50 protein-coding genes and 1 tRNA gene (1 of these 51 running past the window's edge) are annotated in these 57,671 nt (G+C 48.7%); 17 read left to right on the top strand and 34 right to left on the bottom strand.

All coding sequences use genetic code 11. The annotated features are described in order from the left end of the window. Positions 1–1,098 carry the 5' portion of a GmrSD restriction endonuclease domain-containing protein gene (locus tag OCU14_RS02665; RefSeq protein ID WP_261809682.1) on the bottom strand. It extends 678 nt beyond the left edge of the window, so only the first 1,098 of its 1,776 coding nucleotides appear in the window; the start codon lies at positions 1,096–1,098; its stop codon lies off the left edge, out of view. 229 nt (positions 1,099–1,327) lie between these two features. On the opposite strand from OCU14_RS02665, the gene OCU14_RS02660 reads away from it, so the two are divergent. Together OCU14_RS02660 and OCU14_RS02655 are read left to right on the top strand one after the other, a co-directional pair. After that, complete coding sequence (locus OCU14_RS02660) at positions 1,328–2,524, top strand: hypothetical protein (RefSeq protein ID WP_261809681.1); 1,197 nt, start codon at positions 1,328–1,330, stop codon at positions 2,522–2,524. After that, the gene (locus OCU14_RS02655; RefSeq protein WP_057879348.1) at positions 2,524–3,126 is read left to right on the top strand and encodes a hypothetical protein; all 603 of its coding nucleotides are present in this window, start codon (positions 2,524–2,526) and stop codon (positions 3,124–3,126) included. Before OCU14_RS02660 ends, OCU14_RS02655 begins: the two co-directional genes overlap by 1 nt. A gap of 95 nt (positions 3,127–3,221) precedes the next feature. Here OCU14_RS02655 and OCU14_RS02650 read toward each other — a convergent pair whose 3' ends face one another. From OCU14_RS02650 to OCU14_RS02640, 3 genes are all read right to left on the bottom strand, one after another. After that, on the bottom strand, positions 3,222–4,301 hold the full coding sequence (locus OCU14_RS02650; protein WP_261809680.1) for a helix-turn-helix transcriptional regulator: 1,080 nt from the start codon (positions 4,299–4,301) through the stop codon (positions 3,222–3,224). A 127-nt stretch (positions 4,302–4,428) separates the two neighbouring features. Then, complete coding sequence (locus OCU14_RS02645) at positions 4,429–5,622, bottom strand: hypothetical protein (RefSeq protein ID WP_261809679.1); 1,194 nt, start codon at positions 5,620–5,622, stop codon at positions 4,429–4,431. Positions 5,623–5,797: 175 nt separating this feature from the next. Beyond that, on the bottom strand, positions 5,798–7,030 hold the full coding sequence (locus OCU14_RS02640) for a hypothetical protein (protein ID WP_261809678.1): 1,233 nt from the start codon (positions 7,028–7,030) through the stop codon (positions 5,798–5,800). A 323-nt stretch (positions 7,031–7,353) separates the two neighbouring features. On the opposite strand from OCU14_RS02640, the gene OCU14_RS02635 reads away from it, so the two are divergent. Beyond that, entirely contained in the window at positions 7,354–8,430 is a 1,077-nt protein-coding gene (locus OCU14_RS02635; protein ID WP_261809677.1) for a family 20 glycosylhydrolase, read from the top strand. Positions 8,431–8,626: 196 nt separating this feature from the next. Beyond that, positions 8,627–10,450, top strand: coding sequence for a DUF5776 domain-containing protein (locus OCU14_RS02630; protein ID WP_261809676.1), 1,824 nt, complete (start codon positions 8,627–8,629; stop codon positions 10,448–10,450). A gap of 89 nt (positions 10,451–10,539) precedes the next feature. Here OCU14_RS02630 and OCU14_RS02625 read toward each other — a convergent pair whose 3' ends face one another. The 11 genes from OCU14_RS02625 to OCU14_RS02575 form a co-directional block, all read right to left on the bottom strand. After that, positions 10,540–12,096: an MFS transporter gene (locus tag OCU14_RS02625; RefSeq protein WP_261809675.1), complete on the bottom strand. Its 1,557-nt coding sequence runs from the start codon at positions 12,094–12,096 to the stop codon at positions 10,540–10,542. Further along, positions 12,089–12,664 carry a PadR family transcriptional regulator gene (locus OCU14_RS02620; protein WP_261809674.1) on the bottom strand — a complete coding sequence of 192 codons (576 nt, stop codon included), beginning with the start codon at positions 12,662–12,664 and terminating at the stop codon, positions 12,089–12,091. Before OCU14_RS02620 ends, OCU14_RS02625 begins: the two co-directional genes overlap by 8 nt. Before the next feature lie 203 nt (positions 12,665–12,867). Further along, on the bottom strand, positions 12,868–14,229 hold the full coding sequence (locus tag OCU14_RS02615) for an MFS transporter (protein WP_261809673.1): 1,362 nt from the start codon (positions 14,227–14,229) through the stop codon (positions 12,868–12,870). Positions 14,230–14,563: 334 nt separating this feature from the next. After that, positions 14,564–15,415 carry an aldo/keto reductase gene (locus tag OCU14_RS02610; RefSeq protein ID WP_309296916.1) on the bottom strand — a complete coding sequence of 284 codons (852 nt, stop codon included), beginning with the start codon at positions 15,413–15,415 and terminating at the stop codon, positions 14,564–14,566. Positions 15,416–15,441: 26 nt separating this feature from the next. Beyond that, positions 15,442–16,080, bottom strand: a complete 639-nt coding sequence (locus OCU14_RS02605; RefSeq protein ID WP_261809672.1) for an NAD(P)H-binding protein — start codon at positions 16,078–16,080, stop codon at positions 15,442–15,444. 116 nt (positions 16,081–16,196) lie between these two features. After that, on the bottom strand, positions 16,197–16,838 hold the full coding sequence (locus OCU14_RS02600; RefSeq protein ID WP_261809671.1) for an NAD(P)H-binding protein: 642 nt from the start codon (positions 16,836–16,838) through the stop codon (positions 16,197–16,199). Between the two features lie 107 nt (positions 16,839–16,945). Further along, entirely contained in the window at positions 16,946–17,629 is a 684-nt protein-coding gene (locus OCU14_RS02595) for a flavodoxin family protein (protein ID WP_261809670.1), read from the bottom strand. 73 nt (positions 17,630–17,702) lie between these two features. After that, positions 17,703–18,488 (bottom strand): glucose-1-dehydrogenase, encoded by a 786-nt coding sequence (locus tag OCU14_RS02590; RefSeq protein ID WP_261809669.1) that lies wholly within the window; start codon positions 18,486–18,488, stop codon positions 17,703–17,705. A gap of 196 nt (positions 18,489–18,684) precedes the next feature. Then, on the bottom strand, positions 18,685–20,061 hold the full coding sequence (locus tag OCU14_RS02585; protein WP_261809668.1) for an MFS transporter: 1,377 nt from the start codon (positions 20,059–20,061) through the stop codon (positions 18,685–18,687). Positions 20,062–20,142: 81 nt separating this feature from the next. Beyond that, entirely contained in the window at positions 20,143–20,997 is an 855-nt protein-coding gene (locus tag OCU14_RS02580) for a GRP family sugar transporter (protein ID WP_261809667.1), read from the bottom strand. 112 nt (positions 20,998–21,109) lie between these two features. Beyond that, complete coding sequence (locus OCU14_RS02575) at positions 21,110–21,982, bottom strand: aldo/keto reductase (protein ID WP_261809666.1); 873 nt, start codon at positions 21,980–21,982, stop codon at positions 21,110–21,112. A gap of 117 nt (positions 21,983–22,099) precedes the next feature. Here OCU14_RS02575 and OCU14_RS02570 point away from each other — a divergent pair, with 117 nt between their 5' ends. Continuing rightward, positions 22,100–22,996, top strand: a complete 897-nt coding sequence (locus OCU14_RS02570) for a LysR family transcriptional regulator (protein WP_261809665.1) — start codon at positions 22,100–22,102, stop codon at positions 22,994–22,996. 84 nt (positions 22,997–23,080) lie between these two features. On the opposite strand, the gene OCU14_RS02565 is transcribed toward OCU14_RS02570, so the two are convergent. The 6 genes from OCU14_RS02565 to OCU14_RS02540 all read right to left on the bottom strand — a co-directional run bounded on the left by OCU14_RS02565 (position 23,081) and on the right by OCU14_RS02540 (position 26,690). Then, a complete protein-coding gene (locus OCU14_RS02565) occupies positions 23,081–23,671 on the bottom strand; it encodes a TMEM175 family protein (RefSeq protein WP_373875064.1) in 591 nt (196 codons plus the stop codon). A gap of 142 nt (positions 23,672–23,813) precedes the next feature. Next, positions 23,814–24,323: a flavodoxin gene (locus tag OCU14_RS02560; RefSeq protein ID WP_261809663.1), complete on the bottom strand. Its 510-nt coding sequence runs from the start codon at positions 24,321–24,323 to the stop codon at positions 23,814–23,816. Positions 24,324–24,404: 81 nt separating this feature from the next. After that, the gene (locus OCU14_RS02555) at positions 24,405–25,400 is read right to left on the bottom strand and encodes an alpha/beta hydrolase (RefSeq protein WP_261809662.1); all 996 of its coding nucleotides are present in this window, start codon (positions 25,398–25,400) and stop codon (positions 24,405–24,407) included. Positions 25,401–25,549: 149 nt separating this feature from the next. Next, the gene (locus OCU14_RS02550; protein ID WP_261809661.1) at positions 25,550–25,996 is read right to left on the bottom strand and encodes a MerR family transcriptional regulator; all 447 of its coding nucleotides are present in this window, start codon (positions 25,994–25,996) and stop codon (positions 25,550–25,552) included. 250 nt (positions 25,997–26,246) lie between these two features. After that, positions 26,247–26,318 (bottom strand) — tRNA-Arg (locus OCU14_RS02545). A gap of 45 nt (positions 26,319–26,363) precedes the next feature. Continuing rightward, complete coding sequence (locus OCU14_RS02540) at positions 26,364–26,690, bottom strand: hypothetical protein (RefSeq protein ID WP_261809660.1); 327 nt, start codon at positions 26,688–26,690, stop codon at positions 26,364–26,366. 139 nt (positions 26,691–26,829) lie between these two features. Between OCU14_RS02540 and OCU14_RS02535 the strand changes: the two genes are divergently transcribed. The 3 genes from OCU14_RS02535 (at position 26,830) to OCU14_RS02525 (ending at position 28,761) form a co-directional block, all read left to right on the top strand. Continuing rightward, complete coding sequence (locus tag OCU14_RS02535; protein WP_261809659.1) at positions 26,830–27,285, top strand: MarR family winged helix-turn-helix transcriptional regulator; 456 nt, start codon at positions 26,830–26,832, stop codon at positions 27,283–27,285. A 29-nt stretch (positions 27,286–27,314) separates the two neighbouring features. Beyond that, positions 27,315–27,965, top strand: a complete 651-nt coding sequence (locus OCU14_RS02530; RefSeq protein WP_261809658.1) for an NAD(P)H-hydrate epimerase — start codon at positions 27,315–27,317, stop codon at positions 27,963–27,965. Between the two features lie 223 nt (positions 27,966–28,188). After that, entirely contained in the window at positions 28,189–28,761 is a 573-nt protein-coding gene (locus OCU14_RS02525; protein ID WP_261809657.1) for a M15 family metallopeptidase, read from the top strand. 750 nt (positions 28,762–29,511) lie between these two features. Here OCU14_RS02525 and OCU14_RS02520 read toward each other — a convergent pair. Then, entirely contained in the window at positions 29,512–30,138 is a 627-nt protein-coding gene (locus OCU14_RS02520; protein ID WP_261809656.1) for an LVIS_2131 family protein, read from the bottom strand. 152 nt (positions 30,139–30,290) lie between these two features. Here OCU14_RS02520 and OCU14_RS02515 point away from each other — a divergent pair, with 152 nt between their 5' ends. Both OCU14_RS02515 and OCU14_RS02510 read left to right on the top strand, forming a co-directional pair. Beyond that, complete coding sequence (locus OCU14_RS02515; protein ID WP_261809655.1) at positions 30,291–31,247, top strand: linear amide C-N hydrolase; 957 nt, start codon at positions 30,291–30,293, stop codon at positions 31,245–31,247. A 160-nt stretch (positions 31,248–31,407) separates the two neighbouring features. Beyond that, positions 31,408–31,881: a C40 family peptidase gene (locus OCU14_RS02510; protein ID WP_057879360.1), complete on the top strand. Its 474-nt coding sequence runs from the start codon at positions 31,408–31,410 to the stop codon at positions 31,879–31,881. A 377-nt stretch (positions 31,882–32,258) separates the two neighbouring features. On the opposite strand, the gene OCU14_RS02505 is transcribed toward OCU14_RS02510, so the two are convergent. From OCU14_RS02505 to OCU14_RS02495, 3 genes are all read right to left on the bottom strand, one after another. After that, positions 32,259–32,603: a helix-turn-helix domain-containing protein gene (locus OCU14_RS02505; RefSeq protein WP_261809654.1), complete on the bottom strand. Its 345-nt coding sequence runs from the start codon at positions 32,601–32,603 to the stop codon at positions 32,259–32,261. A gap of 275 nt (positions 32,604–32,878) precedes the next feature. Then, positions 32,879–34,843 carry a S9 family peptidase gene (locus OCU14_RS02500; RefSeq protein WP_261809653.1) on the bottom strand — a complete coding sequence of 655 codons (1,965 nt, stop codon included), beginning with the start codon at positions 34,841–34,843 and terminating at the stop codon, positions 32,879–32,881. A 227-nt stretch (positions 34,844–35,070) separates the two neighbouring features. After that, positions 35,071–36,291 carry an RNA-guided endonuclease TnpB family protein gene (locus OCU14_RS02495; protein ID WP_261809652.1) on the bottom strand — a complete coding sequence of 407 codons (1,221 nt, stop codon included), beginning with the start codon at positions 36,289–36,291 and terminating at the stop codon, positions 35,071–35,073. A gap of 210 nt (positions 36,292–36,501) precedes the next feature. Between OCU14_RS02495 and OCU14_RS02490 the strand changes: the two genes are divergently transcribed. Further along, complete coding sequence (locus OCU14_RS02490) at positions 36,502–37,434, top strand: ketopantoate reductase family protein (RefSeq protein ID WP_261809651.1); 933 nt, start codon at positions 36,502–36,504, stop codon at positions 37,432–37,434. A gap of 183 nt (positions 37,435–37,617) precedes the next feature. Then, complete coding sequence (locus OCU14_RS02485; RefSeq protein ID WP_261809650.1) at positions 37,618–37,905, top strand: EAL domain-containing protein; 288 nt, start codon at positions 37,618–37,620, stop codon at positions 37,903–37,905. Between the two features lie 164 nt (positions 37,906–38,069). Here OCU14_RS02485 and spx read toward each other — a convergent pair whose 3' ends face one another. Then, entirely contained in the window at positions 38,070–38,468 is a 399-nt protein-coding gene (gene spx / locus OCU14_RS02480) for a transcriptional regulator Spx (RefSeq protein WP_261809649.1), read from the bottom strand. Between the two features lie 527 nt (positions 38,469–38,995). Between spx and OCU14_RS02475 the strand changes: the two genes are divergently transcribed. Both OCU14_RS02475 and OCU14_RS02470 read left to right on the top strand, forming a co-directional pair. Next, on the top strand, positions 38,996–41,023 hold the full coding sequence (locus OCU14_RS02475; protein ID WP_261809648.1) for a Na+/H+ antiporter: 2,028 nt from the start codon (positions 38,996–38,998) through the stop codon (positions 41,021–41,023). Between the two features lie 920 nt (positions 41,024–41,943). Continuing rightward, a complete protein-coding gene (locus OCU14_RS02470; RefSeq protein WP_261809647.1) occupies positions 41,944–43,518 on the top strand; it encodes a bifunctional metallophosphatase/5'-nucleotidase in 1,575 nt (524 codons plus the stop codon). Positions 43,519–43,623: 105 nt separating this feature from the next. Here OCU14_RS02470 and rny read toward each other — a convergent pair whose 3' ends face one another. The 3 genes from rny to OCU14_RS02455 all read right to left on the bottom strand — a co-directional run bounded on the left by rny (position 43,624) and on the right by OCU14_RS02455 (position 46,980). Further along, on the bottom strand, positions 43,624–45,231 hold the full coding sequence (rny, locus tag OCU14_RS02465; RefSeq protein ID WP_261809646.1) for a ribonuclease Y: 1,608 nt from the start codon (positions 45,229–45,231) through the stop codon (positions 43,624–43,626). Between the two features lie 100 nt (positions 45,232–45,331). After that, the gene (locus tag OCU14_RS02460) at positions 45,332–46,015 is read right to left on the bottom strand and encodes a YoaK family protein (protein ID WP_261809645.1); all 684 of its coding nucleotides are present in this window, start codon (positions 46,013–46,015) and stop codon (positions 45,332–45,334) included. 20 nt (positions 46,016–46,035) lie between these two features. Beyond that, a complete protein-coding gene (locus OCU14_RS02455; protein ID WP_261809644.1) occupies positions 46,036–46,980 on the bottom strand; it encodes an alpha/beta hydrolase in 945 nt (314 codons plus the stop codon). A gap of 569 nt (positions 46,981–47,549) precedes the next feature. Between OCU14_RS02455 and OCU14_RS02450 the strand changes: the two genes are divergently transcribed. The 3 genes from OCU14_RS02450 (at position 47,550) to OCU14_RS02440 (ending at position 51,015) form a co-directional block, all read left to right on the top strand. Further along, entirely contained in the window at positions 47,550–49,358 is a 1,809-nt protein-coding gene (locus OCU14_RS02450) for a M3 family oligoendopeptidase (protein ID WP_261809643.1), read from the top strand. Positions 49,359–49,431: 73 nt separating this feature from the next. Further along, positions 49,432–49,854 (top strand): helix-turn-helix domain-containing protein, encoded by a 423-nt coding sequence (locus OCU14_RS02445; protein ID WP_057879391.1) that lies wholly within the window; start codon positions 49,432–49,434, stop codon positions 49,852–49,854. A gap of 309 nt (positions 49,855–50,163) precedes the next feature. Continuing rightward, entirely contained in the window at positions 50,164–51,015 is an 852-nt protein-coding gene (locus tag OCU14_RS02440; RefSeq protein WP_261809642.1) for an SAM-dependent methyltransferase, read from the top strand. Between the two features lie 278 nt (positions 51,016–51,293). On the opposite strand, the gene OCU14_RS02435 is transcribed toward OCU14_RS02440, so the two are convergent. From OCU14_RS02435 to OCU14_RS02415, 5 genes are all read right to left on the bottom strand, one after another. After that, positions 51,294–52,361: a YdcF family protein gene (locus OCU14_RS02435; RefSeq protein ID WP_261809641.1), complete on the bottom strand. Its 1,068-nt coding sequence runs from the start codon at positions 52,359–52,361 to the stop codon at positions 51,294–51,296. Positions 52,362–52,427: 66 nt separating this feature from the next. Beyond that, the gene (locus tag OCU14_RS02430) at positions 52,428–53,033 is read right to left on the bottom strand and encodes a pentapeptide repeat-containing protein (protein WP_261809640.1); all 606 of its coding nucleotides are present in this window, start codon (positions 53,031–53,033) and stop codon (positions 52,428–52,430) included. Between the two features lie 103 nt (positions 53,034–53,136). Continuing rightward, positions 53,137–54,513, bottom strand: coding sequence for a DUF5776 domain-containing protein (locus OCU14_RS02425; protein ID WP_261809639.1), 1,377 nt, complete (start codon positions 54,511–54,513; stop codon positions 53,137–53,139). A 299-nt stretch (positions 54,514–54,812) separates the two neighbouring features. Next, on the bottom strand, positions 54,813–56,237 hold the full coding sequence (locus OCU14_RS02420; protein WP_261809638.1) for a DUF5776 domain-containing protein: 1,425 nt from the start codon (positions 56,235–56,237) through the stop codon (positions 54,813–54,815). A 163-nt stretch (positions 56,238–56,400) separates the two neighbouring features. Next, entirely contained in the window at positions 56,401–57,579 is a 1,179-nt protein-coding gene (locus OCU14_RS02415) for a DUF5776 domain-containing protein (protein WP_261809637.1), read from the bottom strand. Between the last annotated feature and the right edge of the window lie 92 nt (positions 57,580–57,671).

Raw genomic sequence — 57,671 nt, 5'->3', positions numbered from 1 at the left:
CAGGACCCCTAGTCCATTTAGCACTAGGGTATCGCGTGTTAACATGCCCAGACTCTTCAAAATCATTAAGTAACGTTCAAAATTGGACTGATTAACGACGGCCAGAACACCTTCTGACAACTTAGCATATGCCGCCTGCATAGCTTCCTCCGTGTATGTCTTCTTGTTGAAGTCACGACCAGAGATTAAGCTAATCAGATCTGCATGTCGACCTCGCCCAAACTCAAATCCTAAGATAGCATGGAAAATGTCTCCAAATCTTGGATTATAGAGATTGGTTCGTTCCTTAGCCGCCCACTTAATTTTGGCATAGTAATCTGTTGTACTGAATTCTGTGTCGTTCACCATCAGGTTCTGTAGAATCGTGGGATCCTCTAACAACGTGGCAAAATACTCAACGGTTTTACGTAGGTCATTACCACCATGTTCCGTATCAGCAGCTAGCTTTGACATAATAAAGTCAGCGGAACTGAGCTCAGTTCCTTTAGAATTAATACGATTGAAGATTTCCGTAACGGCGCTGATATCCAAATCAGATGACAACATAATATTACCAACATCATTATTGGCTAGGTCCCTTAAACGTTGAATTGGCTGCGAAATTTTCATTGCATCATAGTCATTGTCTTTTGCGAATTGTGAGACAAATTCGAAGAGATTTACTTCACCAAACAGTACTGAAATGTCAGAAATCCACCGTTTATCCTTTTCAATCGGACTGGTCAGCGTCTGGAACTCTCCAGTTTCCGGCTTGAACGCAATTTTAATCCGCTTCTTTTCAAACTTTTTGGTCACAACTGAGTCCCCCATTAGGGCTGCCCGTAAGGCAGTAATTCGTTGCTGACCATCGATGATAATCTTTTTCCCTCGGCCGATACTCCCATCTTTCAGGCGAACCTTAGGATTATCCCATGTAATAATGTACCCAATTGGATACCCGTGATACAGCGAATCAATCAGATCACGCACTTTAACCGTATTCCAGACAAACGGCCGTTGTAGCTCTGGTAGGCCGATTTCATCGTTCTCGATCCACCCCAAGATAGTACTGATGGCACTGTTTTGAACATCGTACTTTTTCTTCTCGATCTTTTTCATTATGCCTCTACTCCCACTGATACCCATCCATTAGCGACTTTAAAATTTGTTTTCAATTTCTATTTTCCTGCTAGTTCCCCCAATAGGCAACTCAATAAATAGCAATTTCGTGCAATTAATTTTTGCAACCACTATCAGACTGACACATTATGACATACCTATCCACTATACTTATTTTATCAACTTAAGTCATATTGTTTCCGCGTTAATCTAACAAGGAGGTGTTTCAATGACCATATCTCAGACCAAAATCACCAGAAATCTTTCCTATGTTGACCTAAACGTTTTGTGCAAAGTTTACGCACAGAGCGATTCCGAACGCATCACTGCTTCAAATGCAACCTCGCTTTTTTCGATCACATCTGATGAGTTGCCTCACCGCGTCAAGCGTTATCAAGTGGGTGGCGAAAACACCACCACCTACACGTCCTATCTAAAATTGCGTGAACTTGAGCGCGTCCTCTCGACACCGACCGATGACTTACCCGATTTGCCATTTGGCCCGACGGCGGTCACCAATCTTGAAACACTCATCGCCAATCTGAACGATTTAGGTTTCACCGTGACTGGTCACCATATCCAAGAACTCGAATCGCGTTTTATCTCTGATCTCGACGAATTTGTCGCTAATCCTACTGACTATCTGGCCACGCTCGACTTGCCAACGCGTCCGATCGACACCGCTAATATTCCAGCCCTGAATAACGACAACGAATACCTACCAAATCAGAGTCGCTATACGATTTACGATCAATCAGGTGAGCCGATTATTGAAAGCATTCATCCCCTCCTCCTTGGCGCGGTCATCGGCTGTCTCTTACTCCAAGCCGACCCCCAAACCATCAAGCAACTCCTCATTTGGCCGAGTCGCAAGTTAGTCCCCGCAGACAGTGACCTTGACATCAGAGTCACTGCCTACCGCATCTCCGCTGACTACCCCATCACCAGTCGTGCCGACTGTGCCCGCATGGCGAAATCGCAAATTCCTGGAGACGGCCGTATCCGTCAGTCCTTCAGTCCTTCTGCCGAACCCTATTACGCCCTATGCCCTGATCTTGGTCTTACCGACTGTCTCAGCGTCATTGCTGAATTAACTAGCCAGACCCCCGTCGATCCGACGCAAACCGACGACGCAAGACAGCTGGCTGAACACCTCATTAACTTGGCTAGCGGCCAAAATCTCGGCATTAACCGTATGACGCGTCAACTCGTCGACAGAGGGGCGGCCGAAGACTTCACGATCGTAGACGGCCGTCTCACCGATGTTGATATCGCCCTCTGGCGAGAAGACGGTCCCCATATTCCTGAATTAAGTTTCGACTTGATTGACCAGACCACCGGTCAGACCGTGGCCTACGACATCTTGCTTCGTAACCTGATTGAAAAACTGTTACGTCACATTGACCTAAAGAAAGGTGATAAATAATGATTAAAACTTCTGATTTTTCAACCGTTGACAGCTGGGCGCTCTGGAATGTTCCCGCTGATTTACCCGCTAACGCCACCGACGCTGAACGTGAACAACTCTTCAAGGCCGCCTATGGTGCCCACGGGACATCCCCTAAAGACCAACTTCCTAGCGATCTCACTGACCGCCTCAGCAAAGTTGAATACGTCCTGGTCGGTCAAAATCCCGGCAACGCCGCTGCTAAGGCTAGCGAACAAGGCCTCTTCAACAACTTCCATGGCCCTGCCAGAAGTTGTGATTACCGCCTCGCTGCTGCCATTTATGGTACAAAGCTTTGGGGAACCTTCATGAGTGATGTCTCCAAGACCATCAACAGTAACAGTCAAGAAGCCAAGCCAGTTGAAGCCGATGTCCGTGACTTCGAAAAGCACCTTGATGCCCTGGGTATCTCAAAGGACGCCACGCTGATTGCCTTAGGAAGTACCGTCAACACTGCCCTGACTAAATTTGCTAGCCGCCCAGTTAAGACGATGTACCACTACTCTCCAGTCAACACGCGTTGGCAAGCCGCTACAGTTCGTCAACAAGTCCTCGACATCACTGAAGAAGCCGTCGACTAAATACTTACTGGTCTGACAAATAAGAGTCGAAACCATAAACTGGTTTCGACTCTTATTTTTATTGGAACGCTTTGATTTTTTAACACGACTTGTGACTAATACAGTGCCCGTATCCGATCAATTTCCGTCAAAACGGCTGCCCGTAATTTTGGACTTTTCAGCACACGCACCAATGCCCCCTGACCCATAATCCAGAGCACCAAGCCTTGCATCTGACCAGTTCCAGAAATAATGACACTCGTTGGATTGGTCTTTAGAATCTCGGTTCCGGTTGGATGATGGCGTTCCTCATCCGCCGTGGCTCGGCGGACCTGTTTCACACCTGGCAAACTATCCAGGGCGGTCTGTGGCCAGCCCCAGTACTGGATTTCATACGGCTCCGAGGTCAATTCATTACCCAAGAGATACGTCTGATTCACGCGTTCACCCTCATTGGTATTCATGGGCTGTTCCGCCCGGTGCGCCGCGCGTAGGCTGTCTGGTTGCATACGGTCCAACCGATAGACTTGCTCGCTACCTTGTTGTTGCGTGTAGATCCACACGTAAAAGTAATGCGCCGAAAAAGTAACACTGGTTGGCTTTCCCACGATGGTGCTAACGGCCCCCGTGCTGTTTTGATACTTGAATCTAATCCACTTGTCAGCCTGGATATAGGTGGCAATATCATCCAACAGCGGCAATTTTTCCATCGTGCTGGCCCCGATATGTGGTTGCGTCTCTTCGGCCGGCCAAACCTTGGCATTATAGCCCACGGGCCGATACGTCCCCGTGGTCACGGTTGTTAACCGACGGGCATTCTCACGATGGCTGGGCGACAACAAACCCAAAAGATGTTCGCGAAGCGTTAACATTTCGGGCTTGCTCAGTGCTCGTACGCCAATCACCATTTTCAATAAGGCCAAGACTTCAGCATAGGTCAACTCATCTTGAGTCGTCAGGTAGTAGGCATAGACCTTACTCGTCCCTCGTTGAACCAGATCATGGTTCCAACTCCAATCACGCTGTTCCAACACAGCGGCTTTAATCGCCTTGATGTCGCGCCGAACTGTTCGCTCATCGACCCCATACTTTTCCTCCAGGTCCTTGACCACGATCCGACCACCCTGCCACAGGGTGATTAACATCTCAGCGACGCGTTTCTGTTCATTGCCTTTTTTATTTGCATTGCTTGCCATTTGACTACCTCCATTTCGATAACTTCAAGCTGGTTATCATCATCGCAATCACTCAGATTGAGTTAAATCCATGTTTTGATAACCCTTACTTTCTTACGTTTACCGTTTCTTCGTTAGAGAAGCTAGACTAGCTGGCAAACGCGAGTACCGCCATCACTAAGTCATTAATTGAGAGATCATAGCGTAGGGTTCGACCTGAGCCCAGATCGATAATTTCGTAGACCGTTTCCGGCAGGCCCTCATGACCATCTCGGCCCGTAGCCGACATATCAACGATTTCACCCTCAGACTCTTGGAATCTGTCAATATCAGCAATGTCGAACAATCGCCGCTGCCGCCGCTGAATTTGCAGATTGACATGCTGAGCAAGTTGCGCCAACCCATCGGAAAACTCGCGGTCACCGGCGTACTGACGGCCGTGAAAAATTTTAGACAGTGCGTCGCCAGCTTCGGTAAAGGGAATCGCCCCACCAAAGCGGCGTTTCTCACTTTGATCCGTGAACTGATACCAACACGAATCGCCTAAATCTTGGTCGGACACCGCCAAGTCGTCCAGGGTGAGCAAGTCTTTCAGCGTCACAATCCTTCGCGACTCGCTTTGCCAGCAGGTCAGCAGGGATAGCTGCGCATAATCCAGAGAAAGTTGTTCTAGCCGCGGCCACAGAAGCCACTCGCGGATCTGTTGCGGGCTAGCCCCACACCGTAGCGCATAAAGGACTGTTCCTAAGCGTTCCCGTGGGACGAGTCGTAGCAATGTTTTCCCGGTTTGATCCTGAATGGTGAAGCGGACTTCATCGACCTTATTGACCCCATTGGGCTGACGATCCCGTCGCACAGTCCGTTCCCAATCGTAATTCAACATTGAAGCCTCTTGAGCTTCATTTTGCGGTTGATCGTTACGCAACTGCGGATGCAATAACGCCGCCACCAGCCGCCGATCATCATCAACATCCCATGCGCGATCACAGACATAGCGGCTACCCATCACCGTCAACCCCATTTTCGCGAGGTCCTGAATCAAGCTAATGATGGTACTGGATTCCTGTACGTTCGCTGACAAGCCTTGGTCGTGATCACTGGCTCTTAAGGTCGCCAATGTCGACTTAAGATCGTCCAGCGTCACCCCATTGGCATAAACACCCGTATCGTTATAGAGCTGATACCGCGCATCGTTCAAGGTCAATCGCCGACGTTCTGGCGACAGGACGGTCACGTCGCTTCCTGGAGATACGATATCGGCTTCACTATAACGGTAAATTAACATTGTGGCGGCCATTTGGTGTTCAACTAGATATTGGTTATAATCCATTGCTTTTTTCAATAGAATCATCGCTCCTTAGTCATCAGCTCACTAATACTCACATGAAATCACCTGATACACTCAATTATACCCAGTCAAATGGACATATCATGTCAGTTTGACACTTTTGGTTGCAACAATTTAATCTTAAAGTCTGGGAAGCCACAATCGGCCCCCCAGACTTAATCGGTTCAGTCTAACTATCCTTCCTTGAAAGGATTATTTTATGTTGCGCGACCAACGCCAACAAGGTTGGCACCAGTTCCCGAAATGACAGGTCGTAGCACACCGAAAGTCCAGCTTCACGATCGAAGATTTCATAGACCGTTTCCGGAAAACCACCCGTGTTGGCCCGGCTAGTCGCCTCCAGATCTTCGATTTCACCATTTTCAACCTTAAATTGGTCGACATCACAAACGGCTAATCGCCGCCGTTGCCGCCGCTGAATCTGCAAGTTAAAGCACGCAGCAAGGCGGACCAACCAATCGGAGAATTCGCGATCACTGGGACGCGGGTCACCATGGAACGCGGCTTCCAACACGTCACTCGCCTCTTCGGGAGCCATCGCGCCACCCAAGTCACGCGTGTCGGCGGCATTCGTAAATTGAAACCAACGCGCGGTAATTGGCCGGTCAGTGGGCACGGAGACGGTATTCAATTTCCGTAAATCAGCGAGTGAGGTTATTGGCTTTGCTGGCGTCTGGCGACTCTCAACTAAGGCTAATCGCGCCGAACCAATCAAAGATTGATCCAGTCTCGGCCACAGAAGCCACTCCTGCAATTGGTGTGCTGAAAAACCGCAACGTAAGCCGTAAAGAACGGTGCCCAATAAGTCCAAGGGAATCAAACGAATCAGCGGATGACCCGCCCGGTCCTGCACAGTGAATCGAACATCGTCGACCAGTTCTGCGTCGTGTCCATCATGTTCTTCTCGCATGACAGGCTGCTGATCCTCGTCCACCATGATGGTTGAACCTGGCGTTTCGCCAGCTTGGACTGTACAGCCCCGATGTGACAGCAAGGTTGCCATCAATCGACGATCGTCAGTCGCTGTCCAAGTTCGTTCACAAACATAGCGACTGCCGGTCACCACCAACCCCATCGCCGCGACCTGACGAATCAAATCAGCCACAATATCTAAGTGCGGTTCTTCAGTCGATAAGACTTGTGGCTGGTCACTAGCCATCATCTCTGGCAATCGACGATTGAGATCGGCTAACGTCAGACCATTGACGTAGAAGTCACCAGAATTATTGTAAAGTTGGTAACGCCCGCCGCGTTGGGTTAGCCGTCGCCGCTCCGGAGACAACAGGGTCACCCGATTCTCTGGCACTACCGCATCAGCTTGACTGTAATCATAGATTAAGAGGTTCGCGTAAATCTGTTGGTCGGCTAGGTATTGGTTCAAATCAATATTCTTTTTCAGCATCGACATCGCCCCTTCAGTTTTTTAGATTTCACTAGTCAGGAGTGCTAGTGAAATCAGTTGATAACCTCATTCTAGCAAAGCAGACTGACATATCATGTCAGTAATTACGAAATTTCATCACCATTCCCAGAAAAATCAACTAACGATGTCTCGAATTTAGCAAAAATGACTCTCTATCCTCACAATCATCCCACCCCAACATATTTTCACGGATTCTCGACCAAATCTGACTCGGAAACCATTCTTTCATTGACCCTGCCAAGTCATAAACAGTATGCTAGGGGCGACTGTATTATCAGTGACTCACCAGAGGAGGAACGCCATTGAAGCGTCGTTCATTCATTATGCTTATTCTAATCAGTTTCTGTTTGGCTCTCATTTCACCAATCGCAACTACCGCTCAGGCGGCGCGACGTTCTCAGCTGGATACTAAGCAGGGACTCCTCATCGATCTCGGCCGCCATCCCCTCTCCGAAAGTTCCCTTAAGCGCGTCATCTCGGCCGCGGCCGATCAGCATTTCACCTACGTGGTCCTGCACCTCAGCGACAACGAACATCTCAGCTTTCAGTCAACCTATTTGGGAAATCGGGCCTCGAAGACGGTCTTGTCACCCAAGGCCCTCAAACGGCTGGTTACCTTTGCCAACCAACGCCAACTTCAACTGGTTCCGGACGTCGATCTGCCCTCGCATGCGGGCGCGATTCTCAAACAACTCAAACGTAAACACGGCAAGACCTACCGTGCCGTCAAACTTGACAAAGAAACGCTTGACTACACCAGTCCTAAGGCGGTCACCGTCGCCAAAAAGATCTATCGCGAACTGGATGGTAGCTTTAAAAACCAACCATATCGTGATCTCATTATCGGTGCCGATGAGGTTCCAGGAACGGATGGCGACTACCGCTACCTAACCAAGTTCGTCAATCAACTTAACCGCGATCAGAACAAGCGCGGCTTTACCACCGTCGTGTGGAATGATTCCATTCTAAAGAAACAACTGCCGAAATTAGATGCCAACATCGTGGTTACCTACTGGTCCCAGTCTGGCAACCACGCCGAACGAGCCGAACTCGTCAACCGGCGTGCCAAACGCGTGTCGGTTCCCAATCTGGTTAACCGCAACCGCCAAATTATTAACTGCAACAGCTATGCCACCTACTATCAGCTGCAATACATTGGCAATGCTGCTTACGATACTTACTTCTTGAATTACCTTCGCGACGATTACACCCCGGACATGTTTAACGAAATCGATCGGACCAACGCCAACCACAACCGGACACTTGAACCCAGTGTGACGACCCGTGGCACCCTCATCAGTCTCTGGGGACACGACTCCCAGCAGACCTCGACCACGGCCATCGTCACCTTTATTCACCGCCTGAGCGTCCCGAAATAGGCCCCTATGCCTAGACTCAGTGGGGTCACATCTTTAAATCCGTGTGATTCATCGGCTTGGTTAATTCACCTGACTGACTCAACAATTTTAAGAGTTAAGTTTACCGTTATACCAACATTCTCCCCTCCTAATTAGTTTGTTTATATGATATACTACAATCATAATAACGGCGCTAAACGTATAAGGGGTGTATGAAATGAATCGACTAATCCATAAGATCACCATCTCCGGACTGACCCTGCTGTTACTAGGCGGTGTGGTTAGCCCAAGTATTGCTTTTGCCGACTCGTCCACAACCAACAATAGTTCTGTCACCACTGCGAAAACGACCGAGCAGACCTACAATGTCCAATCAATCGGCCTGCCCTATACCCTGGTGAGTGACAAGACTGGTATCCACAAAGTTTACTGGTATGGCAAGTGGCCAGACAGTGTGACTGCTACACAAGCCAATGATCCCGTATTCATTCAAGGACTTAATGACTTGTATCCAGAAATACCAGATATTTCTAACTTCACAGGTACGCTTGCCAGTATGATAGTGCCCATCTCCCTCTTACCCGGTGAAACGACCATTGACTATCTGGTTCGTTCAGCCGGAGGCGAGGCAGGCAGCGGGGCTGACTTCATTGACAGCATGACCACGTCCACCTATATGTCTTCGTGGATTATCGGAAATTCTGCCCGCTTTAAAACGGGACAGCTCACACGAGACGATTTTCAGGCGAACTATGAAAATGAATTTAGACCAAAAATGGAAAAAATCGATGGCACGGAAGGCCTCATCAAGTCATACGATCAGATCTTTGCCACTGAAGACGATGACACCTTTAAGTCACTCATCTCCAGTATGATGGGTGGCATGTTACTCGGAACTCATCTGGGTACCGAATCCGACGAACAACTGGCCACCATTAAAACCGATGATAGCGTACGGCAAATGCGTGCAATGCTAACAGCACCGATGACCAATTACCTGCACCTTCAAGCTGACGGAACGTATGAACTCGATGGACTCGTTCTCAGTGAATTTCAAGCGCTTAGTTCCTGGTTCGTAGATGTCGTCACACCCGATCCGGATCCAGATCCTAATCCCGCAACGAGTCAACCGGTCACCGTCCACTACGTTGATGCCAAGGGCAAGCAAGTTGCCCCAGACAAGACGCTGACGGGAAGCCTGGGAAGTGCCTATGCTACCAATGCCCTCACGATTAAGAACTACAAGCTTTCCAAGTCCCCGGCCAACGCCAAGGGCACCTTTACCAGCCAGGCTCAAACAGTCACCTATGTCTATGATCCCGAAATTCAGACAGGTGGTTCCGGCGCTACGGTGGCGCCAGAAGGCAGTGCCGTTTATGGTCTCAAGAAGCTCGCTCTGTATAAGAAGACCAGCTTTACCAAGAAGAACCGAATCACCGTCTACGCTAAGAAATCACGGCAGAACCGGCCGATGTTTGTTGTGACCGGCTATACCAAATCGGCTAGTGGCGCCAAGCGCTACAAAGTTCGCGACGTCAATCATCACAGTAAGACTGCCGGAAAGACGGGATACATTACAGCGAAGAAGTCTGTCGTGGCCCCCGTCTACTACACGAAGAAGACCAACAAGATTACCGTCACCAACCCTTCCGGCATCAATGCCTACGCCAAGAAGAACCTGACCAAGAAGAAGGCGCACTACCGCCAAGGGCAGGTCCTCAAGGTTAAGAAGATTGTCCACCACAACCTGACCACTCGTTTCGTCTTAACAAACGGTCGCTACGTGACGGCCAATAAAAAGTTGGTCATTGCCGGAAAGAAGACGATGCCTAAGAAGATCGTCACCAAAACGGCTGTCAATCGGTATCGCACGGCTAACCTGACCAAGCGCAACCGCCATTATCGCCAGAACACCGTGCTCAAGGTAACGGGTTGGACTTATTCCAATGCGAACAACTTCAGCAAGCGTGACACCCTGCGCTACAAGGTTAGCGGGGGATATGTGACTGGTAACTCACGGTATGTTCGCGGCATCAAATAATTTAATTTCATTCACAAAAATCCCACAGAAAATTCTGTGGGATTTTTTGACGTTCTATAAAACTTTTATTCTTGATAAACTCGCTTCTATTAATCCAATTCAGATGGATTGGTCTTATGATTCCGCATAAAGGCAGCGGCACAGATTCCCCCAATGACAACAATGATGGCCGACGTTAACGTCACCGCACGCGTTCCGTTGGCATAAGCCTGCCAAACCGTCTGTTGAATGGCATGGGCAAATGGCATCTTTGCTAGCCGGGCACTGAAGGCAATGCCGTGACCCGAGAATGGTCCCGCACTGACCAAGGCCTGGTGAATGCCCGTCGCAGCTGCTTTGGGCATGTTGATCTGACCGAAGTGAGTTGTTAAGTAATTTTCATAGACATTGTTTTGAATCAAGCCGAGGCTAACAATGCCCAAGGTCACCCCGATTTTCCGGAAAACGTTAATCAAGCCGGAAGCCATTCCCATCTCACGTACTGGAACACCTTCCATACCGCTACTGTTCAGGAGTGGGTTAACCATCCCATTGGTAATCCCCATGAGCACCATCCCCGGCCAAAGTTCGGCGAAGGAAACGTTGACCGTCATAACATTGGCCAACATGAGAAAACCAATGCCACCTAAGAAAAGACTGCCACTGATCATCCACTTTTTAGAATAACGATTGCCGAGATACCCAGTCAGTGGGCCTAAAATTAGGGACCAGATACTAATCGTTAATTGCCGGACCCCAGCTTGTAAGGCCGAGTAGCCCATGTAATTCTGCATCAGCGCCGTCAGGTAGGTGTTATACGAATAGATCCCCGCACCCAGTGCCAGGGCTACGATAACCGTGCCCACAAAATGTGGATTCTTAAACATTTCCAGGTTGACCATTGGCTGTTTCAGCCGACTTTCAACCCAGATAAAGACGATGAAGAGCCCGATTGCCGCGCCAAACCAGCCCAGCATTTGTGGACTCGTCCAGGTCCAGTTCGGATGGTTTTCCTTTAAAATCAAGCCATAAATAAGCGCAAATAAACTCCCCGCGGACAGGGCCATCCCGGCAAAATCAATCTGATGATTATGACTCAGATCCGGCACCTCATCAACATAGATAATCGTTAAGATAATCGCCACAATTCCAATCGGAATGTTCACGTAGAAGATTGACCGCCAGCCAAATTGGGCCACCAAGTAACCCCCAACTAACGGACCCGAAGCGGAAGACAAGCCAATAATGGACCCCAGAATTCCGAGGGCCACGCCCCGTTTGCTTCCCTTGAAACTAACTGCGACCAACGCCATGGCCAAGGCGTTCATCCCGGCACCACCTAAGGCTTGGGCACCACGACCAATGTCTAGGACTAACAGGTTAGGCGCCATCCCATTGATTGCCGAGGCCAGGACAAAGATCGCCAAGGAAATCACAAAGACTCGCTTTAGCCCATACATATCACCGATCTTAGACACGATTAGCAGGGTAACCCCCAGAACCAATGAGTAGGCATTTAGGACCCACTGCACATTGTTAAATGATTCATTGAAATCACGGACCATGGTTGGCAAAGCCACGTTAACAATCGTGACATCTAGTAAGGCCATGAAGACCCCTAGGGAGAGGGCAACTAACCCAATCCAACTTCGTGTTGACTTACTCATTGTGCTGATTTCCTCCATTCGCTTCGGCAGTTCCTAAACTCGACAACTGTTGATTCGTCCATTTGACCTTGGTTTCGCTCTCCGCAATTTGCAATTCAAGGGTGCGAATGCCCCACGCCAGACCACTAACCCGATCTGGTGACGCGTGCTCTAACTTCTCTTTCAGATGCAGGTAGACGCGCTGATAAACTTCTAAGTCTGTTAAAATGGCTGCTTTGTATTCATTAAGAATCTGTAGCTGGACGGCCAAAGGCTCACCAGCCATGCCTTTAAATTTAAAACGATAGAGAGATTCGCGCTTGGCATCAATCGCAACAGGTGACACCAGCATTTCATGGAGATGCTGCCGTCCCTGTGTGGTAATCTGTGCCAATCGCTTCCCCCGCGAGTCCGCCTTCGCCGGTACAAAGATAATATCCCCGGCCTCCGCCAACTTATTTAAGATTGGATACATCACGCCGTTAGAAATCTTGCGACGCGGAACCAATACACTTTCCAGAACCTGCCCGAGCTTGTATCCCGACATATCCTGTGACATTAGCGTGCCTAGTATCAATAGTTCGTACATTCTCTGCCTCCCAACTAATAGGTCGTAACGACTTATTAAGTATAGGTCTTTTCGACTGGTTGTCAACGTTTAATGTGCTATCACCAACAATTGCTTATAAAAATCACAATACTGGCACCAGAACCAACCCGGACGACTGAAATCCATCGTGTTAGAAACAATTAAAAAGGGGTCTGCCAAGCTGACGTGGCAGACCCCTTCATTTAAATTTGAGATTGCTGAACGGGTTCTCGCTGCTGGTTTCCCTTTAAAAACAGCGCCGCAATCAGACTTAACCCTGAAATAACTGAGATAATCAGCAACTGGTCATGATAACTCGTTGAAAAGCTGTGAACCCCACTGGTTAAGGCGATCACAATTGAAACCCCAACCGATTGCCCAAATTGATGGACCGTATTGACCACGCCAGAAGCGGCCCCGGCAATTTCAGGGTCGGTATTGGCTACCCCTTCCATAGTCAATGGACTGAGCACCAATCCCTGACCGAATCCAAAGATAATCATTGGGATAACCACCGCTACCCAGTAGCCCCGCTCTAAGCCCAGAACGACGGTCACCAAGAAACTCAGGGTAACGAGCACATCCGCAATCACAATCAGGCGAGCATTGCCGATCTTATCCGACAATCTTGAAACTTGTAGAGCCCCGATAAATTGGGGAATGGTCACGGGCAAAAAGGCTAGACCGGTCAATAGCGGCGTAAAGCCATACGTGTGCTGCAGAGCTTGGGTGGTCACAAAGTAGTAAGCGAAGGCCCCGCCAATAAAGAAGAAGCGTGAAATGTAGGCACTGTTACGCTGGCGATCTTTAAAGAGTCGTAACGGCATAATTGGACTGTTCACGACACGTTCAACATAGACAAACAATCCCAGTGTCAGCACTGAAAGAAAGAGCGCGGGCACCTGATAAACTGTCCCATCAATGCTATAGACTAACGCTGATAGACCAATCACTGACAGGATGGTTCCCATGATATCAAGCTGCCCCGAATGCTTACGTCCATCATCCGTCACAAAACGAATTGCCATGAGAAACATCAGTAGGCCAACCGGAACGTTTAAGAAGAAACCATAACGCCAAGAAAACAGACTGGTGATGATCCCGCCAAATACCATCCCAAAGCTAGCGCCAATCCCGGCCGTGGTGCCATAGGCCGCAATTGCCCGTGACCGCATCTTCCCTTGGTAGTTATCCAGTAGCAAGGCGAGCGTGGTTGGTGCCAAGATAGCCGACCCCACGCCTTGAAGAGCCCGCATGGCAATAATCATGGGGGCATTGGGTGATAGCCCCACCATCAAAGATCCAAAGGAGAACAACAGTAATCCGATCAAGAAGACCCGCTTACGGCCATAGACATCCCCAACCCGGCCGCCGAATAATTGGAAGCCCCCAAAGGTTAAGGTATAGGCACTGCTAACCCATGCCAGAGTCTGAGCATCCATGTGCAAATCCGCGGCTATTTTCACCGTGCTGGTAAAGACAATCGAATTATCCAAAAGAATCATGAAGTAACTCAACAGGATAATCGGTAACACAATGCCAAATTTTTCTTTATTCTTAGTCATGACAAACTCCTATCTCAACGTAATTTTCTTAATGTGATCAAGTCAAGCGCTGGATTGAAGGCTTGTTAGAACTGCGTTAATCCGATAACTCAACCTGAGTCACAACTTATCTTCGAAGTGAATGAATCAATCATAAGACGACTTGGATTTTTTGAAAATTACTAGATTAGCAAGCTAGTATACATAGATCGTATACTATACAATTTTGAATTCACTATTTAGTCTTTAGAACACGGTAGCAAAATTATGGTCCCGAGAATAGAGCCAGTGGCATCAAAAAACAGGCAAGGATTTTAAACACAAATCCTTACCTGTCACATTTGAAATTGTTCAGTTAATCCTGACGACCGCCTAAGGCTGCTACCATCTTAGGATCACGGTGATCAAAGAAGGCTGATTCTTGCATGTCGAGAGCTGCAATCTGGTCCATTTCAGCGTCTGACAAATCGAAGTCAAAGATGTTGATGTTCTCTTCCATCCGGTTCTTGTGCACGGACTTAGCTAATGACACGACACCTCGCTGGTAGAGCCAACGCAGAACCACTTGGCCAACACCCTTGCTGTGGGCTTGCGCAATCTTCGTTAACGTTTCGTTAGTGAACAGATTGTGCTTACCTTCAGCGAATGGTGCCCAAGCTTCAGGTTGGATACCTTCCTTCTTCAACCAGTCCATTTCATCCTTTTGTTGGTTCCAGGGATTGATTTCGATTTGGTTTAATTGTGGCGTCACGTCGTTATGGATAGCCAAATCAACGAACCGGTCGGCATTGAAGTTGGAAATCCCAATGGCCCGAACTTTACCCGCCTTTTGTAGTTCTTCCATAGCACGCCATGACCCATAAACATCACCATAAGGTTGGTGAATCAGGTACATATCCAAATAATCCAATTTCAATTTATCCAGTGAATCTTGGAAGGCCTTCATCGTTGCGTCGTAACCCGTTGAGCTAACCCACACTTTGGTCGTCACGAAGAGGTCCTCACGAGCAACTGGTGATTCCTTAATAGCTTCACCAACTTCGGCTTCATTACCGTAAGCTTGGGCCGTATCAATCAACCGGTAGCCTGCGTCAATCGCATCTAAAACAGCTTGCTTCGTTCCGCCATTTTCGATTTGGAAAACCCCAAACCCAACTGCTGGCATTTCAACACCATTGCTTAACTTAATCATTGGTACATTTGTCATAATTATATTTCCTCCTTGAGTTCACTTTAGTAAAAGCTTGGCTTAGCAAAGTCTGCGCCTGGTTCGCCCAAGCCCAAACTTTCGCGATGGTAGTCCGCTTTACCTGACAATAGATCCGTTACAAATTGTGAAACTGCCTGCCGCGTCACTTGTGCTTCCGTAAAAGGTTCGCCCTTCTTCGTGACGTGAACGGCCGTATTACCGTCTTGATTGTACAACCAAGTAATCCGCAAAATGATGTAATCTAATTGACTATTTTCAATGATATCAGCAGATTTCTTGTAAGGTGTTTCCCAAACAATTCCAGTGTGTTCACGGTACCATGACTGGAACTTACCACTGACTTCTTGGTAAAGGTCGGGAACGTTGGCAGCGATGAACCGCTTAACGCCTGTTTCTTCCAATGTCTTAACTAGTGGTCCAACAATATCGTCATTGGCCACAAAGCTCAGGTAAACGGCATCAACATCCGTTAAGTTTGCCTTAATTGTTGTAACATCTTGGAAAGTGCCATCGACCAACGTCACCCGGGAACTCTTGACATCGCTTAACCGTGACGTCACGTTCCGACCATATAAGACCAATTCATCATCTGTCTGATCTAATAAATTCTGTGTCACCATACGACCGATTTGACCTGCTGCACCTAAAATCATTACTTTCATAATGTTTCCTCCTCGTTTGACTTCATGGACTCACTATAAACTATGGAGCTAACTTCATAGCAAGTCCCTTTTCAATATTTTTTAACCTGAGTTATTAAGAATCCATGCCATACGCGTTAATAGAACGACGGCTTAGCCATGTTCTCAGAACCCTTTTCAATAATGGCCACATTCTGATGAACCTCAAGGTCTGGTTGTTTAACAATGGCCGTGACAAAATTTGCAACGGCTTGCCGAGAAACCTGGGCACCAGTGACCGTTTCACCAAATGGAATCAACGTATAATCCGTCTTTTCCGCATTGTTATAGAGCATGGTCATCCGAATATAAGTTTCATCGATTTGCGGATCGTCTTCTAACGACTTGATTGCGGCCCGTTCATCATCGCGTCCGGCAAAAGACCCCATCATTGATTGACCCCATTCACCGAACTTACCACCGACTTCGTCGTAAAGACCGATGGTTCCTGAGATTACTAGTCGCTTAACACCTGCGATTTTCATCGCTTGATGCGTTGTATTCATGGCGTCAGTCAGTGGGACATTAAGAAAGACCAGATCTTGACCACTTAAAGCTGTCACTAATTTTTCTTCGTCTGCTAAATCACCGTCAATGAACTGAACACGTGAATCATCAATTGCCAAACGTTGCGTGACATTGTGACCGAATAGCGTCAAGTCCACCTTGGTTTCCTTTAGCAACTGTGACGTTAAGAACTGAGAAATCTGTCCCGTGGCTCCTAAAATTATCACTTTCATTACGATTGCTCCCAACTTTTCCTGTTCGTTAACCTTCCGAATGAACACCTTCATTTTACGCTATGAAGTGGACTTCACCGCAAGCATTTGTCCTTACAAATGGACAATCATTTCAACTCGTAGCCTTGCTGAACCCGGGTCACCCAGCTAGCAATGCGCTTGTCTGCACGATCAACCTTATTCCCATCAACAACCAATGCTGCGGTAAATTGATTTTTCTGAGCGCCACTGACTCTTAAAATATCTTTGATACGGTCAACACTATCGCCTTGTCCGTAGCCACCTTCAGACATAAATGGTGCAATCTTTTTATGCGTTAGTTGGCTCCCATTTGCCGTTAAGAATGCCGTCATTGGATGAGAAAGGGTCATAGCCCAGATCGGATAACCTAAATAAATGGTATCGTACTGACTTAAATCAGGCACCCGCATGTCCAGTTCCGGAAAGTCTTCTCTCTCACGTTCTGTATTGGCACGAGACAACGTCCGCTGATAGTTTCCTGAATAAGGATTTTTAACGACAATTTCTAACAGGTCAGCGTTAGTCTGCTCAGCAATTTTGCTAGCTACCAATTCCGTACTACCAGACCGTGAGAAATAAATAATAATGCTACTAGCCTCCTTCGTCAGTCGGCGTGTCGGCTGGTTTCTGCTATTGGTATCTCGGTCATCTGATTTCGTTCCATAACCGTGTTGCCAAGCACCGTCCGTTTTTCCTAATTGATAGGCCGTAATTGGCTGGCCAGCAATTTGACCATCTTGTGACTCTACTCGTTGCTTGTTTAAAACCATAATGAACATCCCTCCAATTAGAAATAGTCCTAAGATTCCCAAAACGATTCGCTTCCGCCCCTTCATAAGGGTATTAGCCTTGACCATCCTTGAAGGCCGGGTACAGGGTCATTCCACCATCAATAAATAACGTAATTCCAGTGACATAACTAGATTCGTCAGAAGCTAACCAAGCGGCACCCGCAGCCACTTCTTCCGGTGTTCCAATCCGATTCATAGGCACCATGTTAGCTGTTTGGGCATATTGTTCAGGATCTGCAAATTTCTTAGCGTTGATTGGTGTATTAATTGCGCCCGGGCCAATCGCGTTGACTCGGATATTATCTGGTGCGTACTCCATAGCAATCGTTTGGGTAAATAACTTAACGCTTCCCTTGGCAGCCGCATAACTGGCAAACGTTGGCCATGGGATTTGTTCATGCACCGAAGACATATTGATAATGTTACCTGGTTTATTGTGTTCCTTGAAATACGCCAATGCCGTCCGTGAGCCTAGGAACACGCCAGTCTGATCAATAGCCGTTACCTTGTTCCAGTCATCCAACGTAACTTCATGAGTCGGGGACTTGATTTCCATTCCCGCATTGTTGACCCAGACGTCCAAATCACCAAAGTTATCAAGTGCTGCCTTCAGCAACGCCTTAACGCCATTCTCAGTCGCGATATTCGCCTGAACAATCACAGCCTGTCCACCAGCGATTTTAACCTCATCAGCAGTCTTTTGCGCGCCAACTGGGTCGCTATTATAGTTAATAACAACGTTCATCTTTTCCTTGCCAAAACGCTTTGAGATTGCTGAACCAATTCCTTTGGAGCCACCTGTAATGACAGCGACTTTACCGTTTAAATCCTCGTACATTATTATTCACTCCTTTGTTAGCTAACAACATCGCACCATTAGAGTTGCACGCCGTTCCGATTGAATGACTATATCTTAAGCCTCAATTCAGTCTTTGAAAATTACTAGATAAACATGGTACCATGCGTTACGCGTATAGCACTTTTTTGTAGGGTTCATCTGCCCCCTACCTAACGACTATCCACTCTTGTTTATCCTATCTGCTTTGCTGCCGACTCTGACTGCCTTGCAAAACTAAAGCCGCAATCAAGCTCATCCCGGCAATGACTGCAATAATCAGTAATTGTTCACGATAGCTCGTTGACCAGTTGTGCACGCCACTAGTCAGTGCAATGACCACTGACATCCCAACGGATTGGCCAAACTGATGGACAGTATTGACCACCCCGGAAGCAGCCCCAGCAATTTCTGGATCTGTGTTAGCAACTCCCTCGACCGTTAAAGGACTAAGGGCCAATCCTTGGCCAATCCCAAAGACAACCATCGGGATAGCAACAGCAATCCAATAGCCCTGATTCATCCCTAAGAATACAGTCATCAAGACCCCCACAATGACGAACACAATGGCCGCAATAATTAACCGCGCATTGCCAAATTTGATTGATAATCTAGAAACCTGCAACGCACTAATAAATTGCGGAATGGTCGCTGGTAAAAACGCCAAACCGGCTAGTAACGGCGTGAAGCCATAGATATGTTGCAAGGCCTGCGGTGTCACGAAGAAATAAGCAAATGCCGCACCAATAAAGAAGAATCGCGCAATATACGCACTACTTCGCTGCCAATCAGTAAATAGTCGCAACGGCATGATTGGACTCGACACAACCCGTTCGACATACACGAACAAGCTCAGTGCAATCACCGCAATAATCAGAGCTAAGACCTGGTGAGACGTCCCATCAATGCTATACACCAATGCGGAGAGCCCTAACACCGACAATAGTGTCCCGGCAATATCAAGATGATTACGACTTTTACCTTCGTTATCCTCAATGAGACTTTTACCTTCGTTATCCTCAATGAAATGTAGGGTTAGGAAAAACATGAGTAAGCCAACTGGTACGTTCAAGAAGAAACCGTACCGCCAAGAAAATACACTGGCAATGACACCACCTAGAACTAGCCCAAAACTAGCGCCAATTCCAGCAGTTGCCCCATAAGCCGCAATTGCTCGGGTACGCATGGTTCCTTGATAGTTGTCTAGGAGGAGTGCTAGCGTGGTTGGCGCTAAGATGGCTGAACCAATTCCTTGAAAGGCCCTCATCGAAATAATCATCACGGCATTTGTGGATAAGCCCACCATTAGTGAACAGAACGAAAATAACAATAAACCAATCAAGAACACCCGTTTACGCCCATAAACATCCCCCATTCGACCGCCAAATAATTGAAAGCCACCAAAGGTTAAGGTGTAAGCACTGCTGACCCATGCTAGTGTTTGCGAATTCAATTGAAGATCCGCGGCAATTTTTACCGTACTCGTAAAAATAATTGAATTATCTAATAGAATCATGAAATAACTTAATAAAATAATTGGTAATACAATTCCAAATTTCTCTCTACTCTTATCCATTACAAGCCCCTTACTTAAAAATAACTCGTTCAATCAGGCTAGGGTTGTCGTGTCTAACCATCAACACTGACTTAATGGCGCTTAAATTAGCGTGGTCACAATCGCACCGATGACAATCAACACTAACCCGCCTAACGTCAGCACCAGTTCGCATCGTGACTTACGTTCATGCAGAAACAACATCCCACCCAACGTTGAAATCACAACGGATAACTGAGAAACCACAAACGCTGTATTGACACCATTTTGACTAACGGAAACAATATACGTCAATGAAGCAATTGAGAAGACTAAACCGCCAAGAACGTTCAACCAACTAGCGCGTTCTCGAACAATCTTTATCTGACCACGAGCTATCATATAAACGAACACTGCGACAGCCATCCCCATCGATTCCGGTAAGAAGATAGCAATTCCCGATGCAGATAAAGCTTTAGGAATCGCATTAAAGACGATGAATCCAATAGTCGTCAACACTAGCATAATAATGGTACGCGTTTGGTTCTCGCTACCGGCATCCTGCTTCTCCTGAATAGAGGTCAGGATGACACCAATAACTAACAGAACAACCCCGAGGGCACCAATCAGTTTAGCAGCTGTCGTGTGCCATTCACCAAATAGGAAAACGCCGACCAACGCGGTACCGACTAATTGCAAGCCAGTCGAAATAGGCATCGTCTTGGAAACACCAACATTGGCATAACCTGTGTATTGACCCAATTGCCCAACAATCCAGAAGGCTCCCGCCACAGCGGCCATTACGAAGGCCGTCACATCAATCGCCGGTCGTAAAACAAGTTGCACTACGATACTCGCAATCAGGGTTCCGATAGCCGTTCCAAAAATTTGATTGATGGGCCGACCACCCAATTGGCTTACAAGTAATGGCAGTACACCCCACGCAATTGCGGGTAACAACATCCAAATAATATTCATGATTTGATTCCCTCATTCCTTTAATTTTTTAATTGCACGCACTGTTTTACTGCAATGTTAGCCTAACAACTCCTAAGCAGTTCTTTCATGTCACATCAGCCCGTGCTTAGTTTCACCCAGCCATTCGATTCTTTTTAATACTAGTCCCGAAAATTTGGTCAATGGTTATCGGATCACGGTGATCAAAGAATTGACTATGATGTTGATCAAGCGCGGCTATTTGCTGCATGTCTTGCTTGTCTAGTTCAAAATCATAGATGGCCAAATTCATTGCCATCCGGTCCGGATGAATCGTCTTGGGAATGACCACAATTTGCCGTTGCAATAACCAGCGTAGGATCACCTGACTGGCTGACTTGCCATATCGTTCACCAATTTTAATTAGTGTGGGATTATTAAAGATTGATTGCTTGCCTTCAGCGAATGGCGCCCACGCTTCTACTTGAATCCCTTCTGCTTGCGAAAATTCCACGTCTTCATTTCGCTGATACCAAGGATTGATTTCAATTTGGTTAATGACTGGTTTGACAGTTGTCGTTAATTCTAAATTTTTCAATTGATCGGCATAAAAATTAGAAACGCCGATTGCCCGAATCTTGCCAGCTTGATAGGCTTCTTCCATTGCCCGCCAAGCGCCAACAACATCCCCGTACGGTTGATGTAATAGATACAAATCCAGATAATCTAAGCCCAGACGATTCAAGGACGCATCGATCCCCGCCTTGGCTCGCTCATAGGTAGCATCTGCGACCCATAGCTTAGACGTCACAAACAGCTCCTCACGTTCAATGCCGCTCTTCTGAATGGCTCGACCAACTCCGACCTCGTTTTGATACGCCGTAGCGGTATCAATTGTGCGATATCCTGCCTGTAAGGCCTGTGTTACCGCAGTTTCACATTCTTTATCATCAATGATTTGAAAAACGCCAAACCCAATCTTGGGCATCTCAACCCCATTATTTAACTTTATAGATTGCTCGACCATTACCTCGCGTCACCGCCCTCTAATTGAATGATTACATCATAGAGCGAGACTGATTGTTTGAAAATTACTAGATAAGCATGCTACCATACGTTTAACGCATGCATAGGAGCTGAGGATATGATTGAAAGTTACTTACTAGAGGAACTCACCGTCTTCGCGAAGACTGGCACATTGACACAAACCGCGGCGCAATTGAACGTGACCCAACCATCAGTCACCCGCGGCATGCAAAAGCTGGAAGATGACTTTGGCGTTAAATTGTTTGAGCGACAGTCAAACCGAATTAGACTTACCCCGACTGGTGAGCTGGCCGCCAAAGAGGCCGCACGCGTCTTAGAAGCAAGTGCAGCAATGGTTACCAAAGTTCAGAACTATGATCACAGTCGGCATGTAACCCCTCTCGCAGCTACCGTTCCTGGCCCACTAATTTTATTAAACCAGCTACAGGGAACCTTAAAAGAAAACATTCAAGTCGCAGATACTTTTGTGCCCACAGAAAAAATTGCGAACGCGCTTAATAACAATCAATATGCACTCATATTTTCTAACCAAGAAATTTTTGCAGATAACATCGAATCCCTATACGTTGGCGAAGAACGTTTACAAGTCTGCCTGGACCAATTCATGTACCTAGCTAACCAATCGACGGTTACCTTCGATGAGCTGAAAGGCTTAAGCTTTATTGTGATGCGGGCAATCGGTCCCTGGGGAACTATCATCCAAGATGAAATTGCAAACGCAAAGTTCATGTCCCAAGACGACCGGGACTCCTTTGCCGAGATCACTAAGTATTCCCGATTCCCATTCTTCACCACTAATCTCTCGCAAAGCGACCCCTTCTTTAAGGAACGTGTGAAAGCTGATGCGGATCGCGTGACCGTGCCAATTAGTAATGACAGTGCTCAAATGCCCATCTATGCGAGTTATTTGCTTTCCCAGAAAGAGAGACTATCTCCTTTAATCAGTGATATTCGGCAACAATGGCCGACCGCACTTCAAAATAAGCCCAATTAATCTCACAAAAATAGTCCAGTCAATGGTAAACAACCACTGACTGGACTATTTCGTTATCCGTTACATAAAGTACACTGACTTCATTTATTCATGAATTCGCTTTTTCCATGTTTCTCTAACACCATCAACACCTACGACCAACATCCCCAGGAAAATTGCCCAAACCATTGCCGGTGGAAATACTGTAATTGACAACACTAACCCGACAACTTTAACCAAGAGGTCTATGAAAACTGACCGATTGTCCAAGTTGTATAACCACCCAAAATGCGTTTTAGGATTGACCTTCTTCAGTGTTCCCGAAATCAAGATATTACTGAACGAGACCCCTAAAATAACAATTCCATAGAGTGCCTGAGCTGTCGAATTATTAAAGTTCTGGGCAACTAAGCTCGTCGTGTAAGGAAAGAATGATGACAGAAATAACATCAGAAGAGAAGCATAAACCGTATTTTCACTAATCTTAGTGACTCGTTGCCAGTGACTGTGCTGGGTCGCCCACATCAGACCGATCCAAAAGAAAGAGATGGTATACGCCATAAAGTTCTCCCGTAGGTCCCATAACCCCTGCACACTAACAACTTTCGGTTTCTCCAATTCCAATACTAAAATCGTCATAATAATTGCCAACACGGCGTCTGTAAAGGCTGCCAGTCGCTCTTTATTCAAGCTCATCACTCACTTTATCGTTTAGTCTACATTCGTACTTACTTTTTACTATACTACATAATATTATTGACTTCACCAATTGGGTATCGAACTTATCCATTGCTGAAAGGTTCCCAGCCCCTCAACATCAGGGGATGAGCACCTTAAACTAGTCTATAAGCTGATGTGTTTTCAAGTAGTTAGTAATTTCGCGTAAATCGTTAGCCGCAAAACCAGTCTGGACATCCGCCCCAGTCGTCTTGGCCATTTCATTCAGAAACGGCGTGCTCTCTGAAATCTGACTGCTAGCACTCGTTGTAAATGGCACAATGACTTTCCCCTGAATGTCGGCCGTCTCAAAGAAAGTATTCACAAACATCGGTGGCCGATGGAACCAAGTTGGGAACCCCAGATAGATTATCTGATACGGCTTCAAGTCTAAATCATTAGTAATCTTTGGTCGACTATTTTTCTTCAACTGGCGTTGGGTCACCATCCCCAATCGCAGATAGGTCTTCGGGTAAGCCGGCGAGAAGGTCAACGCCTGCATATCCGCCCCAGTTTGTGCCTGAAGCGTTTCCGCCGCTCGTTTGGTATTACCTGAATTTGAGTAGTAAAGAATCAGTGCCTGATTCGTCGTGTTATTGGTCATATTTTTTCCTTTGTCAGAATGATCCATAAGATATCCTCCTCGTTTAACTTTCGTTGCTATAAGAAAAGTGCCTAACCCCAATCAGTTAGACACTCAACCTAAACTATTTTAGAGCTTAGCGCTAAAGAAATCATTCATTGCCGTCACTTCTTGGTCCACGTATTCTGGTACCCAATAAGTTTCAATGTGACTAGCACCCTTAATCAAAATCAGTTTCTTATCATCGGTCCCAGTTGCTTTATTGAAAACAGCTTCCGTCATGTAACGGGTATCCGAAACATCCCCGACCATCATCAGTAAAGGCTGGTCAATCAAGTCAACGTTGTTTTCAGCGTCGAAAGCCATCAAGTCCATCAAGCTCATTGCCGTGTAGCGACTTTGAGAGTTTGGATGGAAGTGCGTATCGCCATAGTATTCAACCCCATCACGGTATAGGCCGGCCGGAATTTGTTCCAATTGTTCCTTCGTAAATTCTGTCCGGTGAGTCAACAGGTCCCCGATGTAATCAACCTCACCCGTCTTGGCATACTTTTCACGAGCAGCCGCAGCTTGGGCCATTCGGTCTGGAATCGTAGCTAATTGACTATCGCCAAAACCATTCCGCCGAACCCGACCGCTGTTGAACATGCTGATTGTCCCAACAGCTTTGATTCGCTTATCCGTCTTGGATACTTGGATGGTGTAACCCCCACCACCACAGATTCCTAAAGCACCAATACGATTGGTATCAACACCCTTAAAGGTTTCTAAGTAGTCAATGCTAGCGCGAATATCTTCGACACGGTTAGATGGTCTGTCCGTTTGGCGAGGTTCACCGGCACTGGCACCTTGATAAGCAGCGTCAAATGCCAAGGTCACAAACCCCTTTTCAGCTAAACGTTGGGCAAATAACCCGGAAACTTGTTCTTTGACCCCACCATTGGGATGAGCAACAACAATGGCTGGTAATGATTGACTAGCATCAAAATTGCTTGGCAAGTATAAGTTAGCCGCAATCTTAACGCCATCAAAGTTGTTAAATGAGATTGGCCGTAATTCAACGCCACCAGGAACGTTTTCTTCAAGAGCACCAGCATAAACTAATCCAAATTTATTTTCTGACATATTGAGTCTCTCCTTTAAAATGAGTTTTGATTGTTATTCTACATATCTCGTCTTGAGTGCCGAACAATGAATTCGTTGCGCTCTCTATTTCACTGAATAAGGCTAGTCTAAACTATAGAGTGCACTTCACAGCAAGTGTTATTGGCAAATTATTTATTTTCATCAGTACTTGCCTGACGATTAAACCGTGGGTCTTCCCACAGTTTATCCGTCGACTCCGTCCCAGCTCCATTTACGCCAAACTTGCCTAAGTGATAATCAAACGTATCCAGCTTGTACTTCAATAAGTTTCGCGTTCGTTCCAAATCGGCCATCTTCTCATCCAGTTCACCTAACTGCTCAGCTAAAATATCTTTTTTTGCCGCTGTCGTATCACCAGAACTCTCCGTCAGCTTTGCAAATTCTAACAGGGCTTCAATTGACAACCCCGCCTCACGTAACCTATTGATGATAAAAACCCAGTTTAGATCCACGTTGCGATAATTACGATAACCATTTTCGTTACGCTCAACTGGTGGCATCACACCAATACGTTCATAATAACGGAGCGTGTCCACTGGTAAATTCATAATTTTCGCTGCCTCTTTACTATTCATCCACGCATCTCCTATCCTTGTTATCAATAGGACCTATCATAAGCTATGGAGTCCACTTCATAGCAAGTATTATTTTTTAAAAAGGCTGGCATTCCAGGTGTCTCTCCAAGAACGTCAGCCGACCTGCGAATGGAATTAATTCAGAGAGGGTCCTTTATGCCTATCCCTGCACGCGTTGCACCAAAAGAAAAGACGCCACATAGAAATGGCGTCAACTCAACGATTCTATTCACTTTTCCGAAAAAATTATTGCGCCCCCCGAGAGTCGAACTCGGATCATGAGGACCGAAATCTCATGTGCTATCCATTACACTAAGGGCGCACAACACCTTTATTCTAGTACAAAATTTATAAAATGGCCACTTTCCTAGCGAGCACCGGCAGCTTTGATGGCCGCTTGCTCCAGATCGCTAGACGTCTGATCGGCATCCTTCCGAAAATCTGCAATGAACGTGTCACCCTGTGGCTGAACCGTAGCGGTCTGATCACCATTGATGTCGGTCACGATTAAGTCTTCATCCTGCCAGGTCGCCGTGTCGTAGTGCCCATCTTCAATCTGATCCAGGTAAGCCTGGAAGGTATCCAACACAGCCTGATGGATGATCTGGTCCTCACTCCAGGTCTCCCCTTGTTGTTCCAGTTGCAGCTGACGCATTTGGACCTCATCCATATCAGTTGGAATTTGAATGTACATGTGATAATGCCTCCCATAAATTAGGTTTACTGCTATTCTAGCACTTCTTTGCCCCAGATAAGTGGCCGACCTCATCCCCATTGGCGATCTGGTGTTAAACTAAGAGTAAGCACCATAACGACGACTGAGGAGGTGGCTCATGGAAGACTCGATACTAGACTTTACCACGAATTTGGCCATCCTCCACCGGCAATTTCAGCGGGCGATGAACCAGATCCTGGAAGCCGATGCCATGCCGGTAAATATCACTGAATTCTATTTGTTAGTTCTTGTTTCCGAAACCAGCCAGTTAAATCAACGCAAGGCGGCCTGGACCATGGCGGTCGATGAAGGCCTAATGGCCCGAATGGTTCAACACCTGGTCAAACTAGCCTTGATTGAAAAGGAAACTGACCCTAAGGACCGACGTAACCGCCGCCTAACCCTCACGATAGCCGGTCAGGATCTGGTTACGCAGGCCATTGCCGTTTTACATGATTGGTGGCAACAGGTGACCCCAGATGCTGACTTTGACTACGCCAGTATCACCACCCAACTCCAGTATTTGTCGAGTCGGGTTCTACAATCCGGTCCGGTCACGGAACAACACTCATAAGTTCTCATACCCACCTAAGGAGGGGATCAATGATGAGTAAAGCCATTACCATTGCCGAAGCCCAACGCTACGACGCGCACACCACGAACGAGATCGGTATTCCCGCGTTGGTTCTCATGGAGCGCGCCGCTTTGGCAACGTTCAATAACATTTTAAATGATGATTTCGATCTGAGCCGTGTCGTTGTCGTCGCCGCCGTTGGTAACAATGGTGGTGACGGCATCGCGGTCGCCCGCCTCTTACACATCCGCGGCATCGACGTCGAGGTTTACCTGCTGGGTGACCGTGACAAGGCGACCCCTCAGACGCAACAACAGCTCAAGATTGCCAACTACTACCACATTCCATTTACCACTGACCTGAACCACGTGGTCAATGCCACCGTCATCATCGACGCCATCTTCGGGGTCGGCCTTTCCCGTGAAATTCACGGCAAGTTCGCCGATGCCATCAACGCCATTAACGCCGCTGATGCCAAGACTGTTGCCATCGATGTGCCTTCAGGGATCAACGCCGACACTGGTGAGGTCATGGGCGTCGCGGTCGTTGCCGACAGCACGGTCACCATGGCCTACAACAAGATTGGCCTGTTGACCGCTACTGGAAAACGCCACTGTGGGACCGTCCACGTCGCTGATATTGGAATTTACGCTCAGGATCGCCTCGAACACGCCCGGTAATCACTTGGTAATGCAACGACCCTAACCTCGCCTAATCACTCTAGGTGAGTCTTAAAAGTACGCTAAACTAGTCTGTGCGAAAGCTGAGTGACTTTCGTGTTTCTTGACGGGGAAGTCCGATAACAATCGGGCTTCTTTTTTTGCGATCAAACGGTAAGCCCTTTCACAAGCTTTTCGCTAATGAACCCGGTATACTGGGCGTAATTCTTATTGGAGGTGCCCCATGTCTCAACTCGAAACTGGTTTTAGCAATATTCAAGCGCTAGATCCCAGCATCCTGGTCGACCTGCGCTACGCCACCACAAACAACTTTACCAACCAAATTGTCTATGACTTCACCACCGCCATCGCCCGGACTGGTACGGCCAAGAAGCTTGCGGCCGCCAGTACGCAACTGCGTAAACAGGGCTATCGGCTCAAGGTCTGGGATGCCTATCGTCCCGTAACGGCCCAGGAACGCCTCTTTGAGGTCTACCCGGACCCAGCCTTCGTCGCAAAACCCAATCCCAATTTCTCACACCAGAAGGGGGTCACCTTTGACCTCACGCTCTGTGACTTGGACGGCAATGAACTCGAGATGCAAACCCCGTTCGATGATTTCACGGCAGCGGCCCATCGTGACGCGCCCCGCACGGCGATTCAGGAACAGCATTACCGTATCCTGAATGATGCCATGACTGCGGCGGGCTTCGTGGGCTACAGCAACGAGTGGTGGGACTACCGCGATAGCCAGATGGACGAATACAGTCCGTTAGCAGCAAATCCTAATGACTACCAGATTGTTTCCAAAGAGTAAATGGCCCGCCTGCGACTGCCAGGGATTACGCCTGCTGTGGGGACGCTTCAGCCCTGTGGGCTTCTCGCTCGATTTGAAGCCCCGCCAGGGGCGCGGGTCTTCAAAGTCGCCCGTACTGTAAGGTCGAGAAAATCACTCGATCTAACAGTACCACCACGGCCGGCTCCATCCCTGGCCTCCTCCGGCTAGACTTGTCTTTGGAAGCAACGCGGTTGGCTTAATTCCAAGTGTCGTCCGTGATCCATCAAGCGGGTAGTATTCAATTCACTCGTATCATCCCTAAGCATGACAGAACGTGAACCACCCTGAATTTCGAAGTTTGTCGCCAAAAATCTATATAACTTGCTATAAACAGGTGCCGAACAGTTATCTTGAGGATAAGCGTTCGACACCTGTTTTAGTTTTCTATTTTAGCTGACTGGCTGGATACCTGAATAAATCAGACTCACACTACCGGATGACCCAAACCAATATCAGCCGCAGGGCTGGTGAAAATGAGCCCAGCCGTGGGAATTCCCTTAGCGATGGGCTGTATCGCTTAGGGAATTGCTAGGTTTGAGACTCGCAGAGGCTCGAACCTAAGCGTGGAGACCGCTCTTTGGCTCCGCGCGTGCACCCACAGCGTTCCGGTCTCATTTTCACCAGCCCGGAGGCGCTGCATCTTGCTATTCGGTTTTTAAACCACATTATAGATAGCAATGCCAGCAAGACATAAAAATAGCCAAGACAGAACGTCTCGGCTACAACTCACTATTCCTTTAACATAAACGAATGATCCGGAATCCGAATCAATGTGAAGCGATTGGCCAATCGGCCGGCATGTAGCCCGATCCCGTTGACAAAGGACTTCTTGTAGTTCGTCTCGATGACCCCGACCCAAGCCTTCTGGTGTCGTTGATCATACTTTTTGACTTTCTTTTCATCCCATTGGTAGGCCGAGGCTGGCAAATTAATAGCCTTCTTACCCGCTGCGACCGTCGCATCCGTACTGTTAACCTGGTATTTTTCACCCTCGGTCAGATACGTGTATTGTTGGACCGGTTTCTTACCATCACTGTTGTGGACCACAACATAATAGGCAGAACCACTACTGGTTCCCGTGGTGATTACCAGGGGTTCATACCGCGTCGTTTCGCTGACCCGGTTGCCAAGCTGGTTCACATTTTGGAAGAACGTCGTGTAACTCATCCCACCAAAGAACAACAGCCACACCACTAACTCAACGGTTGAAATGGTGAAATTACGCCACGAAAAGCTGTGATGTTCCGTCACGATGAGGTGAATGCGGCGAACCCGCATGTCGTGGACCATCCAGACCAACGCGACCAGGACTAGGACCCACAAGGTCATCCCCACTAAGTTCCAAGTTGATTTCATAGTTTCCCAATTCCCTTCCAAAAATAAACCCCTCTATATGGGTATTTCTGTTCTCTATTAGCTTACGAGATTCACGCCGGGAATACAAGCCACAGCGGCGAAAATTAAGTTATACTGAGGGTAGTTCTCATCTTAGAAAAGAGGCGTTCCCCGTGTGTACTAGTCTAACCTATACCACCGCGTCTGCCCACCATTTTTTTGCCCGGACCATGGATTTTCCAACGACCACCCCGTGGCGTCCAGTTTTTCTACCAAGACAACATCACTGGCAGCCCGCCGTTGGGCCCATTCGGACTAGTCAGTACGCTATTCTAGGCGGTGGTCGCCGGGCCAGTGATTGGCACGCCTACCTCCTCGGAGATGGCGTCAACGAGGCCGGCTTGAGTTGTGCCGAACTGTATCTGCCGGGGGCGGCGACCTATGCCGACCAGCCGGCCGTCGGACAAGTCAATCTGGGACCTCAAGACTTCATCACCTGGGTCTTAGGTGAACATACCACCTTGGCCGAAGTTATCGCTGATCTGCCACGGGTAACGCTCCTCAACCGCCGCTGGGGCCAAGCCACGGCTGTGTATCCCTTTCACTGGATCCTAAGCGACCCGACCGGGCAAACGATCGTGATTGAACCGACGGGTGGCCCTCTTCAAGCGCAGGTCAACCCGGCTGGCATTCTTACCAATACTCCGATCCTGGCCACCCACTTGAAAAACCTCAACCGTTATCTAGGGGTCGCTGGCGATAATTTTACCTCGGAAACGATTCAAGCCGCGAAGATTGTCATTGCTTCAGGTCAGAAATTGCCAGCCAAAACCATCCCCACCGATCGTTTCATTCACATGGCCATTCGGCGCTGGGGGACCCCGATCGCTGAAAATGATGAGGCCAGCACCCGTGAAATTTTCCAATGGTTAGCAGAGGTTAGCCTCCCATTTGACCCGAAAAGGCAGGGTCAACCCAACCATAATTACACCCATTACCGATCAATTTTCAATTTAGAAGCAAAAATGCTCACTTTTCAATCCCGCCGATCACGACGTTTGCAACAAATTGTTTTGACTCCTGAAATGGCGTCACACCGGCACTTCCCCCATGCCTATCCGGCCGAATAAGTAGGAATGTTGCAAAGCTTAATATTACCTTTAACGTGATTGATATTGGTTTGAGACATAACTGTAACAACTCCCTGATAGTATTAGTTCTGTTGAATCGAACGGAACAAGTTTTCAAAACTAAAAATACTAATTAAAAAAGAGGAGTTTGTTTACATTTATGAAGAAGACGTTAGCTAAAATCGCATTATCCCTGATCGCCATGGCCGCATTCGTGCTGGCTGGCTTTGCCTTGACCCAACCGGTCAGTGCATCCGCAAAGACGATTTCCTACAGCAAATTACATAAGGTTGCCAAGAAGCAATTAGGTAAGCCTTACGGTTGGGGCTCAGTTGGTCCTTCCCGCTTTGATTGCTCTGGCTTTACCAAGTACGTTTACAAAAAGGGTGGTAGCAAGTCTATTCCACGGACTGCCCAAGCCCAATACAACCACTACAAGCACGTTAGCTACAAGAACATCAAGAAGGGTGATTTGGTCTTCTTCGGTGGTTCAAAGCACTCCATCTCTCACGTCGGCCTTTACGTTGGTGGCGGTAAGATGATTGATTCTCAAAACCGTGGTGTTGTGACTGAAAAGGTTCACGCCCCATGGTGGCACGCTGTTGGTTACGCTCGCGTAGCAAACGTTAAGTAAATTTCAATTTTAACTAACCTTCATAAGTAAATGGACTGTGTCCCCCATCGTACGTCGCGATGGGGGATTTTTTTATAAGAGTGTTCCCCGAGCCGCTTAGGTTCTGAGCATTAACGTCATAACCGTGATGTCCCCGGGTCTGGGACATTGCGGTTATGGGGTTAAGCGCAGGAACCTGGCTCGGGGAACACGTTTCAAAAGCCGCCAGCACCACTAAAGAGCGGCGAGAGCCGATCCTCTTTTATTAAGGGTCTACAGCAATCCGCAACAACGCCAGTTACGCCGCTTCCCACTCCTTCATAAGCCCTTCACCCAACAACAAAAAGAAGCCTTGTCAGCCAGATTTCAGCCAACAAGACTCCCTTAATCCCCTAATTTCAGTTAAAACTGCTTAACATCAACCACACAATCCCCAGGATCGGAATGACCGTCCACCAGTTATTCGACAAGAACTCCCAGAAATTCTCGGTCGACGTTTTTTGCCGCAGGACCTCAGGGTCACGAACACGCTCTCCTGTTGAATCACCGCTAACCAATTCGTTCAAGTCGACTTGTAACAAATTGGCCAGCTTCACCAGCGTCCCAATATCCGGCGACGTTTCCCCTTGCTCCCACTTTGAAATTGATTGACGTGAGACAAACAGCTGACTCGCCAACTGTTCCTGCGACAGATTCTGTCGGCGGCGGATCTTCACTAACTGCTGACTAAATTCATTTTCCATGTCCTTCATCCCCTTTAATCAACACACATTATAGGCGGAACTACCGGGGGCGACTAGCAAACAAAGACGAACATTCCGCACTTTGCCCGGGCTAGTTGCGCCCGTCTCACGGGCAGAACGGGTTGCGAATCCCATGATAGCGGCGTTTTCCCCAATTATTCTCGTTATCAATCATGATAAGCAATAAGGCGTTAGTTTCCGTTAACAACGGAACTAACGCCCTGTTTTTGATCGCTATACTCATATTGCCGAACCGTGCGGAAGAAGGCACTCTCCTATTTTTTAACTGATGGATGTGCATCGAACCACGTGGTCATATCATCTAACCGTTGCACGCGGAGACTCGGTAGCCCATTACGCGACACGCCATGAAAACTCTGGGGGTAACGAATCATATCGGCATCGACACCGTGACGTTTAACCGCGGTGAAGAATTCCTCAGACTGACTGATCGGACAACGCATGTCCCACTCACCGTGTAACAAGCGGATCGGCGTCGTGACATTCTGGGCATACGCCAGTGGCGAACGTTGCCAATACTCACTCACACCACCCTCATCGAAGAGATCCCCAGCCAATTCATCCGGATTGAAGTAGAACCCAATATCACTGGTTCCAAACAAACTAATCCAGTTAGTCACGGACCGTTGGGCAACGGCTGCCGCGAAGCGTTCCGTGTGACCCACGGCCCAAGTGGTCATGAAGCCCCCGTAAGATCCGCCGGCAATGTACTGGCGGTCGGCATCTAATTCGGGGAATTTCGCAAGAGCCACGTCTAAACCACTCATCACGTCGCGATAGTCGTGTTCACCGTAATGACCGATCACCGCGTCCTGATAGGCTTGACCATAGCTGGTTGAGCCCCGTGGATTGAAGAAGACTACCCCATACCCGCGACTGGCGTGCACCTGAAATTCATAGAAAAAGGTGTCCCCATAGTTGGCATGCGGCCCCCCGTGGACGTAGAGCAGGACTGGCGTCTTCTTAGCGGTCGTTTGGGCTGGCAAGTACCAACCTTCCAACTCTTGGCCATCAGTGGCCTCAAACGTAAAGTGTTGCGGATGTGCGTACTCGTGGGTGTCTTCATAGGCTGCGTTTGGATTCACTAGGATTCGTTCGTTACCATCGCTCAGCGTATGCCGCACGAGCAAGCTAGGCCGATCCTGAGCGGACACGGCGAGAACCACTGAATCGTCATCGAGAACTGTAAAGTCAACGATCTCTCGTGGCCGATCATCCAACAGGCGAACCAATCCACCATCCCCCACGTAGAGTTGGCTATGACCGTGAGAGGCGGCGGTGAAGACAAAGTGCTGGCCATCCAACCACTGCGCCAATTTGCCACTCGGGTTCTGGGTAAAGTCAGCCGCAAATTCCGGCACGGGATCCGCGTCCAACGACGCCGTCTGATTGACTAACTCGCCGGTCTCACGATTGGCAATATAAACATTAGCCACGGTATGTAAGCCATGCGAGCCATCATTACCCACGACAAGGACTCGACGACCATCCGCGGAAATCGTGGCATCTGCCACCTGACCCTTGAGATCACCGGTCAGATCCATCCACTCATGAGTCGCGGTGTCTAAGCAATAGGCGTGACGCGTGAAATCACGGTCGTCGTCTGGCTGGACATCCTTAATCACCGTAAGCCAGCGGCCATCGGCATTGGTACTGGTCAAGTCAAAGTCTGTTCCCTGACTCAGAACCTCCCGCAGCTGATCGGTCTCTGGGCGATAACGCCAGATCCGATAGGTCACGTGCTGGGGCAACCAGCCATGCCCATCGGCCTTATTAATCAGGCGAGAAACGTGACGCGTTTGCGGAAAGTCCTCGGCATGCAAGAATTTCGGTTGCTCCGCAGTCTCAGTAGTTTTGAAAAGAATGGTCTGTTGGTCCCCACTCGCGAGCACCGTGCTGACAGCTTGTTCCGGCATTAAGGTCGTCACCGCTAGCGCTTCGCCACCATTGAGTGACGTGGTAAAGAGTTGTGGTTTGGCCTGCCCCACCTTCGCGGCAAAGTAAAGTCGCTGACCGGCTACTGCTGGTCGGGTATTCTGTTCACCCACGCTACCTGCCGTCCAGGTCTCGCCGCCACTTACGCCGTGAACCACCGCACGATAACCGTTACTGGCCTGATCGACGCTATTTTCCACGAAAAAGATTTGATCGCCGGTCACAACCGGTTGTGTGATTGATTTTAGATTAAATAAATCCTGTGCTTGCACGCTCTGGGTCATCTCACCACTCCTTGACATTCTCATTATTTTCTCATTAAACGGTTGCGTTTTATCTTACGCTCCTAGTTCGGCCCCTGTCAAACCCAAGTCAATTGCCCCTGAATGAATTCAGAGGCTTGTCGCTCACGTGTCTGACGACACAGTAGTCCAACATACCCGTTAAGGCACTCCTACTCGTAGTGGCAACATCATCGGGTAATTGACGGCTACCCGTTTAACTGCCAGGTTTACCCGGCAGTTGTTAGCTTCTTAATCTTGGGGTATTTGACACCATTCAACCATTCTTGCCCAAGCATCTCAATATTCATTGCTCCTAAACGATCGTCATTACAACGATAGTGACACTGTTTGCACCAATATTCATGCGTATCGTGATGCCGGTTAGTCTTCTCAACTCGGCCACACTTGGGACATCGCTGTGAGGTAAATGCTGGATTCACTTTCACGACAGCACTTTGAATAGCCTGAGCCTTGTACGTTAAGAAAGACTCCAGTTGAAAGAAAGACCAGGAACGATGGCTGTTTCGTAAGGACTTAGGCAGGTCATTAGTATTGAAGGTTACATTGGTCAGGTCTTCCACAACGAAGAGCGTATGCGTACCATATGTCGTAACGAGTGTCTTAGCTAGCCGATGATTCACATCGGTCATCCAGCGGTTCTCTCGTTGGGCCAGTCGCTTCAGTTTCTTCTTGGCAGACTTGCTACCTTTACTTTGTAGTTGTCGCCGGATTTCAAGAAACTTCTTCCGCTTATGTAAGATCTTTTGCCCGTCAAAGAATAGCGTCTTTCCTTCACTATCAAAAATTGTTGCTAGGAAACGCAAGCCACGGTCAATTCCTACGATTCGCGGATTGTTCTTAGTATCGAAATCACTGACTTCTTTCGTGACACCAATGTGCAGAAGCCATTTTCCCTGGTTATGAACCAACTTAGCAGTCCCTAGCTTCCAATCATCGGTAAAGTATTTTTCGAATCCCTTAATAGTGAAGTTCAACTTTGTTCGTTTACCCAGAGTGGTTATTGAGATTTGTTGTATCTTGTCTACAAAGGAGTAATTACTCTGGCGAACTAAGTCTGCCTGTGGCCGACAAAATTGGATAGGCTTCGTCAACCAGGTCAGGTCTCTCGAAACTTGAATCCATTTATTGTCTTCGTTCTTGTAGCCATAAGGATGTTGTTTCATTTGTTCTCGGACAGTCTTGTAGCGTGCTGAGACCGTTCGAAAGACAGACTGAATCATCTGGCTATTGAGTTCTGATTCTTGTCTGAATCGTTTGTACAGCTGGTGATCGATTTTTAACCAGCTCAACTGAAACTCATGGTCAAAGATCCATTGACTGACAATGTTAGCTAATCGTTGATATTCCTGGGTCATCGCGAGAAATTGTTCTGCTTGATCAGTGTCCGGATAGAGTCTCAGCTTGATTGTTCGTCCTAACTTAAGCAATGGATACCTCCCCTGTAGATTGGATTAAGTATACCATGTTTAGTCTCTCAAGTGGGGAACGTACGTTTCGGAAAATATGCTAAATTCCTGCATTCATCCCGCGATTAAAATCGTAAGTTTGCTGCTTAGTTTTTAATAAATCCTTCACGTGCGCCCGCGACGGAAAACCGCTACACTGAAAGTAACTAATGTGATAAGGAGTGAGCAAGTATGAAAATTGCAATTGCTGGTGCGGGTGCCATGGGGTGCCGTTTCGGGGTCAAACTTCAAGACGCCAGACACCAAGTCACCCTGATCGATAATTGGCAGGATCACGTCACGGCCATTCAGGAACACGGCTTAACCGTCACCACCGACGACGGCCAAGACCACGTGACGCCAATGACCGCCAAGCGTCCCGCTGATGTCACGGAACGTTTCGACCTGGTGATTCTCTTCACCAAGGCCATGCAAATGGACCAGATGCTCCAACAACTCAGTGGCATCTTGGATAACCAGCCCATCGTTTTGACCCTGGCCAACGGGATTGGCAATGTGGAAACCATTGAACGCCACGTTCCTAAGGACCGCGTCGTGGCCGGAACCACGGTTTGGTCTTCTAGCCTGACGGGTCCGGGTCACATCACGGTTACCGGGACCGGGAGTATCTCCCTACAAGCCATCGTGCCCGAGAAGTTCGATGAACTGCCAGCCTTGATTGCGGCCTTGAATGCTGCGCACCTCAACGCCAGTCCCGCTGAGAATGTCCTGGCCGCTATCTGGAAGAAGGCCGCCTTAAACAGCGTGCTGAACACCTACTGCACTCTCTTTGACTGTAATATTGGGGAATTCGGGGCCCTGCCAAATTGGCGGACGCTGAACGATGCCGTCTTAATGGAATTCGACGCCGTGGCTAAGGCCGCTCATATTCAATTCGACGCAGTTGCCGACACGGCCCTCATCGCCGCGCAATTCGATCCCGATAAGAATGGGGGACATTACCCATCAATGCACCAAGATATGGCAAAGAAGCGGCCGACTGAAATTGACTTCTTAAATGGTTACGTTGCCCAGCTTGGAAAGAAACTCGGCGTTCCGGCACCAACTAATGCCTTACTGACTCAGTTAATTCACAGTCAAGAGTCTCTCCGTGGCATCAAGTAACGCTGAAAAGTAAGCACCACGTTCTGTCACTTTCATACTATATGTGGCAAAGTCTCACACATTCGCCCTATATCTAGTTGTAATTTCTGCTGATTCATCGTAACATAGACCTATACTAATTTTTGACCGGGCGTTAAAAAGACACACTAACGGGTTCGGCAAACCCTAGGAGGGCTAGAGACGATGGATGTTTTAAGACGATCACAGGCAACGATGTACCCGGGTGGTCTCACCGTGGAAAACTTAGCAGGAAAGCACATTCCGTTTAATTCGCGAAAGATTCACCGGTCACTCACAGCACTGACCAACGACCCTACGGTAGTTCACCGCGTCGAAAGTCTCATTGTTGCCCAATTGGCAGGGTTTGACGTGGTTGCCACGGGAACCATTGAAGCCACGATTGTGGAGACCTTGCAACAACTAGGTTATGGGAATATGGCTCAGAATTACCGCCGCCGGCAACACGCTTAGTTAGTCGTGGTTGGTAATCATTAGCGGTTATCATCGCTAATCCGAAAATCTAATCGATCAAAAAAGTCCAGGACACTTCAACGTGTTCTGGACTTTTGTCGTTTAATCATAAAAATGTCAATAAAAAATCGACCAGCACTCCCCCGAGAACTGATCGACTAGGTCTATGAGCTTAATTGTGATTCTAAGTGGTGTAATTCGGCGGTCCGTACCTCACGTGGTAAGAAACGACGGATTTCCTCTTCGTTGTACCCCACTTCAAGTCGTTTATCATCAAAGATGATTGGGCGCTTGATTAAGTCTGGATACTTAACAACTAAGTCAACTAATTGGCTGACCGACAAACTATCCAAATCAACATTCAATTGCTTGAAGATGTTGGATCGGGTAGAAATGATATCCTCGCTCCCATTTTCTGTGAGCCGAAGAATCTGTTTAACCTCGGTAGCATTCAGTGGCTTAGACTTGATGTTACGTTCCTTGAACGCAATCTCATGTTCCTTAAGCCATGCGCGTGCTTTCCGACTGGATGCGCTACTTGGCGCAATGTACAAATTAATCATATCTCAGCACTTCCTTATCGTTGGATTGAGTAACGATAGAAACACAGACAACTTGGTTCCCCCGAAATGTTTCACTGAACTATCTAGTAGAACCAACTTATATGTTACCACAATTGAATGAATAATCAACCCTTTTTGGAAACTTTCTAAATAACCCTCATCATTTTTTAACGTGTTGGTTGGCCCTCACAACTAAGGTGACGTGCACCGTTTTACTTGTGATAAATTCAACGAAAGCCCCCTAACTCGTCCATTATTCCGCCACAAAGTTCTTAAGCTCAATCAATTATCCTTTGCGCTTTTAGGTTCCGTTAAGGTTGAACCCGCCACGCGTGTCTTTTTCATCAAAATGTATGGATATTCATTTTTTATGTAAAATTATCCATTTTAAGTATGACTTAGCCGTTAAATTTACTCCCACAGCTTTATTAAAATGGTTATTTTTGCCTTTTCAAGCGATCGCCGACCCGTTCCCCCTAAGAATGGCGTAAAATGGTGGCATCAATTATTTTCGGGAGGAACTTGTCTTGGAAGTCTTTTATTCCGTCTTATTACTCGTCTTGGCGACCATCGTTGCCAACACCATCTATCCCTATTTCTCCGTTATTCCTCAGGCATTCTACCAGATCTTTGCTGGGGCGCTGTTGTCATTGATTCCCATGTTCCACCATTTTGCGTTGGAACCTGAAGTCTTTATGCTCCTGATCATTGGACCTCTCATGTTCTTTGATGGGAAGAACGCCAGCGCTAAAGATCTTCGGCGCAACGTCGGTTCGATTGCGTCCATGGCGATCGTCCTCGCCGTCTTGACCGTGGTCGCCATGGGCTATCTGGCCCACAGCATGGTGGCGGGCATCCCATTGGCCCTGGCCTTCGCGCTAGCGGCCATTGTGACGCCAACCGATGCCGTCGCCGTCTCCTCCATTACCACGAATATGGCAGTGCCGGAACGCGTGATGGGTATGCTGGAACGTGAATCCCTATTCAACGACGCTTCCGGATTAGTGGCCTTCAACCTTGCGTTGGCGGCCTTCACAACCGGTAAGTTCTCCGTGGGCATGGGGGTTAAACACTTCCTCATTGTTTTCTTTGGTGGTCTGTTAATTGGGGTTATCCTGGGCGGCTTAGCCGTTTGGACCCGCGTCCTGTTGGTTCAAAGTGGGATGGATTCTTCCAGCGTCATCATCCCTTACGACATCATCGTGCCCTTCCTGATCTACCTCGCCGCCGAACACCTCGAACTCTCGGGAATTCTCGCGGTCGTCGCGGCCGGGCTGATGTACAGCTTTTCTTCGAATCAACTCCGTCTCTCCAGTACGCAGCTCCAGTTGGTCTCACGCTCTTCATGGAGCATCATCACCAGTATTTTAAATGGGTTCGTGTTCGTACTCTTAGGGGCGACACTGCCGACAGTCTGGGTAAATATTCAACAGGATCACACCAAGGACCTGACAACCTTCCTCATCCTGGCTGTGGTGCTCTACGTGGTCATGACCGCGTTGCGTTATCTCTGGATTCGTTTCGACTGGGCCCTGATCCACTCCAAGCCTAAAGAACGCCGCTCAAACGCCCTGGTTGGCGCCTTGTCTGGCGTTCACGGAACGATTACCTTAGCCATGGCCTTCTCACTACCCCTGACATTTAACGGGGCAGCCTTCCCTTACCGGAATACCATGATCTTCGTGGCGGCCGTCGTGATTATTCTGAGTCTGCTGGTGCCAACCATCGTCTTGCCATTCGTTCTCCCCAAGAAGACGGCCACGGTCGATCCCGACCAGCTTGAACAGGAGCGCAAGGCCCTCGTGGCCTACGCGAGTGACCGGTTGGCTCAAGAGAATCCGGACACCCCCGCTAGTGCCCAGGCAGTGATTCAAATCTTAAACAGCCAAACGAGCAACACACGGCCGGATAAAAAGGCCACGCGGCTACTCCTCAATCAAGCCACTCAGATTGAAGTCGAAGCGGTCCAAGGACTTGCCGACGATGGCACCATCCCCGTCCCCTTTGCCAACCGCTACGTGCGTTTACTCTTGATGAAATCTCAAATGAGTAGTCGTAATCCACTCGTCAACACCAGCATCTGGTTCCGCTTCGTGGGACACCGACTCTGGCACCTCATCACCCATCACGGTGACCGGCGCAAACGCCGCGAACGACTTCAAGCCGGCCAACGCCACAGCCATCGTGGTGACGACCGCTCTCGGCCAGGTCACGTTTCCGCGGCCGAACGGGAACGTCGCGAAAACTTCATGACGGTTGAACGGGATATTTACGCGCAAGTCATGACCTTCCTGACCAATGTCAGTACCGTCGACAATCAAGCCGAGGTCAACGCGGTTCGTTACTACTACAACGCGCGCCACCGGCGCTTTGAATCGACCCAAGCCGCTGACGAACAAAGTGAGCTCTTCATTCAGGCCTTCCAGTACGAGTACACCTACATCCGCCAACGCCGATCTGCCAAGGAAATTCCGACAGCGCTGGCCGATGAACTCTACCAACAGGTCTCGACTGATCAGATGCTCTATACCCAAGAAATTTCTGGAGAAGAATAGATTGACGACTCAGCGTCACATTTTCTTCACAATTGAATGCTATAGTAGTCGCATAACTTACGAATTAAACAACGAATAAGTTACCAATTTTACTCCTCCAAAAGTAAAAAACGGGCGGACCGCTACGGCGATACCGACCCACTCCAAACGTAACATGTGTTTTTATTTAGCAGCGATGCGGACAATTACGGTCCGATCGCTGTTTTTTTTATGTCGTTTTTTCTTAAATCAAGAATCAAGAATGTCGCCTACGGCCACCAGACGCCACCCTGTGAGGCAGACCTGAAGCCTGAGAAGCGGTCTTCAGGGCAACCTTGAACCTCGAAGATCACGAGTTTCAAAGTTGGCCCGTGCTCTAAGCCGAGAAAGAACCTCGGCTAAGACCACCGACACGGGGTTCTGTCTGGTGGCCTCCGGCTGGGGCTAGTGAAAAATTAGAAATCCGCATCGAAATTTCCAATATGACTATTAATCGACGTCAATTTGACCTGTTTAGCCATCCCACATTACCTGTCATCTGTGTCGCTACCCTAGGTGTCTGTTAGCCGGAGGTGGGACGGGATCGCCCCCTGTGTCGGTGGTGTTAGGTCGGCAAATTCCCGGCCTTACAGCACGGGACGTTTCCAAGACTCACGGGTCTGGTGAGGCTTGAAAACGAGCTTGAAGACCGCTCTTTGGCCTCAAGCGTTCCCCACAGGGGGTGACCCCGTCCCAACGGAGGCATCAAAGACTAAGACAACTAAAAATTACAGCCGATAATAGTCAATCCCCCGCGCTTTTGTTAGAAATTTACTCATAATCTGGACGAATGCGCTCTCATAAATTTACACCGTTAGCAAACTAGCTTATAATTTCTTTAACACGTTATAGATTCGGCGTTGTGCTCAGGGTCTGTTAGACGTAATGGAGGGTGAGAATTCATGAAGCTGACAATTTTATCGACAAGCGATACCCACGGGTATGTCTTTCCGACGAACTATGTAAAGAAAGGCAGTCACCAAGGCTTTGGCCTGGCTCGAGCTGCCACGGTCATTGCCCGTGAGCAAGCGCAGGCGAAGGCCCTGGGTCCCGTGGTCACCGTAGAAAACGGGGACTTTCTCGAAGGATCGCCTCTGGCCTACTACGTGGCTCGGGTCAAACCCGACCGCGACCCGGCACCCTTGATGGCCATCTATAACCAAATCGACTATGATTGCGGAATTCTCGGCAACCATGAATTTAACTACGGCCAAGAATACTTACAGGCCGCCATTAAAGACGCCAAACGTTCCATTCTGTGCGCCAATATTTTGGATCACAACGGCGACCCCGAATACGGGCAACCATACCAAATTATTGAAAAAGACGGCATTAAGATCGGCATTCTGGGGCTCACCACCCAGGCTGTCTACAAGTGGGAAAAGGCCACCAACATCAGCGGACTTCAATTTGAGTCCGCCTACCTGGCCGCCAAGAAATACGTGCCAATCATCAGAGAACAGGCTGATGTGGTCGTTGTATGCTACCACGGGGGCTTTGAGCGCGATTTAACCACTGGCAAGCCCAATGACATTCATGTCGGCGAAAACGAAGCCTACCACATCTTAGAGGCCATTCCCGGCATCGACGCTTTGGTCACTGGTCACCAGCACCGGCAATTGGCTACCGACGTCTTTGATACCCCGATCACCCAACCCGGCTTCCGCGGTCAGGCCATCGGAAAGATTACACTAGATCTCGAACGCCAGGCCGATGGTACCGTGACCGTTCTCAGCCATGAGAGTGAGCTGGTTCCCACCAAACATGCCCCATTGGATCCCAAAGTTCTCGCCGCCGCTAACGGATTGAACAGTGAAGTCGGCCACTGGCTCGACCAGCCACTGGGTCACATCCAAGGCGACATGACCTTTGACGATCCCTTTGCGGCACGGATGCACGAGACCCCTTATATCGAATTTATCCAAAAAGTTCAAATGGCCACGATGGGCGCCGATATCTCGGCAACGGCCCTCTTCAGTGACGAGGCTCGCGGCTTTGAAAATCCCATCACCATGCGAAATATCATGACCAACTACGTCTATCCCAATGGTCTGTCCCTCTTAAAGATCACCGGGGCCGACCTCCGCGGTGCGTTGGAAATTTCCGCCCGCTATTTTGCGATCAAAGACGACCAGATTGCCGTCAACCCGGCCTTCGTCCATCCCAAACGGCGTCAGTATAACTATGACATGTACGAGGGTGTGGACTACCAGATTAACGTGGCGAAACCTGAGGGCCAGCGCATCGAAAACCTGACCTATCATGGAAAACCCGTGACGGACGATCAGGAACTCCGGATCGCGTTAAACCAATACCGGGCAGTCGGTGGCGGGCACTACGCCATGTACACCGCTGACAAGATCATTGCGGAGAGTCAGGGGGCGATGAGTGAAATCATTGCCGACTACCTCCAAGAACACCCGACCATTCCGGCCACGGCTAATAACAACTTTACGGTCGTTAATCATCCAGAATAAATCGGTTTACGTCCAACTCAAACGGCGCGTCGAGCGCTAACTTACATAAAAAAGCCCCACGATTTCCAATTGGAAGTCGCGGGACTTTTTTGAGTTGCCAGCGTTTTAAGCGTTGGCCACCTTTTTCTTTTTCTTGTGCTTCTTCTTTTTCTTTTCGTCACCGACATATTCGACCGCTGTCAGCGTACGAATCGTCGTAACCTTAATCTTACCAGGATACGTGAGTTTGTCTTCGATCTGCTTAGCCACTTCTTGCGTCAGGCTAGCCGCAGCCTTATCGTCCAGCTCATGGGGCTTGACCATAATCCGCAACTCTCGCCCAGCTTGAATGGCGTAGCTTTCCGAGACACCCTTCTGTTCATTGGCAATCTGTTCGAGGGCTCGCAGCCGGTTGATGTAATCTTCAACCGATTCGCTTCGGGCACCAGGACGGGCACCAGAAATGGCATCGGCTGCCGCAACTAAGTCGGACAGTGGTGACGTCTTCTCGATGTCCCCATGGTGCGCCGCGATGGCGTTGATCACGATGGGATCTTCCCCATATTTCTGGGCAAATTCCGTTCCGATTTCCACGTGGGTCCCTTCGACTTCGTGGTCGATGGCCTTCCCCAAGTCATGCAGGAGACCGGCTCGGCGTGCTAATCGGGTATTGTAACCCAATCGGGCGGCCATGGCGCCAGTCAGTTGAGCCACTTCAATCGAGTGCAGTAACACATTTTGACCGTAACTGGTCCGGTACTTGAGACGGCCGATCAGCTTCATCAGGTCCGGATGCATCCAGCCCACGTGTAGCAGGCTAACCGTCTGCTCTCCGGTCTCCCAGAGGCTGTGGTTAACGTCACGCTGGGCATTCTCCACCTGCGTCTCAATCTGGTTAGCCGAGATGCGGCGGCTGGCGACCAAGTTGGTCAAGGCCACCCGGGCAATCTCACGGCGAATCGGGTCATGCGTGCTGATAAACAACGTGGTGTTATCATCCGGTACGAAGATCAGGTCCGTCCCTGTGAGGGTCTCTAACAAGCGAATGTGCTGTCCGTCACGACCGATAATCTTGCTACGAATATCGCCATTCGGCACGGTCACGGTGTGTTCCATGTGTTCCTTCGGCAAATCTTGAGGGCCACTCTCGGTGGCGGACAAAACAACATCCTTGGCCCACTTCTCAGCGTTAGCCACGGCATTGTCGTTGAGTGCCTTGATTTCAATGTCCCGGTCGCGCTTCAAGTCTAATTCGGCGTGATCCAGCACCGTTTGCTTGGCGACGTCTTCATCCATCCCCGCGCGTTGTGCTAAGGTCTGGTTGCGAGTCGTCGTCAATTCTTCGGCCTGGTCGCGGAGTAAATGAATGGCTTGCCGCTGGTCGCGGTTGGCTTGGCTCCGTTCGTCTAACATTTCTGTTTGATCGTCGAGACGGACCGTGGCCTGTCCCATTAAACGTTCTCGTTGTTGCCGTCGTTGTTCTCTAACGCGAATATCACTTTGTTGTTCGGTCAATTCGTCCTTGACGGATTGCTGATAGGCGAGTGTGGCTTGCCGACTCTTCTTGGTAAGCTGGTCGACACGCTGTTTCGTCTTCTCGGTCTCCTGAGCAATGATGGTTCTAGCCTTGGCCTGAACCGCCAATAGTTCCGCGCGATGCTGTCGCTGCCGAACCAGGTAACCGATCACAATCCCAATCAACAACAGACCGATAGTCAGTCCTGTTATTAACAATATAATGTGCTCCTTAATTTTCAGTCCCGGGTGTCCCGGGGGGATTGTCACTTTTCCCGTTAATTATACGCTATTTATGCCCACAACCCAACTGTTCAAGTTAAGGGTTTTCCATAGCTACCGGTAAAAATAACCAGCCGAGCAGAATTAATTTGAAGCCACTCGCCACCCACAGGACATCCAGAGCCGCCAGATCGGCTAAACGAACCCCGATCGCACACCCTAGCAGGAAGGTCACCAGGACGGCGCCGACCCGTAATACCCGTTGGGCCGCCTGTTGATCGCGATTGACCACCGCCCGATAGAAACTCGTGGCAAAGGCCTTGGTGTTCCCCGTCATGATGCCGTTATTAATGGCGATACCCCCGACCTGCCGAAAGATCGTGAGTTCGTAACCGGCCACTGTTCCGAGGAAAAAGATGAGCCAACTGTCCGGCAAGGTCGTTTGCAGACTGGCGAGTAGCGCGTAGGCCAACACGTCAATCAACAAGAGCCAACGCATCTGTCGCCGGGGATTGCGGGCACTGACGCGTTCACTCAGGCCCTGGGCGATGAAGCAGCCCAGAAAGTAACCGATCCAAACAAACCCATTGGTCCAGGCGGCTTGCCAGCCGTGTGCCATGAGTTTAATGACCCCCATTATCAGGTTACCCGTCTGCGCACTCACGAAGACCTCACCGTGTTTAAGGAAGGTGTCGGCATCGATGACCCCCATGACGAGTGTGACGCCCAGTGTCAGGATCGTATCGGTTACCGGTCGAAATTGTCGTGTGACATCATCCAAAATAATTAGACTCCTCTAACTCACTTCATGTATTTGGCTAAAAAGGCTGTAACAGTTTTTTCATAGAGTTCCGGATTGTGGGACAAGGCTGCCGCATGGTGGGCGCCTTTGACCACCAAGAGTTCCTTGGGACCGGCGTCCGCACGGTAGACCTGATAGACCATCCGTGTTGGCACGAAGGTATCCGCCCCACCGTGAATGAATAACATTGGCTTGTGATTTTTCTTGACCGCAGCCAATGCATTGGCGTCCTTGAAATGAAAGCCAGCCTTGGCCTTCGCCACAGCACTGGTCAATGGGACTAGTGGCCAGTATGGCAGGTTGTACATCTGCTTGGCCTGATAGCTAATCTCGGATTGTGCGTCCGTGTAACCACAATCCTCAATGTAGGCCTTCAGCTGCGTCGGCGTCTTCAAGCCACTGGTCATCATGGTCGTGGCGCCCCCCATGGAAACCCCAAACAACACGATTTGTGACTGGGGTCCCTGCTTGGCAATGACCTGCTTGACCCACTTCAAATAATCCCGGCTCTCGTAGTAACCGTAGCTGATCACTTTTCCTTGGCTCTCACCCTGACCTCTAGTATCTGGAATCAAAGTGTTGTACCCGAGTTGGTGAAAGAGGGCCACGTAGCCCCCCATGGCTTCCTTATTCGATCCGAAGCCGTGAACCAACACGACCGTTCGCTTCGTCGTCTTGGCCGCGGGAATGTAGTCGGCGACCTGTTTCAAATGGGTACCGGCCGCATTCTCCGTCCACCGTTCTTTCTTAACGTCGCGATACCACTTCTTCTGGGCGTACAGGCGATCCGACTTGCGTAGTGGCTTCTCGGTACCCACGAAGCTCTTCTTGCCACTCGCCACCGTCATGTTATAGAAATACAGACTGGCACCTAGCAGTCCCCCGGCTACCAGCACCACAACCGCACCGAGGCTAATCAGTCCCCATTTTTTTCGCTTACTCATTTTCGTTTCCTCCCAATGTCTCATTTCTCTTCTTCAGTAAGTATACGAAGTTCTTTTGATCAGCGCAATCGTTATGATGTTTGCTATAATAAGCACAACTTACGTGTGGTTCTGCACTTCTGGTTTAACCGCCTACGGCGGGTAGGGTTCGCACCCTATGGGGCCCGCCCGAAGCCAAAGAACGGTCTTCGGACTCGCTTCTAAGCCCCACCAAAAACGTGGGTCTTAGAAACGGCCCGTGCTGTAAGGCCGGAAAGACACCGGCCCAACACCACCGACACAGGGTGCAAACCCTACCCACCTCCGGCTAAAATCATCAATTGTGATAACCCACAGAAGGTTAGGACACGATGATTGCCACCAGCCGGAGGGCATCAGACAGAACCCCTGTGTCGGTGGTCTTAGCCGAGGTTTTTTCTCGGCTTAGAGCACGGCCAACTTTGAAACTCGGGTTTTCCGAGGTTCAAGGTTGCCCTGAAGACCGCTTCTCAGGCTTCAGGTCTGCCTCATAGGGGTGGCGTCTGCTGGCCGTAGGCCATGCGTGATCAATCATTTAGGAGGACTTGCCGATGAAGTATTCGATGAATTGGGATCTGGATTCTCTGTTTCCCGGTGGAATTAATTCTGCCCAGCTGGCAACAAAATTAACACAGATTAAAACGGCCATTGCGACTCTAGGTGACCTGCTGGACCGGTGGGACGCGGCGAGCGATGCCCCCGAGTACCAACAATTTATCAAGCTGATCACCCATCTCCAAAAGGTTGAGGCGGGCATTGGCCAGGCTGGACTCTTCATGACGGCCATTGGTTCTGCCGACGTCAACAATCCCGAAGTAGCGCCCATGGTGGCCAAACTCGACGGCCTCGAAAATGAAGTTGAGAACGTCAGTGGCAAGCTGAAAAAGGTTCTGGTTCAGGTTCCCGATGCCCATTTCAACGCGATTCTAGCGGTACCTGAACTACAACCACTGGCCTTTAATTTAAAGGAAATGCGTGATGCTGGTAAGGAACTCCTGGACGATAAGACTGAAGCCCTGATCAGCCGCCTGAACCTGGACGGCCGTTCCGCTTGGAGTGCGCACTACGACTCCTTAGTCGCCACCGTGAACGTGCCTTTCCACGACGCCGATGGCAACCCCGTCACTCTGTCTGCCGGGCAAGCCGACAACAACCTTCTCGGGAACGCCGACCCACAATACAGAGCCGACCTCCTGCCAGCTTGGGAACAAGCCTGGACGGATAAGGAACAACTCTTTGCCGACACCCTGAATCACCTAGCCGGCTTCCGTTTGACGGAATACGCCGCCCACGGAACCACAGACTTCCTGAAAGAACCGCTTAAAGACAACCGTCTGAGTGCCGAAACGCTGAATACCATCTGGCAGGTCGTCGACGACAACAAGCAATTCCTGCTCGATTACCTCGACAGAAAAGCTGCCCTGTTAGGCAAGAAGCACGCCGGTTGGCAGGACGTTGAGGCCCCATTGAACTTACCAGGTGCCCAACTCCATCACTTCACCTACGACGAGGCCGCAGCTTTTATCATCAAGCATTACGGTGAATTCTCACCGAAGATGGCCGCCTTAGCGCAACACGCCTTCGAACACAACTGGATCGAGGCGGAAGACCGTGCGGGCAAGGCGCCCGGTGGTTGGATGGAAAGTGCCCCCGAAACCAATGAATCTCGGATCTTCATGACCTTTACGGGATCGCCGAATGACGTCTCCACGCTGGCCCATGAACTTGGTCACGCCTTTCACTCGAGTGTCATGAACGACCTGCCTTATTTCCGGCAAGGATACGCCATGAACGTGGCGGAAACGGCCTCGACCTTTGGCGAACTAATCGTGGCCGACGCCAACGTCAAGGCCGCCACTAGCGATGCCGAAAAGATCTCCTTAATCAATGCTAAAATGGATAACCCCCTGGCGATGTTCCTCAACATCCGGGCCCGGTTCCTCTTCGAATCCCGTTTCTATCAACTGCGGCAACAGAAGTTGGTCACACCAGCTGAATTAAACGAGCTGATGTTAAATGCCCAAAAGGAAGCCTTCGGACATGACCTGTCGACTTACTCCCCGCACCTTTGGGCCAGCAAGTTGCATTTCTACATCGCCGATCCATCCTTCTACAACTTCCCCTATGTCTTCGGTTACCTCTTCAGCCTGGGCATCTACGCCAAGGCCCAACAAGAAGGTAACTTCGAAGATCAATACATCGCGCTGTTACGTGACACGGCTAACATGTCGACCGAAGAGTTAGCCCAAAAGCACCTGGGAGTCGACCTAACCAAGCCTGATTTCTGGCTAGCCGGCGTCCAACTCATCAAGCGCGATGTCGCAGAATTTATGCGGCTAACCGATTCACTGGTGAAATAGTCAAGTTTAGGTTAAAAGTAACGCTAAGTGGTATAATGGTCGTATAGACTAATGGAAGAAACGGGTGACTAACATGTTTTCTGAACGACTTCGGGCCTTACGACGCGGCCAACACATTACTTTGGAACAATTGGCCACAGCCCTGAACGAACAACAGTCCGTGGAAACGGATGATCATTCAAACACTGCGTCACAAATTGGTAACTGGGAACGCGGTATTCGTACCCCATCCTACGTAGAGGTCCGCAAGCTCGCGGAATACTTCGATGTCACCATGGATTACCTGACGGGTAAAGCGGAACGCGACGAATACGACCTCGGCCGGCTCTTCCTTTCCGGAAAGCAACTGAGCTTCAACCGGGAATTACTGAGCGGACGGGACCGTTACGAAATCTACCAACTTATCGATGGCTACTTGCATGGTAAGGAAAACCGCTTCACCGCACCGGAAACCAACCAACAAGAAGAGTTGGATCTCCATCTCGACGACCACTAACCATTTAGGAGCCGGCCGATCAGCCGTTGAGGCTAATCGATCGGCTCTTTTGTTTGGCATTGGTTCAAATTGGCCAGCCTGCGGCTACCGGAACCCACGCTGTGGGGGCAACCTCTGAAGCCTCAAAAAATCTGAGTCTTCAGAGCGTCTTGAAACCTCGCCCAACCCGCGAGTTTCCAAGACGGCCCATGTCGGAAGGCGGCAAGTAACGCCACCAAACGACATCGACACTGCGTGGGTCCCGGCCTCCTCCGGCTTCAAATCAGCTGTTATCAGTAAATTTTATTTATCTTAGAAAGGATCCTCCAAGTGAACCCGAAAAAACTGCAAAAACTAAAAAAGAAGATTCGGCATCAACCCCTGAGCCAACGCAAGACAGCCTACATCGACCGGATGACGGACTATTACCACCAATTCGGGGATTATCCCGCCGTCAAGATCCTCATCAGTAATATCCTTCTGGCGGACCGGATGTTGGCCGCCGGAGACCTCCCACAACAGTTACCGTTACTCCAACTTCCCGACGATATTCAGGACCAGATTTATCGTAAGCTGGCTCAACAATACCCTTCTGGGGATGCGCAAGGTGACAAGCTGTGGAACAGCCTGACCGATGCGTTGCCAGAGTTGGACCACGACCTGCGTTCATTTAGAGACTACCTCGAGAACCACTATGGCATGTGGGCCTACACGTCGGCGCCGTTCGTGAGTGACCTGGCAAAATTTGTCGGCGACCGAGCCGTACTCGAAGTCATGGCCGGTAACGGCTACATCTCTAAGGGCTTGCGGGCCGCACATAAGACGGTCTACGCCACCGACAGTCAGACCTGGACCAAGGAAAACGAGACCGGCCGGCATCCCCTGACGCCGATCGAACCACTCTCCGCGCTAGACGCCTGGAACACCTATCACGACCAGGTGGGCGTCGTCGTCATGTCCTGGTCTCCCGACGGTTTGCCGTTGGATTGGGAACTTCTCCAGGCCATCCGACAGTCCGATAACGACGTGGACTTCGTCGTCCTGGGTGAACCCCATGGGGCCACCGGATCCAATCAGTTCTGGGATCACGCTGAACTCCTAGAAAATAAGGACACCCGTGACCTGAACCGGCACTACACCCCGATCGACCTGATCAAGGACCACGTTTACCTGGTCAAATAATCGGAGTAGACCTTTAGCGGGCTAGTAAATATTACAAATCAACAAACTACCTGCAAACTATTTATCCTGAATACAGAATTTGCTATGATAAAAGTAGTAATCCATTCAGGGGGAATCCGATCATGATGGCACTGGGGAACATCTTGTTTTATGGCGTGGGAACCTTGTTAGTTGTGGCAGTCGGCTATGCCGCCTTTGCCAGCTATCAGACCCATCGCGACGATGACTAAGCCTTTCAAAATAAAAACCGTTGGCCACTTGGTCAACGGTTTTTTCATCTATTGATATTCAGCCCAGGTCAACGCGATCGTCAGGATCAGCATAAGACCAATGGCCACCGCATGCCAACGCTTGTTGCCAACGAAAATCGCAATGTATTCGCGCAGGATGGCATTGGGCAGGAAAAACTTAGCGGTGTGCGCCCCAATCCCGTTGGCCTTGAGCCCGGCCTTCTTGGCAATCATCCCCGCTCTGAAGGTGTGATAACCATTGGTCACGAAGGTCACGCGGGGATTTGTCGGTCCCTGTTGATCGATGATCGCCTTAGAAAATACCATATTTTCGTGGGTTGTCTTCGACTGATCTTCCGCAATGGCGTGATCGGCTGGCAGGCCGCGTCGTAGCGCATATTGTCGCATAGCGACACCCTCCGGCACAGTCTCATCGCCACCTTGACCCCCAGAAAAAATGATCACGGGTGCCCGACCGGTCTTGGCCAGTTGCTTCTGATAAAAGGTGAGCGCTCGGTCAATTCGTTGGCCTAGTAAGGGGGAAACCTCATCCCCATTTAACAGACCCGCCCCCAGAACAATCAGGTAATCCTGCTTGTAGCGGGGATGATTGAACTGGTAGATGACCAGCATCGTCAGGTAGTTGTAAAACCAGAACAGGACGTAGAAGATCACCATCGACGGAAACAGGTTGATCGCCGTCGCCACTGGGACTGGCAGGTAGAGCGACGTCAACCGGACCACGAATGGCGCCAGGAGAATCGCAATGCCCAGAAAGAGCGTCAACATGTTGGCAATCGTATGACTCTCCCGTTTCCAGACGATCCACGCATTCCACAACAGGAGAAAAGCTTGAAGGGCAAAGACAATCCCAATGACCATCAGGAGAATCACGAATAACACGATACTGATGACAATTAGCCACTTATTGTTGGTTCCCAGAATCGAGATGGCTAACATCGTTAAAAACGAGTAAAAAAATAGCGAAAACCAGATACCGTTTCCCAAGCGGCGTTTCTCAATGCCGTAGCTGACCCCAAATATCAGGCCAAATCCCAAGGGAATCAACCACCCCAGGTAAACGACGGCGGGAATAGCGAATAATTCATTTTGCATGACACGAGACTCCTCCGCAATAATTTCAAGACTCACTCTAGGATAGCATAGCGAGCCGCGATCGCTCTACTCCGCGACCTCAATCCCTAACAGGCCAATGAGTTGGGCCGCCTGAAATTGGTTAATCTTTAAGCCTTTTGCCAGATCGGCGTTAAGACTGACGCCAGCAAAGTCGGCAGCGTGCCAGTCGAAGCCGGCTAACCGAGTTTCGATAAAGCTGGCCCCGGTCAGTCGTGAACCAGCGAAGTCCACGTCCTTCTTACTCTGAACCGCCTGAAAAGCACTCTCCAAGAGATCACAATCCAAAAAGTTCATCTGATTCAGCTGGGCCTCGCTAAAGTTGGCATAGGCCAGCTTCGACGCTCGAATACTGGAACGTTGCCAGAAACTACCGGTCAGTTCCGCCCCGGATAGCTGAAGATTGCGTAAATCGCAGTCATACCAGCGAGTCTCTTTCCAGGAAGTATTGACCAGCTGACTGTGACGCCAGGTCACGCGAACAAATTCACCTTCGTCAAAATTGGTCTGTTGAAACGTGCAGTGGTCCAGCTCAACATCCATCAGGCGGATGGCCGCATTGGCCGGCGTGAAGGTACAGTTCTGATAGGTATGTTCCATTTCGATATCATCAAACGCCAAGGTTTGATCGGCAATGACGGGATAATCTGACATAACTTCTTCGACTCCTTTTCCTCTTAGTTTACCCGTTTTACGGGGGCAAAGCGATCACACAAAACGGGTTTCTCATAGAGTTGAGAAGCCCGTCGGTTGAGGTTTATTTGACAATTTTAACTAGTTTAGGATTCCCGGTAATATAGCCCCCGGCCACCTTGTAACGCTTGGTGCCATGAACCGCCGTATTCCAACCGTGAGAGTAATCCCAGCCAGTGACCTTGAAGACGTGGCCCTTCTTGTAATGCTGGAGACGTTCATTCAGGTTGACATCACTGTAACGGTTTCGACCGTCTCGGCCTTGAACCTTGATAACGGTCTTAGGCTTGTTGGGCGTCACGTAACACTTGCTACCCGTGATGTAGGTGCCATCTGGTAACTCATAACGGGTCACATTGCCGACCTTCACCAGCTTGGTTACGGGAACTGCCGTGCCTTGTTTCAGACGGCTGATCTGGTCGTTGAAAATTGTCGTGGCGTGCGTCTTGATTCCTTTGGGATTCGTGACATACATAGTCTGAGTCGTCATTTTTTGCCAGTATAACTTAGCCACGTAGTCTGACTTCGCCGTGATGTAAGTGCCGTCGCTTAGCTTGTAACGAGGATTGCCCGCCTTGGAAGTGGCAGTGCCGACAACTGTGAAGACTGGCGCATAGATCCGTGGTTTTTTGACGTATTTTTGAACCCGTTCACTCTTTTTGAAATCGACGTTCTTGTAACGATAGAACTTCTGTTTACCGTAGACCTTGAAAGACGAATTACCTATGCCATTATCAGTCTCTGAATTAGACGGAACACTTGGATTCTTCTGATAGAACACTGTCAGATTCTGTGGCTTATCCGTGAGTGTAATCGATTTTTGGCGTGACGTATATCCTGGAATGTCAGGGAAAACATCACTATCAGTGATCGTAGTGCCAATCATGCCATTTAGATCATGATCGTCTGGAAGGTCCGCTTTCCCATCTGAACTCTTATAAGTCACATGAACCGGGCTGGCGCTATTTTGGGTAAATAAACCAGTTGTGGCTGTCGGATCTGCATCAGGCGTATTATATCCTGGGTAAGGTTCCAAGCTAATCGGATCACTTCCATCAATAGGGAGCTGTGGAAGTGGTTGATCCATCAGTGTATCGAAATTATCTGGATTGAAGCTATACCCCTCAACCCGCCCCTTTGCGTCATTAAAAAACGCCATAAGTTGCGTATATTGATCTTTGTCTGGCTCTTCCGTTCCAAACGCAAACTTAGATACTAGATTAATCGCTTTCTTTCGCCAAATGCCATTAGTATAATTTACCTGAGCCTGCAAAAGTTCCTTATCATCTTCCATAGTTCGTTTATAGGTAGAATCTACGGTCCAGATATCCTTATATCTTGTCGTCTTCGTAATCTCATTTTGTGGGATTTTTTCCGCATCCACTAATATTAACCCGTAATCTGGGTCTGATGTAGTTGGTTGCGTGAACTCCAGATACACATTAACTGTTCCACCTGAACTCTCTGCTTTAGCAACCACAGGTCTATTAAAATTGCCAACTATAAGACCAATCACCAGTAACAACCCAATCCCAATCTTTGTCCTCAATTTCATTTTATTTCTCCTCTAACCCTAGTTAAGTTACACTAATTCATTTCTCTATTGATTAGTTTCACATGTCAAATATAATTATACAACTTAGGTCTCTACCAATGCTACCTTCCACTAAGTTGGTAATCCATCAGTAATTAAAAAGAGCCACCTCATAGCAGGCAGCTCTCGTTTGTTTAGCAATACTATTAGTGTTTGATAATCTTAACTAGTTTCGTATTTGCCGTGATATAGCCACCAGCAACCTTATATCGCTTATGACTAGTCATCCCCGTAATCCCACCAAAGGAATAGTCCCAGCCTTTAACAACAACAGTTTGACCCTTTGAAATTTGCTTGATTCGATGTTGTAGATTCACATCACGATACAGATTGATGCGCGTCTTTGCTTTAACTTCAGTAGTCATTTTAGGCTTAGTTGGCGAAGCCAACTGTTTATTCCCAGTAATGTAAGTCCCATCAACCAACTGGTAGCGGGTCAGGTAACCTTTCTTCACCATCTTGACGACTTGAACAGAACTGCCTTGCTTCAAGTGTCGGACCTTATTGGTTAGTGGCATCCCCTGATACAAGTTCGTTCCCTTAGGTGCGGTTACATAGAGACGTTGCTGGTCACCCTGCCAATACAGATTGCCCACGTAAGCCTTCTTAGCGGTAATGTAGCTCCCATCACGCAACTTATATCGTGGATTACCATTTTGAGATTCAGCTCGACCAACCACATCCAATACCGGCGCGTAAGTCCGTGGTTTCTTTAAATAGTGGTGAATCCGTTCACTCTTTTTGAAATCAACATTCTTGTAGGTGTAGAAATTCTGTTTGCCGTAAACCTTCAGTAACGTTGGCACCTTCACCTCTGGTTGAGCCACCGGATTCTTGGTATACGTGATGGTTACCGGTTCTGCTTGGGTCTCATTTCCCTCGTCCTGAACGAATTCGACCTTATCGGTATTCGCCGTGTACCCCGCAATCTGCGGAATCAAGAAATGCTCCGTGTCCGTATAGACCTGACCTGGATACCCAGTGATCGTCCGTGGATTCTGATACTCGGAGAAGGCCGCCTCCGGAACCGCGCTTCCATCCGCCATCTTATAAGTCAGGTTTAAGCTGAGATTTGCAACTGTAAAGGGTACCATATCATCAGGAAACAGAATGTTCACAGTCCCGTTGCCCGGCACCCCAGTCTTCTCTGCCGCTAGCGTTTTGAATATATCTCGATTAAACGCATAACCAGATAGGCCACCGATATACATATCGATATCAATCCCATCATCAGGCGTTATTCCAAAGTGATTAAAAAACTGTTCTGGCGTCCAGAGATGATTACTAGCCGCGCTCTCTGCACGCCATAGGTCATCAATTTGAAAGCCACTTCCAATTGCATATTTAGCAAACATATCGCCAAAAGTCGTATCTTCAGTAAGGTCATAACCACCTGTCAATGCCATAGTTTGCAAAGACCCCAGCTCGTAACCAAATCCACTGACGTGCACCGTTGCCGGTGCTGTTGTCTCGGTCCCAGCAGCTAGTGCTTGCTGACCACCATAACTTATCCCAACGAGTCCAACCACTAATGCCAAACCTACCATGATTACCGTTCGTAGCCTTTTCATCATAAGTTCCTCCAAGTCCGCGATGTTTGTGATATGCTGTTAGGTTCAGTATATGTGAAAGCGTTTACAAACTCAACTTAATTCGCATGACCAGTCTTAAAGATCCTCAATTATCCCTATTAAAAAGGCACCCAAGAATTTTTATCCTTAGATGCCAACTGACTTATTTCAAAATTTTAACGAGGGCTTTATTGGCGGTAATGTAGCCCCCAGCCACCTTGTAACGTTTACTGCCGGTCATCCCCGTAATCCCACCAAAGGAATAATCCCAGCCTTTAACGGTAACGGTCTGACCCTTGGCAATCCGCTTGATCCGATGCTGTAAGTCCACATCGCGGTACAAGTTGATGTTGGCTTTAGCTTTGATCTTAGTAACTACTTTAGGCTTAGTCGGCGAAACCAACTGCTTATTCCCGGTAATATAAGTCCCATCCGCCAACTGGTAGCGGGTCAGGTAACCTTTCTTCACCATCTTGACGACTTGAACAGAACTGCCTTGCTTCAAGTGTCGGACCTTATCGGTTAGTGGCATCCCCTGATACAAGTTCGTTCCCTTAGGACTCGTGACATAGAGTGTTGATTGTTTTCCTTGCCAGTAGAGCTTATTCACAAAGGCTTTCTTAGCTGTGATATAACTGCCATCCCGTAATAAGTAACGTGGGTTCCCGGCCTTGGAAGTCGCCGTCCCTACAACATCAAAGACTGGCGCGTACATCCGATTCTTTTTGACATAGTGATGTAAACGTTCGGCCTTCTTGAAATCAACGTGTTGGTAACGATAGAGACCCTGCTTGCCATACACCTTAAAGAGCGTCTTGACCGGCTTCTGTTCGCTCGGCGTTGCGACAGAATTTTTGGTAGAGTTCTTGGTATAAGTAACCGTCACATCTTGCGTGCCATCACTACCAACCGCTTTCTGATCAAATTTAATTTGGTTGGCGCTAGCCGTGTAACCCTTGATTTCAGGAATCAGATAATGTGGCGTATCAACATAAGTCTGCCCATCAAATCCTTTAACGGTCTTAATTGCCGTATCTGTGGTTGAACTGTCGGCATTTGCGACGAGTTCTTCGGGAATTGAAACTCCTGCCGGCATCTTGTACGTGATCTTCATTGAAACATCTGCCGCCTTGAGGGGAAGGACATAATTTACCTCAACCGGTGATGTTGTGGTATCAATCGTCTTCTTCATGTCTTGTTCGAATTGATCTACATCGAACACCTGACCCTGTAATTCCCAATCATTTAAATTGGGATCCCAGCCGTCTGTAAACACTGAGGAAAACATCTCTTTTGCCTGAAGTTCCGTCCAAATCTTATTCTGAAAATTACTGGCAGCCATATAATTCATTTCAAAAGGGAGATTGCAAGAATTATCCGAACACTTATTAGAACCTCATCTGTTCCCAGAAGACCTCTAATGGTGTACGCCAA

It is taken from the genome of Levilactobacillus humaensis (assembly GCF_024345185.1).
Classification (GTDB): domain Bacteria; phylum Bacillota; class Bacilli; order Lactobacillales; family Lactobacillaceae; genus Levilactobacillus; species Levilactobacillus humaensis.
The sequence above is the reverse complement of the archived record's forward strand: the minus strand, read 5'-3'. Positions and strand labels throughout refer to the sequence as shown.

Coding starts and splice junctions, on each gene's coding strand:
- OCU14_RS02455 (WP_261809644.1), bottom strand. CDS start 46,980: ATGAGTAAGCGAAAAAAATGGGGACTGATTAGCCTCGGTGCGGTTGTG.
- OCU14_RS02595 (WP_261809670.1), bottom strand. CDS start 17,629: ATGGTTTTAAACAAGCAACGAGTAGAGTCACAAGATGGTCAAATTGCT.
- OCU14_RS02540 (WP_261809660.1), bottom strand. CDS start 26,690: ATGTACATTCAAATTCCAACTGATATGGATGAGGTCCAAATGCGTCAG.
- OCU14_RS02445 (WP_057879391.1), top strand. CDS start 49,432: ATGTTTTCTGAACGACTTCGGGCCTTACGACGCGGCCAACACATTACT.
- spx (WP_261809649.1), bottom strand. CDS start 38,468: ATGATTAATTTGTACATTGCGCCAAGTAGCGCATCCAGTCGGAAAGCA.
- OCU14_RS02575 (WP_261809666.1), bottom strand. CDS start 21,982: ATGGTCGAGCAATCTATAAAGTTAAATAATGGGGTTGAGATGCCCAAG.
- OCU14_RS02565 (WP_373875064.1), bottom strand. CDS start 23,671: ATGAGCTTGAATAAAGAGCGACTGGCAGCCTTTACAGACGCCGTGTTG.
- OCU14_RS02585 (WP_261809668.1), bottom strand. CDS start 20,061: ATGGATAAGAGTAGAGAGAAATTTGGAATTGTATTACCAATTATTTTA.
- OCU14_RS02560 (WP_261809663.1), bottom strand. CDS start 24,323: ATGGATCATTCTGACAAAGGAAAAAATATGACCAATAACACGACGAAT.
- OCU14_RS02525 (WP_261809657.1), top strand. CDS start 28,189: ATGTCTCAACTCGAAACTGGTTTTAGCAATATTCAAGCGCTAGATCCC.
- OCU14_RS02640 (WP_261809678.1), bottom strand. CDS start 7,030: ATGCTGAAAAAGAATATTGATTTGAACCAATACCTAGCCGACCAACAG.
- OCU14_RS02535 (WP_261809659.1), top strand. CDS start 26,830: ATGGAAGACTCGATACTAGACTTTACCACGAATTTGGCCATCCTCCAC.
- OCU14_RS02650 (WP_261809680.1), bottom strand. CDS start 4,301: ATGGCAAGCAATGCAAATAAAAAAGGCAATGAACAGAAACGCGTCGCT.
- OCU14_RS02610 (WP_309296916.1), bottom strand. CDS start 15,415: ATGACAAATGTACCAATGATTAAGTTAAGCAATGGTGTTGAAATGCCA.
- OCU14_RS02605 (WP_261809672.1), bottom strand. CDS start 16,080: ATGAAAGTAATGATTTTAGGTGCAGCAGGTCAAATCGGTCGTATGGTG.
- OCU14_RS02630 (WP_261809676.1), top strand. CDS start 8,627: ATGAATCGACTAATCCATAAGATCACCATCTCCGGACTGACCCTGCTG.
- OCU14_RS02505 (WP_261809654.1), bottom strand. CDS start 32,603: ATGGAAAATGAATTTAGTCAGCAGTTAGTGAAGATCCGCCGCCGACAG.
- OCU14_RS02435 (WP_261809641.1), bottom strand. CDS start 52,361: ATGCAAAATGAATTATTCGCTATTCCCGCCGTCGTTTACCTGGGGTGG.
- OCU14_RS02655 (WP_057879348.1), top strand. CDS start 2,524: ATGATTAAAACTTCTGATTTTTCAACCGTTGACAGCTGGGCGCTCTGG.
- OCU14_RS02615 (WP_261809673.1), bottom strand. CDS start 14,229: ATGACTAAGAATAAAGAAAAATTTGGCATTGTGTTACCGATTATCCTG.
- OCU14_RS02415 (WP_261809637.1), bottom strand. CDS start 57,579: ATGGCTGCCAGTAATTTTCAGAATAAGATTTGGACGGAACTTCAGGCA.
- OCU14_RS02420 (WP_261809638.1), bottom strand. CDS start 56,237: ATGAAAAGGCTACGAACGGTAATCATGGTAGGTTTGGCATTAGTGGTT.
- OCU14_RS02620 (WP_261809674.1), bottom strand. CDS start 12,664: ATGTACGAACTATTGATACTAGGCACGCTAATGTCACAGGATATGTCG.
- OCU14_RS02600 (WP_261809671.1), bottom strand. CDS start 16,838: ATGAAAGTGATAATTTTAGGAGCCACGGGACAGATTTCTCAGTTCTTA.
- OCU14_RS02570 (WP_261809665.1), top strand. CDS start 22,100: ATGATTGAAAGTTACTTACTAGAGGAACTCACCGTCTTCGCGAAGACT.
- OCU14_RS02580 (WP_261809667.1), bottom strand. CDS start 20,997: ATGAATATTATTTGGATGTTGTTACCCGCAATTGCGTGGGGTGTACTG.
- OCU14_RS02660 (WP_261809681.1), top strand. CDS start 1,328: ATGACCATATCTCAGACCAAAATCACCAGAAATCTTTCCTATGTTGAC.
- OCU14_RS02530 (WP_261809658.1), top strand. CDS start 27,315: ATGATGAGTAAAGCCATTACCATTGCCGAAGCCCAACGCTACGACGCG.
- OCU14_RS02555 (WP_261809662.1), bottom strand. CDS start 25,400: ATGTCAGAAAATAAATTTGGATTAGTTTATGCTGGTGCTCTTGAAGAA.
- OCU14_RS02520 (WP_261809656.1), bottom strand. CDS start 30,138: ATGAAATCAACTTGGAACTTAGTGGGGATGACCTTGTGGGTCCTAGTC.
- OCU14_RS02450 (WP_261809643.1), top strand. CDS start 47,550: ATGAAGTATTCGATGAATTGGGATCTGGATTCTCTGTTTCCCGGTGGA.
- OCU14_RS02590 (WP_261809669.1), bottom strand. CDS start 18,488: ATGTACGAGGATTTAAACGGTAAAGTCGCTGTCATTACAGGTGGCTCC.
- OCU14_RS02550 (WP_261809661.1), bottom strand. CDS start 25,996: ATGAATAGTAAAGAGGCAGCGAAAATTATGAATTTACCAGTGGACACG.
- OCU14_RS02490 (WP_261809651.1), top strand. CDS start 36,502: ATGAAAATTGCAATTGCTGGTGCGGGTGCCATGGGGTGCCGTTTCGGG.
- OCU14_RS02430 (WP_261809640.1), bottom strand. CDS start 53,033: ATGTCAGATTATCCCGTCATTGCCGATCAAACCTTGGCGTTTGATGAT.
- OCU14_RS02485 (WP_261809650.1), top strand. CDS start 37,618: ATGGATGTTTTAAGACGATCACAGGCAACGATGTACCCGGGTGGTCTC.
- OCU14_RS02500 (WP_261809653.1), bottom strand. CDS start 34,843: ATGACCCAGAGCGTGCAAGCACAGGATTTATTTAATCTAAAATCAATC.
- OCU14_RS02625 (WP_261809675.1), bottom strand. CDS start 12,096: ATGAGTAAGTCAACACGAAGTTGGATTGGGTTAGTTGCCCTCTCCCTA.
- OCU14_RS02470 (WP_261809647.1), top strand. CDS start 41,944: ATGAAGCTGACAATTTTATCGACAAGCGATACCCACGGGTATGTCTTT.
- OCU14_RS02510 (WP_057879360.1), top strand. CDS start 31,408: ATGAAGAAGACGTTAGCTAAAATCGCATTATCCCTGATCGCCATGGCC.